The sequence below is a fragment of the Nonomuraea sp. NPDC048882 genome (assembly GCF_040649755.1).
Lineage (GTDB): Bacteria > Actinomycetota > Actinomycetes > Streptosporangiales > Streptosporangiaceae > Nonomuraea > Nonomuraea maheshkhaliensis.
On sequence record NZ_JBEZGB010000008.1, the window covers coordinates 170,403 to 228,073 of the forward strand.

Consider the following 57,671-nt stretch of genomic DNA (forward strand, 5'->3'; position numbering starts at 1 on the left):
AAGCTCGTGCTGGTGGCCGGCGGAGTCGTACGATCCGGGATCGCGGCCGCCCAGCCCGGCGCCCAGGAACTGACCACGAGCGCGGAGATCTTCGACATCGAAGCAGCGGTCACCCCATGACCGGCAACGCCTACACCTTTCTGCCCTGGCTCAGGTCCGGCATCGCCACCAGGATCACCACCGACCCGGTCGGAACCTCACGTGCCGCCGTCCCGGTCAACCTGCGGGTGAGCGGCGAAGCCATCGGCTCACCGGACCCGATCAGCCGCGACGTCATGCGGACCGTGCAGATCTACGGCCCCGGGGACGTCGTCGGAGTGGATCCCCGGGTGATCTCGCGCACCGAACCGCGACCGTGGATCACCAACGTCGAGCCCAACTACCTCGCCCACATCGAGTTCTACGACGAAGACTTCCCCTGGCGATACAGCCCGGCCGCCCCAGACACCACCACCAAGCGCCTGCGGCCCTGGCTCGCGCTGATCGTGCTCGCCGGCGGAGAGGACTCGCGTGCCGGGAACGGCGCCGAGTTCAAGGACGGCACCGCCGTGGGCCGCCCGCTGCCGTTCATCACGGTTACCGAACCGGCTGCGCTGCCGCCGCCCGCGCAGCTGGGGGCCTGGGCTCACGTCCATGTCGACGGCTCGCTCGACGCGCCCGTGGCCTCCGACGACATGGCCGGCGTCCTGCCCGCTCTGCAGCGGGTCCTGGGCATCAACGCCGACCGCGCCTGTGCCCGGCTGATCTGCCCGCGCCGGCTTGATCCGCACACCGGCTATCACGCCTTCCTGGTGCCGGCGTTCGAGACGGGACGGCTCGCGGGTCTCGGGCTGGACCCGGCACGTTCACCCGGCGCTCTGCATCCCGCGTGGAAGGAGACCTACCCGGGCCAGGAGGCGGCTGGAGACCTGCCGTACTACCACCGGTGGTTCTTCTCCACCGGAAGCGCCGGCGACTTCGAGTACCTCGTGCGGCTGCTCGTACCGAAGGAGCCGCTGGACGAGAGCATCGGTCGCCGTGACGTGGACGTGCACCGGCCGCCCGGCGCCGGGCTGCCGGGCATCACCCTGCCGGTGGAACTCGGCGGGGTGCTGAAACTGGGCGGCGCTCTGCGGGTACCCGAACGACCGGAGGACAAATGGGATAAGTGGGACGATCTCCAGGATCTCGGCTTCACCTATCCGCACCCCTTCCAGCAGGCCCTCGCCGGACTGGTCAATCTCGCCGACGACTATCTGCGCCAGGACCCGCTCTCGGCACACCGCGCCCTGGCCGCCGGGGACGCGGCCGGATCACCCGGCGCGGCCGATCCGGTCATCACCCCGCCGCTATACGGCCGCTGGCACGCACCGGCATCACGGCTGCTCACCGAACGCGACGGCACCCCGATCGCGGACAATCGCAACTGGGTCCACCGCCTCAACCTCGACCCCCGGTTCCGGGTAGCGGCGAACCTGGGCGCCCAGGTCGTTCAGAAGCGTCAGGAAGAATTCATGGCGGCCGCGTGGGCCCAGGTCGGGGACGTCCTGGCGGCCAACGCCAGGATCCGAGCCGCGCAGGTCGCCCGGGAGGTGGGCGACCTGCTGCACCGCAAGCATCTGGTGCCACCGCCCGCCACCATGCGTGAGGCGGCGGTGCCGTCCGGCAGGCCGCTCACCCTGACCGCCCCGGCCCACTCCCGGGTGGTCACGCGCGCACCGGCGGCCGCCCTCGACGCCGGATCATCGGCGGAGGCCGAGCGTCTCGCCGTCGGATTCCGGGTGGCGGAAAGCCGGATCACGTCCGCGCCGCTGTCGGCGGCGATGCGCCGCATCACCCGGCCCGGATCGCGGCTGATGCGAGCCCTGCCGTTCAGCGCGCAGCTGCCGCCGCAGGCGCTCGTGCCGAGGATGGACGAGGACACCGGTGGCGTCACCGCGGCTCCTCCCAAGACGAGGCCCGCCGCCGTCGTCACGCCGGCCCAGCTCGACCTGCACCTCCATCCGCCGGGCCCGGGCGTGGCAGCCTCGGCCCATCCCGTGGACCGGCTCCCCACGAGCAGCAACTTCGTCCTCACGATGCCCGGCGACGCCTTCGTCCCCACGGCGGGCGGCCCGGACAGTTCCGAGGCGGTGGCGTTCAAGAAGGCGTTGAGAGAACTGTACGAGGGGTGGGTCGACGCCGCCCTGGGCGGCAAGACCGACGAACGTGTCAAGCTCGGCGTCGCCGGCACCACGGACACGATGCTGACCGGCCTGAGCGCCGACGAGACCGTGCCCCGGCAGCTCCTCAGCTCGGTGAAACTGCCGGAGCGGCTGGCTCCCTTCGCCAAACGGTTCCTGGAGGCGATGGCCTACCCCGTCCTGGATATGCCCATGTACCAGGCGCTGGTCGAGCAGTCCGTGGATCTGTTCGTGCCGAACCTGCACAAGGTGCCACCGAACTCGATCAGTCTGCTGGAAACGAACCAGGAGTTCATCGAGTCCTACATGGTCGGGCTCAACCACGAGATGGCCCGCGAACTCCTGTGGCGCGAGTACCCCACCGACCAGCGCGGCACCCCCTTCCGCCAATTCTGGGACGTCCGCGCGGTGCGACCCCTCCAAGGAGAGACCTCCGAGCAGCGCCGCGAGCGGTTGTACGACATCCCGCCGATCGCCGGCTGGACCAAGGAGTCCAAGCTCGGCCGGCACGACCACCGCGACCAGGGCTCCGAGGACGAGCTGGTGCTGGTCATCCGCGGTGAATTGCTGAAGAAGTACCCGAACGCCGCGATCTACGCTCACCGGGCCCGATGGGAGCCCAGCGACGCCCATCCCGATCCCACGAAAGAGCGGGTGCCCGTCGAGCTCGTCGACGAGGCGAACCCGTCGCAGGACGAGATCCGGCTGCCGCTGTACGAGGCCAAGATCGAACCCGACATCTATCTGCTCGGCTTCGACCTCACGGCCAAGGCGGCGAAGGGCGAGCAGCCCGCGGGCAGCGCGGGCTGGTTCTTCGTCATCAAGGAGCGGCCCGGCGAGCCCCGCTTCGGCCTGGACGTCGCCCCCGCCGAACTGCCCTCCCGCGTGGAGGTGTGGAACGACCTGTCGTGGCCCGACCTCGACCCCCGCGGGACCGGATTCATCGAACTCGACGAGGCCACCGTCCCGGTCGTGATCGAGGAGTTCGACGACCCGGAAGCGGACGAGGAGAAGCGCCTCCAGCACGTCGAGGACCTGTCCCTCCCGCTCTGGCATGGAGCTCTGAGCTCCGCGGACGTCGCCTACATCCTTTTCCAGGCGCCAGTGCTGATGGCCGTACACGCACAGGAGATGCTGCCGTGACCATGCCCGATCCACGAGCGGCGCTGACGCTGAGTGACGACTTCCCTGTCCTCCTCGGACCGGTCCGGATCGAGACGCGCTTCACCGCCACAGAACTCCTCATCCGGGTGTTTCCCGATGAATGGCAGATCGACGCGTTCGAGCCCCGTCCCACCATCGGAGAGGTCACCGCGGTCGACGCCTACTGGATCGCCGTATGGCGGGCCGGAGGCGATCCCGTGGCCGAACGTGCCGCATGGCACGAACTGACCGGAAGGATTTCGGCCGGCCGGGCCGACTGGCTGGTGCAGACCCGCACACCCGCCAATCCCGCTGAGCGGCCCATCGGAGTGCAGTCCGGCACCACCGTGCTCGTCGTCGTGACCCCCGAGCCGGTCGCCGCCGGTGACCGGCAGCCGGCGATCACGTACTGGACCGCGGTCTGGCGGGCGCGCGGGGACCGGCTGAAACTCCTCACCGCCGACACCGCCCTGCTGGCGGCCGTGGGCGCCTCCCGCGCCGAGACGATCCGGCGCCGCCGCCCGATCGGGATCGACGACCCGCCCGGAGGCGCCGGGGACGCCGTCCTGGTCGCCTTCCTCGTGCTCACCACCCCTCCTCCGGCGGACGTCGCCTCCCGATCGTGGACTCAGGCGGCGAAGGCACGCCTGCTGCCCGACCGGTTCACGTTCATCGGCCACGCCGGTGGCGAAGCGGTCTTCTCCGAGCTCGGCAGGACGATTCCCGCCTCACTGACCGTGAGTCCGGACCCGTCATCCGCCGACAAGCCGAAGATCAACGAGGTGTCCGGCGACCTGCACATCCCCGCGGACCTGCTCTGGCTGACCGACTTCGATGCCGCGGTCGAGGTGGGCATGGGAATTCGGATCCCGCTCCAGGACGACTTTCGGGACGGCCTCGACCGGCTGATCGTCTTCGGCGTACGGCAGAACAGCACTCCACAGCAGACGGCCGCCGACCTCGCCGGCCTGATCACCCGCCAGCTGCGCAGCTCCGCCGGGTTCGGCCTGTTGCCCCAGGGCACCCCCACGAACAACAGTGAACAGGCCTCCGCCGGCCAGAACGTCCTGGAGGAGGCCGACGCCGTGCGGCGGGCGGCCTCCATGAGGACCGCGCGGGCGGCGCCTGCCGACTGGACGGCCAAGACCGACGGCCAGTGGCTGGCCGAGCTGCTGGGCATCGATCCCGCGGCGCTCGCCGGAGCGGCCAACGCCGACGGCACCGACCAGCGGGAAGCACGCGCCGCGAACGTCGCCCTGTGGCCTGCGACCTGGGGGTCGTATCTCCAGACCATGCTGCATCCGATCATCCCTGCGCACGTGGTGACCGAGACCCGCGACTTCTTCGTCCGGCACGTGTCCGGGCGCGGCCCCGTGCCCGCAGTCAAGATCGGGCGCCAGCCCTACGGCATTCTGCCCACAACCGCTTTCTCCCGGATGGCGTGGCCCTCGACGGCGACACATCGGCGCGGCCTCAACGCCGTACTGACCGCTGCGGCCGAGGACTGGCAGGCCGCCGCTCAGGACGTTCCGCACCTCGGCAAGTTCCCGGATCCGCATGGGCCCGTGGCCGACCCCCATCAGACACTGCTGGACATCCTGGCCCTGCACCCCACGTCCGCCGAGTACTTCCAGCGCTACGCCCAGAGCGTCGAGGACGTCTACAACCGGGAGAACTTCAGCGGCAACGGTCCTCAGGTCATTCCCGCGCTGAACACCCTGAACATGCCGCAGCCGATCCGCGACCTGCTGCGAAAATTGGGCCATTCGGGCGCGTCAGCACCGGACCCCGACCTGATCCGCCGTCTGTTCGTCGAGGAACAGTACCCGCTGCTGGGCCCGCTCATCGACGACCGGCCTCTGTCGGAGACCCGGCCGGTCCGCGGCTACCTCCAGGACGGCCGCAACTATCTGCGGTGGCTGGCCGACCACGCGGGTACCGACCTGGAGACCATCCGAACGGAGAAGGGATTCACCGACGACCGGCGCCCCGCCGCCCTGCTCTACCTCCTGCTGCGTCACGCCGTCCTGCTCGGCTGGGAGGACACCGCGCGCAAACTGGCCGCCGCCGAAGGCGAGATCGTGTCCGCTGCCGATCCGCTGTTCATCCACATCAAGAAGTCCGCTCCGCACAGCGAAAGCCGCTTCCGCAAGCTGTACTCGCCGGACGAGGACATCACCGGGGACCCCGGGAAGCTGGTCGTCGACTTCATCCCCGCCGCCCTCACCGCGGCCAACCCTGCGACCAGGGAGCTGGCGGAGCAGATCGCGGCACTCGACGTGCTCGCGGACGTGCCCACCGCGCGGCTCGAACGGGTCGTGGCCGAGCATCTGGACTGCGCCACCTACCGCTTGGACGCCTGGTTGCTCGGGCTCGTCAACGAACGACTCTTCGATCTACGCTACGGTCCCGACGGCAGCTCCCCGGCACAACGCGGGGTGCATCTCGGCGCGTACGGATGGCTGGAAGACGTCCGGCCGCGAAACACGTCACTCACCCCCGTGCAGCTGACCGGCAGCCTGGCCACGCTGTTCCAGCCGGAAGGATCCGAACCGCTGATGCACGACGCCGCCAACGGCGGCTACATCCACGCTCCGTCACCGGCCCAGGCCACGACCGCCGCAGTGCTCCGAGCCGGCTACATCGCCAACGGCTCGCCCGAGAACCCGGGCTGCTTCGCCGTCAACCTCAGTTCCGACCGCGTACGAGTGGCGCTCGACCTCCTGGATGGCCTTCGGCAGGGCCAGTCGTTGGGCGCGCTGCTCGGCCAGCGCTTCGAACGGGCCCTGCACGACCGCCATCCCGATGCCGAGCTGGACAGTTTCCTGGAGGCGTTGCGCGGGGAGTTCCCGCTGCGCTCCGGCAAGCTGTCCGACGTCGATCCGGGGACTCCCCTGGAGCTCATCGAGGCCCGCTCCGTCGTCGACGGCCTCGCGCTGGTCCGGCGCGCCACCCGGGCCCCGGCCTTTCCCGAGTACCCCTTCGGTGCGAGCGGCATGCCGGACGCGAGCCAGGCCCAGCAGAAGGCGATGAACGAGGAGGTACAGCGGCTCCTCGACATCCACGACGCGCTGGCCGACCTGGCCGTGGCCGAAGCCGCGCACCAGACCTTGGCCGGCAACCCGGAAAGGGCCGGCGCGACGCTCGACGCCTACGCCAAGGAAGGATTCGCGCCTGACCCCGCCGTAGTCCGTACCCCGCGCAGCGGTGTCACGCTGACCCACCGGCTGGGCCTGAAGCTGACGTCGGGGCTGGGGCCCGAACACGGGTCCGGCCTCTTTCGCGGCAACGGTCCCCGGGCCCAGGCCGAGCCGGCGATCAACGCCTGGCTGCCCAAGCTGCTGCCATCCCAGGCCACGGTGGCCGCCGTGGTCCGCTGGAAGGACCCGCTCGACCAGCAACCCCGCAGTCGCACGGTCACCCAGTTCGACCTCGAACTTCAGCCGATCGACCTGCTCTGGGGGGTGAAGCCCAAGGACGACGCGGCCATGACCGATCTGGACGACCGCATCATCGCTGTCGTCGTGGCGAAGGATCAGCCCCGGCCCGACGTCGAGCTGAAGATCTGTCACACCGAGCGGCTGACCGGCAAACTGACCTTCTTCGAGGTGTCGCCGCTCATCACCGCGCTGCGCTCTCTGCTCACCACCTCCCGGCCGCTGCGGCCGACGGATCTGGTCCCCGCCGCAGGCGCGCAACCCGTCGATCGTGCCATCGACACCGCCGTCTCCATCCCGAGAAACCGGCCCGCCGCGGTTCGCACATCGCTGGACCGGCTGCGCCAGAACACCGCCGGCTACCTTGCTTCACTGACCCCGCTGTTTCCGCCCGCGCCCGCCGAACCGAATCGCACGGCCGTCGTCAACGGAATCGACACCTTCCTGACCGGTTACGCCAATCTCATCTCCACAGCCGGCGGATTCGGCATGGTGCGTAGCGGCTGGGGTGAGGTGACCCTCTGGCGGCGAACCATGTTCCGCCAGGTCTTGGAAGCGGTGGCCGCGACCGCCGTCCGCATGGGGCAGTCGCTCACAGCGGCCGACGACCTGATCGCGGCCTACGACCGGCTGCCATCGACGGCCACGACCGACGAGCGATTCCGCCTCCTTCAGCGAGCCGAGTGGCTGCTCACCACCAAACCCGCCACGCCACGCCCTGCCACGCCCTCCCAGCTGCGCACCATCGTCGGCTCCAGACGCACGGCCTTCAACGGCCGGCTGCAGGCATTGCGGAACATCGCCAGGACGACGAAGAAGACGCTCAGCGGGCTGCTCACCGATGTCGCCGCGCTCCTGCCGCTGAGCGACTTCGACCGGACCGGCCTCGACCTGGCCCCCTTCCGCGAGCGGGCCGTCGCCTTCGGGGCGGACCTCCTGACCCGGGCACGGGCGCTGCACACCGAGGTCGTCGACCGGCTCGCCGCCGCCGACAAGGCCCTGGTCGCCTACGATCAAGCGCTGACCGGCCCCGACCGGGTAGTCGCCGCGACCGACGCGCTGCGGGCGATGCTCGGCGACGACGTCCTTGTCGTACCGGAGTTCACCGCTCCCGCACAGCTCCACTCGGACTGGAAGAAGGCTCGCGCCGACAGCTCCAAGCTCCTGAGCCATCTGGTCCAGGACGCCAAGCGTGACATGCCGGTAGACGACTGGGTGCACGGCATCGCCCGGGTGCGGGAGAAACCCCGGCTGTGGGAACAGGCTGTCATCATCGCCGACGCGTTGCGTGGCCCTGGCGGCCTGCTCAGTGATCTACTCGGCTGGGACGAGCCCGAACTGGTGCCGGTTCAGCTGCCCTATCGCCCCAATGACACCTGGCTGGGCATGACGTTCGCGCCAGGCGCCAAACTCGATGAGGACCGCCTGCTGTTCACCGCGCACTACGCGCCGGAACCGTTGCTGAGCGGCAATCTGCACAGCGGTCTTCTGCTCGACGAATGGACCGAGGTGATCCCGGCGGAGAAGGAGACCACGGCGATGGCCGTCCACTACGACAATCCCGACTCCGAGCCGCCGCAGGCGATGCTGCTTGTCACGCCACCGGCCAAGACAGGCACCTGGAACGGTGACGACCTGATCACAGCCGTCGGGGAAACCCTCGATCTGGCCAAGACACGTGCTGTGGAACCGGGCCACCTGGACAACACCGCGTACGCCCATCTGCTCCCGGCGACTGTGATGTCGGCGACCCGGCAGCCGATCACCATCAGCACCGATCTCGCGATCTCGAACCTGCGAGGGAAGACCCATGGCTGAGCCTCCGCGCATCGAGGACCTGCGCACCGCACTGACCGACCGCACCTTCCCCGCTGTCGGCCTCTGGAACCGGATCGAGGGCAGGCCTCGCACCGCCGGGTTCGACCGCGCCCTGCGTGCCGAGATCCGCGACCCGCTCTGGCTGCTCACCCGGCAGTGGCAGCTCGGAGAGTTCCGGGGCTCGGACGCGGGAACGGCCGTCACCGCGACCTACTCCGTTGCCACCACGACTCCCTCCCGCTTCCGGCCCGGATCGGGCACACCTCAGGATCTGCCCGGGGACCGGCCGCTGGAGACACTGGCCGAACGGCGCGCCTTGTCTTTCGCGTCCGGAGCCGATCCGGTCTCCTTCGACCTGCGCCTGATCATCGGCCGGCGCTGGCTGAAGCTCCTCGGCCAACACCTGGGACTGCGACACCTGCGCAAGGACTACGTCAGTAAATACCGGATCGTCGCGCCCGATCCCAACCTGGACGCCGACACCCCACGTGCCGCCCACGCGGAGGTCTGGTCGTTCCTCCAGGCCGCCGCGGACCGCCGCATGGACGGGTACGAGCTCTACCGGCACCTCAAGAACAACGGCCATGCCTGGGACGGCATCCCCGGTACGGTCCTGCTGCGCTCGCAACTGGACAATCTCGGTGCGCAACTCGTCCGCTGGTTCGACGGGCTGTTCGACCAGCCAGGTCCGGACTCGGCATGGGACGCCGGCCGGCTCGAGCACCGCTTCTCCATCGCGGCCACCGCACCCGCGGGCGGAGAGAAGGTCCTGACGGCACAGGAGTATCCCGGCGGGCACCTGGACTGGCACGCGTTCTCCGTCGACCCGCGCGGCCCCGTGGGCGGGACGGCTCCCGCCCACCAGCCGATCAACCGGACGGTCTTCCCCGCGCCTGTCCGCTACTCCGGCATGCCGCTGCCACGCTGGTGGGCCGTGGAGGACGGAGGAACCAACTTCGCGGGCGTACAGCCTGACCGCACGGACCTGGCCCGGCTGATCTTTCTCGAGTTCGCGCTCGTCTACAGCAACGACTGGCTCCAACTGCCCTGCGACCTGCCGGCCGGCACGCTGGCCTCGATTCGAGGACTCGCGGTCACCGACGTCTTCGGACAGCGGCTGTGGATCACACCCGCCGGCGCCGGGCAGGACGAGGACTGGCAACGGTGGTCGATGTTCACTCTCGACACGATCGGTACGGAGGATGTCGCGGCCGACACCAGCATGTTCCTGCCGCCGACCGTTCCGAAGGTCGCCGAGGGGCCGGTCCTCGAGGAGGTCTCGCTCATCCGTGACGAGAACGCGAACATGGTCTGGGGTCTGGAGAAGATCGTACGGCTGCCGACCGGGGAGAGCCGCCGCGGCAGCGAAGTCGTCGCGGAGATCCTCGCTCACCGGCAGCGGTTCCGTCCCGTCCCCACGGAGGACCCGCCTCGCGCTCCGATCGCCTACCAGGCGATGAACAGCGTCCCGGAGAACTGGATTCCCTTCATTCCGGTACACGTCCCCGGCAACAACCGCGCCGTCCGGCTGCAGCGGGCCGCCATGCCGGACCCCGTGGACGGCCGCCTGGTGCGGCCTCGTACCAGTTTGTTGCGCGAGGGGTTCGACGCGGGGAACCCGTATTTCGTCCACGAGGAGGAAGTGACACCGGCCGGCACCAGGCTCACCCTCGCCTTCAACCGCACCCGCTGGCGGAACGGCCGGGTGTCGGTCTGGCTCAGCGCCCACCGCGGACTGGGCCGCGGTGAGGGCTCCAGCGGTCTGGCCTTCGACACGCTCGTCGATACGTCCTGACTCCCCCATCCGATGGCTCATCAGTCCCGAAAGAACCAACACTCCCAGGAGGTAAGCGCAGGCCCTGCGACCATCGCTCAACGGACTGTGGGTTGTCTCTCAACGGCGATGACGTCCGTGTCACGCAAAATCGGGCTCCCCGGCCATCACACCTACGGCAAGTCCGGTTTGTCGGTCTTTGTTAGGGGTTAAGGCCCGCTGTGACGGTCCGGAAAGGGGGCCCGCATGGCGCCGCCGCGCTCGTCGAGCAGGTTCCCGATGTCGACATCCTGGTCAACAACGTGGGCATGTACGTGGCCAGGCCGGTCTTCGAGATCACCGACGCGGAATGGCTGCACATCTACGAGGTGAACGTGCTGTCGGGCGTCCGCCTCGCCCGGCACCACGTGCCCCGGATGGCCGGCCGCGGGTGGGGCCGGGTGATATTCGTCAGCAGCGAGTCCGGGGTGCAGACACCGGTGAACATGGTGCACTACGGCATGACCAAGTCCGCGCAGCTCGCCGTCTCGCGCGGGATGGCCCAGGAGGCCGCCGGGACCGGCGTCACGGTCAACTGCGTGCTGCCCGGCCCGACGATCAGCGAGGGCGTGCGCAGGATGTGGGACGACCTGTACCCAGGGCTGGACCCGGCCGAGCAGGAGCGCCGGTTCGTGTCCGAGGGACGCGCGGCGGGATCCCTGCTGGGCCGCCTGATCCGGCCGTCCGAGGTGGCGAATCTGGTCGCTTACGTCGCCTCCGAGCGTTCGTCGGCCACCACGGGAGCCGCGCTGAGTGTCGACGGCGGGCTGGTTCCCACGATCTTTCCTTGACTCGATCCGCGGCTCGCTCGGCTTGTCCCGAAGGGGCCGAGCCAGGCTGCCGCACCCATGTCCCCGGGCTGGCGTCCGTCATGTCGGCCCGCCAGATCACCTGAGGAGGCAGCCGCCATGGGCATCCGCTCGTTCCTGCCGGGCCGCCTGGGCTTCGGCTCGGCGCCGCTGGGCAACATGTACCGCGCCATTCCGGAAGACGAGGCGCTGGCCACCGTCGAGACCGCGTGGAATGAGGGCATTCGCTACTTCGACACCGCCCCCTTCTACGGGGCCGGCCTGTCGGAGATGCGGCTCGGGCAGGTGCTCGGCTCGCGGCCTCGCGACGAGTTCGTGCTGAGCACCAAAGTCGGCCGGCTCATCTCGGACGAGACCGAGGATCCCGCCGGCCGCGAGCTCGGAGAGAAGGGTGGCCTGTTCGAGCACGGCCGCCCCAACAAGATCGTCTACGACTACAGCGCCGACGGCACCCACCGCTCCATCGACGACAGCCTCAAGCGCTTGAACACCGACCGTCTCGACTTCGTCTGGGTCCACGACATATCCCAGGACTTCTGGGGCGACCTGTGGCTGGAGGCCTTCGATCAGGCCCGCACCGGCGCCTTCCCCATCCTGCAGGACCTACGCGACCAGGGCGTCATCAAAGGCTGGGGGCTCGGGGTCAACCGGGTCGAACCCATCGAACTCACCCTCGGGCTCGAAGACGCGCAGCCGGACGGCTCCGTCCTGGCAGGTCGCTACACCCTGCTCGACCACGAACGCGCGTTGCAACGCCTCATGCCCACCGCGGCCGAACAGGGTGTCGACATCGTCATCGGCGGCCCCTACAACTCCGGCGTGACGGCCGGCGGCACGCACTTCGAGTATCAGCAGGCGTCCCCCGCCATCGTCGACAAGGTCAAGCGCATCACCGCGCTGGCCGAGCAGCACGGCGTCACCGTCAAGGCCGCCGCCCTGCAGTTCAGCCTCGCCCACCCGGCCGCCGCGGTAGCGATCCCCGGCTCGTCGCGCCCGTCCCACGTTTCCGAGGACCTCGCCGCGGTGAACGAGCCCATACCAGCCGCGTTCTGGACGGCCCTGCGCGACAACAACCTGATCGCGCCGAACGCGCCCGTGCCCACCGAGTGATCCAGGAGGTCACCATGGCCACCGCCACCGCGACGATCGTCGAACGCCTGGAGCGGTTCCACGGCATCTACGCCGACGGCCTCGCCGCACTCGCCCAAGCTCTCCGTACCTGACCGGACCGCACCGGCTGTTGGCCCACCTTCGGTGATGATCAGCTTGTTCGCGGCGTCCGGAGATTTCCGGAGTTGCGAGCCGCGGCCCAGGGCATCAGCTCGGCCACCACCTGCTTGCTCCAGGGGCGTACCAGGAAGCTCAGTTCCTGACAGCGATCGTCGCCGAGCGCGGCGTAGGGGGCCCTGCTCATCCGGTCGGTCGCCTCTTCGATGGCCTCACGTTCCCCGCGCCCCTGCTCGGTCAGGGAGCCGTCGCTGAGCCGGCCACGCTCCTCCAACCTGCTCTCGGCGGCCGCCCAGTCGGCTTCGGTCCAGCCGCGGGTGGTCCGGAGCGTCTCAGCCGGTACGGCACCGGTGGCGGCGTGGCTGACGAGGGCTTCGATCCCGCTGAGGCCGGCGGCCAGCAGGGCGGCCAGGTGGCCGTCACCGCGAAACTCGCGCAGCAAGGTCGCGGCATGCCAGAGCACCAGATGCGGAGCGGCCGGCCAGGGCAGCGCGGTGTGCGCGGCGTACAGAGGCCGCCCGCTCAGCTCGTCCGAGATCGCCTGGGCCGCCTCCCGGGCCAGCTCGGCGGCACGGGACATCTCCGGCGAATCAACCGCGTCGCCGAGTACGCGGCGCAAGGTCGTGTCGGCCGCGTTCAGCCGGGCGTCCAGGATGTCGGCGGGGGAAGCGAGGTGCCATGCGGCCGGGATCGCCTTGCGTACCACCTGGGGATTGAAGTTGTAGAAGGTGGCGATCACCGCCTCGGCGGAGACCGGGCCGAAGGCGGCCGCCCGGGAGGCGAAGTACCCCATCCGTCCGGTCAGCCCGAGCCGCTGGTAAGCGGCATGCGCGTCCGGGGAGAAGTAGATCATGCCGTGCAACGGCTCCAGCGTCCGCCACGTGCGGCGTTCCAAGGTCATGCTGGTGAAGATACCGACCGGTTGGTACCGCGTCCACCGGTGAGAGCGACACGGCGGCGGCTCGGAGCGACGGGCCGGTGGCAACACCGGCACCGCGCTCCGAGCCGACCGGGTCCGGAGTTCGCGCGGTTACGGCCCTAGCCGCGATCGATGACGACGTCCTCTTCGCAGATGACGCGCCCGAACGTCGACAGGTCGATGAAGTTCTCGTGATCGGGGTCGACGATCTTCAGGAAGTTCTCGCTGAAGAACAGGGCCTCAAGGCCGGCCATGTCGTCGAACCAGGCCTCGACCACCGAGTCGTACTCCGATGCGGGGTACCGGGGCGCCGGAACGGGGTACGACACGACGAACCGGCGGATGTAGCGCTCCGACTCCGGGATCGACATGAGCAGCGGCCGGTGGATGTTCTGCTGGTAGTGCTTGAACTCGTCGTGCGTCATGCCTTCGCGGCGCTTCAACGTGATGATCATCTTGATCATGAGTGAATACCCATCCTCTACTGATTGTTTTCTGACAAGGAAAGTGACGTGGTCGAAGGGTCGTTTCCGTCCGGGGCATGGCGGGCGTCGTAGCCGCGCAGCCGCCCTGCCAGGGCCCAGAACAGCACGGTCGTGACCACCTGAACGCCCAGCCCCGCCGCGAAGGCGCGCTCCCAGCCGAGCGACACGGCGAGCGTGCCGGGGATCGCGCCGATCGTGGCGATGCCGAGCGCGAGCGAAGCCTGTTGCGCGGTGGTGAACAGTCCTCCGGCCAGGCCCGCGACTCGATCGGGCACCGCTGCCATGACCGTCGCGACGAGGGGGCCGTACTGGCTCGCCTGTGCCGCGCCGAGGAGCAGGCCGATCACCTGGAAGCAGCCGATCCAGACCGCCGCGCCCTTGCCCTGGCCGAACCACGAGGCCAGGCCGAGCACGACCAGACCGGCGGCCAGCAGGCCGGCGGCCACCTCCATCGTGCGGTCGCCGAACCGCGCGGTGATGCGCGGCATGCGAAGTCCCGCGAGGACGAAAGCCCCCGCGAACGCGGCCAGCCCGAGCCCGGAGCCGACCGGCGTCAACCCGAGACCGACCTGGGTGAACATCGAGTACTCGTAGCTGAACGCGCCGTACCCGGCGAAGAGCAGCACGGTCATCGACAGCCCGATCCGCAGCGCGGGCGGCCGCAGGCTGGAGGGGGCGACGAGCACCGGACATCCGGCCGACTCGCGCCGTCTCTGGTTGCGCCAGAAACCCCACAGCCCCAGCAACCCGAACGCCACCAGCGCGAGTGTCCACCAGGGCCAGTCTGTCGCCGGGCCGAGTGACAGACCGGCGACCAGGGCCAGGAGCGGGATCGCCGCCCGGAGCGCGCCGCCGAGGTCGGGCCGTCCGGTGCCGTCCGGCGGGGCGGCCCGGAGCCGGCGCACGCCCAGCAACGCCACCACCGCGGGGATCGCGGAGGTCAGGACCGCCCCTCGCCATCCCGCCCACGGCAGGCTCAGCCCCATCACGAGGCCACCGGCGACCTGCCCCGCCACGGTGCCGACCCCGGAACTCGCGGTGAACGCCGCGACCCCGCGCGCCTGGGTGGCCCCGCTGCCCGAGGTCTGAATGATCGCCAGCGTCTGTGGCATCACGATCGCCGAGGCCGCACCTTGCAGGACCCGCGCGGCGACCAGCCACCAGAGTCCGGGAGCCGCCGCGGCCAGCGCCGACGTCAGCGCAACCGCGACCAGCCCTAGGGCCAGCAGCCGCCGCCGTCCGTACCGGTCGCCGAGGCGTCCGGCGGGGATCAGCCCGGCCGCGAACGTGACCGCGAAGCCGGCCAGCACGAGCGCGACCTCGCCACGATCCGCACCGAGATCCGGTCCGAGCCGTGGGGCTGTCACGTTGCCGATGCTGAACGTGTACGTAGCTCCGAATGCCGCCACGAGAACCGGCCATGTCCGTTGCATGACACCCACCCTGCGGCCCTGGCGGGCGGCCCTCCAGAGTGCCGTGATGCTGGTGCTCAGACCACCACCTTGGCCCGGCCCCGCCGTGGCATGCTCGTTGCCATGGCGGACATACGTTCTCGTGAGCTCGGCGCCTACCTGCGGGCCCGGCGTGACCGGCTCTCGCCCACGGACGTGGGCCTGCCCGGTGGCGGTGGCCGGCGCCGGGTCAAGGGGCTACGCCGTGAGGAGGTCGCGGTTCTCGCGAACGTCGGGTCCACCTGGTACACGTGGCTCGAACAGGGACGCGACGTACAACCGAGTGTCGAGGTGCTGACGGCGATCGGGGAGGCGTTGCGGCTCTCCCCCGGCGAACGCCGGCACCTGCTGCTCCTCGGCGGGCACGCGGCGGAGCCTTCGAGCTTCGAGCAGGTCGGCGGCCAGTTGCAGGGGCTGCTGGACAGCCTCTCCCCGCAGCCGGCGGTGGCGATGAATCCGTGGTTCGAGCCCTTGGCCTACAACGCGCCGTTCCGGTTCATGATCGACGACATTGAGGCGCTGCCGGCGGGCGATCGTAACTGTGCCTACCTGCACTTCACCCACCCCGACTGGATCGCCGGGCACTCCGACCACGAGCAGGAGTGCGCGGGCATCGTGGCCCGGCTGCGCGCGTACTACGGCGAGTCGGTCACCGATCCCGCCTGGGGGCCGCTGCTCGGCCGGCTCCGCGAGGAGTCACCGCTGTTCGTCCGCCTGTGGGACCAGGCGGACGTGTCGAGCGATCCCGACCGGGTGAAGGGAATCCGGTCGCTGCACGTCGGCAAGCTGTCCCTGCGCACCGTCACGATGCAGCTCCAGGCGAACCCGCGCACCCGTGTCGTCGTGTACCAGCCGGAGGACCGGACGACCCGGGAACGGCTCGAAGAGCTCGCGAGCCGGATCACCCGCGGCGTCATCGACGGTCCGGCGAACGTACGGCGGCTGCGTCCGGCGACCTGACGAGATCACTCACGACAGCCCAGGCGCTCCGGATGCCTCGACGGCCCGGACCTGCATCCTCGCGCAGCGCCGCGAGGCCATGACCTGCGCGGCGGACGGGACATAGTCCGCGAACCTCAGCCTCGGCGAGCAGCGTGCGGGCGCGTCGCCGCCAGTCGGCGACGGCCTCGGCCTCGGTGGTGGGCTGCTCGACGCCCGGGTGCACGGGCGCCGCTCTTGCGGATGATTCCTTGTCGGCGCGGCAGGGGCTCCCACCATGCGGTCGCGAATCTGCTGGTAGATCGGCATCTCCCTGTCGAGGTCAAGTGATAGCTGCACGCTACAGGTTCTATCTGATATACATCTAATAGAACAGACGCTCAGCCGCGGCGCTTCGCGGAAGACGCCTGCCCCCACCCCCTTGCGGCGAGGCAGCCCCGGGCCCCATGCCGTTGATCAAGGAGACAAGACCATGAACCTCACCAACCCGACCGCCTCGACGACGACGCACCCCATCAGTCGGCGCACCGTGGGTGTCGCCACAACCGCGGCGGCGATGCTGGCCATTTCGGTGATCGCCGTCGCCGCTCCCGCCGCCGCCACCTCCCGCCCGGCCTCACCGGCCGGCGGCTCCATGCGGGACGTCGCACAGCAGATGCTGGCCATCGGCAACCCTGGTTACCTGGCACGGATCAACGACGGCCGGCGCGTTTCCACCACCGTCGCCGGAGTCGCCGACATGGCCACGGGCCGCGCACTGCGTGCGGACGACCAGTTCGAGATCGGCAGCAACACCAAGACCTTCACCGCGACGCTGATCCTGCAACTGGTCGACAAGAAGGCCGTCACCCTCGACGCACCCGTTTCGACGTACCTGCCCGGCGTCGTCCCCAACGGCGACAACATCACCGTGCGCATGCTGCTCAACCACACCAGCGGCCTGTTCAACTACACCGGCGACCCCAAGGTGCTGGCTCTCATGCAGAACGACCCGCACCACGACTGGACCGAGCGAGAGCTGCTCAACGCCGCCTTCGCCCACCCGCCGACATTCGCCCCCGGCAAGGGCTGGTCGTACTCGAACACGAACTACACCCTGCTCGGAATGATCGCGCAGAAGCTGACCCGCTCGAGTCTCGCCGACCTCGTACGCGAGCGCATCGCCCGCCCGCTCGGCCTCAAGCACACCTACTACGCCAACCCGCGGGCCACCAACACCGGCCCGGGATACGCTCACGGATACGCCATCGTCTTCGCCGACGGCACCCCGAAGTACACCGATCACACCGGGGCGAACATCGGCGGCTGGGCCGGCGCCGCCGGGGCGGTCATCTCCACCAGCAGCGACCTGTCACGCTTCTACTCCGCCCTACTCGAAGCCGAACTGTTCTCCCGTGCGCAGCTCCGGCAGATGAAGACCACTGTCGCCCTACCGCCCGAATTCCCCATCAAGGGCCGCTACGGTCTCGGGCTGATCAAGTTCGATACGCCCTGCGGGACGGCATGGGGCCACGGCGGCGACACCCAGGGCCACCACAGCACGACCGCGGTTTCCGGCGACGGTCGCCGCACCGCCATCAGCGACAGCACCGGCAAGGCCTCCGACCTCGCACCCAACGACGGGATCACCCGCTGGACCAACGTGGAGTTCGCCGCCCAGAAGGTGGCCGTCTGCCACATGCTCGGCAAGCCGGTGCCGGGCTCCCTCATCCGAGAGCTCCACGCCACCGCACCGTAGCGGGCGGGAGTGCCCAGGTGACGTGAATCAGTTCCCTCGGGCGGCCGGGGTCGGGCGGCCTTCGAAGCCCAGCCACCGTTCAGGGGCTTCACACGCCGTCCGAGGCGACTTGAAGGATGCGGCGGGCAGATCAGGCGTGGGTTGGCACGGGGGCCGGACGGATGATGATCACAGCCATCAGGCCGGAGGCGACGCCGATGATCGCTGCGGCGCCGGATCCCGTGGAGCCGTCCGGCGGACCGGTCGAGCTGGATGAGGGCGACAGGGCCCTGCCGCATGCGCTGAACCGGGACGGTCGAGCCTCCTACGCCGAGCTGACCGCAGTGACCAGCTGGTCGGAGTCCACGGTCAGGCGCCGCCTGGCCATGCTGCGCCGCGCCGGGATCCTGCGCTTCCAGCTCGACCTGGCACCGGCCGCGATCGACTTTCCCGTGGAAGCCCGGTTGTGGATCAACGCTCAGCCCGCCCGCGTCGTGCGGATCGCCGAGGCCATGGCCCAGCAGCCCAAGGTTTCCTTCACCGCGCTCACCACCGGCTCGACCAATCTGCTGGTGGCGCTGGCCTGCCGCAGCACCACAGATCTCGGCCGTTTCCTGACCGAACGGATCGCCTCGCTGGAGGGGATCAATGCGATGGAGACCGCACCGATCATCCGTACGGTCAAACGTGCGGGAGCACTACTGCTGTGAGCGGCGCCGCTCCGCCACAGATCTGATCAGTCGGCACGAGCGACCTCAGAACGCGAGATCACGATGGATCCCTTCATCGCACACCTTTTCTGGCCACCACCGGAAGGCCGCTCCCATGCAGCAGGAAAACCTGTTGGCCTCGACAGACAGGGAAACTTACACTCTGGGTAATCGCGCGAATGCGATGCGTGCCTATCCCCTGGAGGGGCGATGACTCCATTGAAACGCCGGATCGCGGGCGCGCTACTGGTCGCGGCAGCGGCAGGTAGCGTGCTCAGCATCCCCGCCGCGCGAGCTTCGACCACGGCACGACAGCAGGCCCGCGCGGATCCCTGCTGGGCGGAGCCGACTCACCGCATCGGCGGGGGCCTCATCAAGTACGAGCAGTTCGGGGCTCGGTCGCTCTGCAAGCCGCAGACCTGGATGCATTGGCATCAGGTCCACCTCGAGTGCGCCGACGGAGGGGGTCCGGCCTATGACGGCAACATGACCGGAGGGACTGGCATCTCGGAGGTGTGGTGTCCTAAAAATACTCCCCGGATCAATTTCTGGGTGACCCAGGGGCCGGACCATCCCTGAGGCGACTACGCGCCCTTCGCCGACGGCACGCCCATCCGCTGGGCGCGTGCCGTCGGCGAGGTTCGGTCGCGCGGCTTGTCAGAGCTTGTCGATGATGGGCAGAACCCATCTCTGACCTGGCCTTTTCAGGTGGCTACCCAGCCGGCTGCGCAGGCGAGAACAGAGCCGAGCAGGTTGAGGGCCAGATTGGTGATCAACGAGTCCGGAGCTGCTGGCGAATTCGAAAGCCGGTTCCCCGGGAACCCTCGATGGACAACTCTTGACGACATCAAGAGTTGTCAATATAAATAGATGGTGCATGAAGAGACGTCCGAGGACACGTTCTTCCGCGAGCTCGGCGGCGTATGCGCCGATCTGCGGCAGGCATTCGCCCGGCACGTGGGCATGAGCCCACACCGAGTACAGGTGCTCGTCCGGCTGCGGCGCAACGGCGAGACCAGCCACAGCGATCTGCGCCAGGCGCTGGGCATCGACGGTGCGAGCGTCACCCGGCTGATCAAGGAGTTCGAGGCCGAAGGGGTTGTCAGGCGTCGTCTCGACCCGGCTGACAACCGTTACACCCTGGCCGCCTTGACCCCCGCCGGCGAACGGGTAGCGGCCGACCTGGAGCGATCGCACCAGGCGTACCAGGAGCGACTGCTCGCCGGTGCCACCGCACAACAGCAGGAGATCGTGCTGGACGTCCTACGGCGCATCCGCGCGAACGTGACCGCACAGGAGAGCCGATGACAGACGAAGTGCGGGCCGCCGCGTGGCGCATGTACGCGGCGTTCAACGCCCACGAGCACACCGCCACAAAAGAGATCTTCACGACGGACTTCTTCAGTCATCCCCTGGGCACCACCGGACCCGAAAGCGTCACCCGGGCCTGGCAACAGTTCCACGAGGCCTTCCCCGACGCGCAGGTCATCGTCGAGGACATGGTCGTCGAGGGCGACACCGCCGCCGTCCGCACGAGCGTGCGGGGCGTTCCCGGCCGGCAGCCACCGACCATGCTGGAGATCTTCCGGGTACGCGACGGGCGTATCGCCGAACTGTGGGCACTGTCCTCCCTGCGCCGCGACTCCTGAAGCCGGCCCCGAACCACGACCGAGATCTATCACGGAGCCACTCGGCGACTGCGACACGTTCGGGAGAAGAGCCTCGAGGGACCAAGGTTGCCGAGTCAGCTGGACCAGCGTCCAAAGGTGCGTGGCCCACCGCGAGAACCAGCGCACCGGCAACCCTCATCTGATGGTCACCAAAGCGGGGCGGAACCCGGCATCCGTCGCCTATGTCAGCCACGTTCTGGACCCGTCCGGCATCTCACCGCGGACGCTTCGCTCCACTCGTCTGATCGACCTGGCCAACCCCATAGACGCCGAACTCGTCGCCGCGGCCTTCGGGATGAATCCCGAGGTGTCATGATCTATCTCGCCGATCATGTTGATTCCAGTCGACTGCTGAACCCCGGCTTCCTCGCCGAGACGAGCACATGACGAACAACGGAGGTCAGATGCCCAGTTCCGCCACCAGGATCGTGCTGCGGCAACACGTCACCGACGACGACGTCCAAGGCGTCGCCTGGGATCTGGACTGGAACGCGATCAGCGTGGGCGACCGAAAGCAGGCCACATGGGTGGATGCCTGGGCCACCGTGGATGGGGCCACCTCTATCCACTACGTGCATGATGGGCCTATCGGCATGCGTTACTTCATGGTCCGTGGCCGTGACGTCGTTGGCGTCGCGCAGCGCATCGTGGATACCTGTCCCACCTGGACACTCGCCAACGCCCTGGACACCGCGCGGTTGGCAACCGAACGTGACGACAGACTCATCGCGGTGTATGCGATGGCCCTTACCGCGCCCGACGACCCCGACCCGACAGTGAGCAGCGAGGCGGCCTTGGGTAAAGAAGAGCTGCCCGGTCCTGGCGTGAGAACCAGGGATGCCCGGGGCCTTGATAAGGAATCGACTGCGGTCCTGACCCATGAGGAAGCGTAGAGCCACCATCATCCGCACGCACGCAGCTCGAGGTCGAGCGGGCCCCTGACGGTCGATCGTTCAACACGGGACCTCGTTTGACACCAAGATCATTTTCACGTGCGCGGAGAGCACGTCATCGTGAGGCCGGTGCGGGTGATGCGTTCGGGACCATCCCCGCGTGCGCGGGGAGCACTCTCGATGACCTGCAGCGTTAGCCCGCCAAGGCGCCCAGATCGAGCACTTTCGAGGATTCGGACATTTGGGCACTCTCGATCAATGGCGCGCGGACGAGAACATCGCCATGCGCCTGCTCACGGTGGCGCATGAAGCAGTTGGTGGGTCAGCGCTGTCCGTAACGGCGGCGCTTGGATGCCTTGCTCCATCCGGTAGGGGCAGAGGCCGCCGCGGTTGCCGGCCGATCTTTGGGCCGACACATCAAGACGAGACCGTCGTGATCGATGGGGTGCCATTTGTGGTCGTGGGTTTCGAAAGCGAATCCCTGCTCGTTGTAGCTGGCTGTCCGGAATCTTCTAGGCACCTCAGTCCGGCGAATCGCAAGGATACGGCTCTTGGGAGGGACGCTGAGAATATGACGACTGTGGGATTCATCGGAAGCGGATACATCGGCACTACCATCGCGCGGCTCGCCATCGCGGCCGGGCACCAGGTCGTGCTCAGCAACTCGCGCGGTCCAGAAACGCTCGCGGACACGGCCGCGAAACTGGGGCCGCAGGCGTCCGCGGCGACGAGCGGGGAGGCCGCGGCGGCCGGTGACATCGTCGTGATCACGGTGCCGGTCAAGGCGTTCCCCAACTTGCCCGCCGCGCCACTGGCCGGGAAGACGGTCATCGACACGTGCAACTACGGCCCTGAACGTGACGGGCATATCCCCGAGCTCGACAGCGAGTCGCTCACCTCAAGTGAACTGCTGCTGCGGTACATCCCGAACGCCATGGTCGTGAAAGCGTTCAACAACATCTTCTTCAAGCACCTGCAGTCACTCGCCCGTCCGGCGGGGGCCGCGGACCGCTCCTACCTGCCGATCGCCGGGGACTCCGCGCCGGCGACGGCGGCGGTGACCGAATTCATCGATTCCATCGGCTACAGCGTCGTGGACGCGGGACCACTGGCCGACAGCTGGCGGCAGGCGACGGACACGCCGGTGTGGGGGACCCCATACGGGCCGTCCTCGAACGAGAAGGGCCAGCCGGCCAACGAGGACTGTTGGCTCTGCCTGGCCCGCGGAAGGAGATCGAGGCCTCGCCATATCCGTGACTACGAACGTTGCTGACCGCGCTGCAGGGAGGAGACCCGGTCGCTGACAGCAGCGGCTTCCGGTTCAAAGACCCCACACCGGCAGGGAACCACGACTGGCCGACGTGCCCTGACCATGACGACCCGGGTCAGTCAGCCTCCCCCAGATCCAGTCCCGGCACCGGCCCGAGGTCGAGCTGTTTGCTCATGTCCAGTTCGAACGCACACCAAGTTCCGCCAGGTCGTTGAGGAGTGGGAAGGAAGCGGTCAGGCGTCCAATCGTGATCGACGAGATCTACGGGATCAGCGGCGGGCTGGAGACACGTACTTACAATCGGATGCCGGCCGGAACCTCAACGCCCGGACGAGACGGCCGCCTACCTGGACACGTGGGCCATCGCGCATGCGCGGGCCGACGGCCGCGATGCCGGCGAGCGGCCCGTCTCCGGCGGCACGGCCCGGATGGACCCCCTGACCGAGCTGCTGGACCGGGTCGCCACCCACGGCGGCCGCGGCCGATCGGCCCGCGACGCCAAGAAGCGCGGCCGAGGCTCGCGATCGCGCGGCCACCTATCGCGCCCAGGACGCCCACCTCAAAAGAGATCGCCAAAAACCCAGACAGCGGACCAGCACGCTGGCGAGCACGAACGACGCTGGCCCAAGGAGATCTACGGCCCGTACCGGATCTTCCCCGACATGGCCAGCGCACGCGACTGGTGCGCCCACTGCAACGTCTGGATCGGTACCGCCGCCGGGGCCGGCGACGACCCGTCGTCTCGGTCCTGACCAATGCTCCGGAAGAGCTCGGCCGCCCTGCTGGAGATGGCTCCGACGGAATCACGATCAGTGCTTGTCATGGAAAGGTCCGGAAGTTTCGGCGTACGCTGCTCCCAGTGGCCGACGCGCTGGCCCGCTTCCGAGCCTCCTGCCCCACGCGGAGGAGGCGACGAGGACAAGGTCCACGGCGCTGCAAATGGACGGCATGGTCGGGGTCGACGCTCGGCTCGGCCAGCGCCAGCGCCAGGACGTACAGGTGCGGTTCGGCGAGCGCCTGGCCGCCGTGCTCGACGCCGAGCGCCCCGCGCGCGATCCGTACGGTGACGACCCGGACGACTTCCTCGGGGATCTGTCCGACAAGCCGCTTGTGCCCATCGTGGAGAACCTGGACGACGTCGAGGACAACGGCTTCTACGACCCGTGACCGAGCCGCCCCTGCAGCGAAGCGGCGGCCGCGCGAACGACGCCGACCTCAGTTCGTGGGGGGGCTGACGATACGCGGCTGGCGCCGTCGGTGAAGTACCGGGTGTTCGTCGAGGTGCTCACCGGCCAGGCCACCCAGGGCCAGGCGGCCGGCAAGTACGGCGTCAGCCGGATGACGGTGAACCAGATCTGCAAGACTGCCAAGCAGGGCGCCCTGGACGCGCTCGCGGGTGCCTCGGCCGTCGGGTGTCCGGGCAAGAGTCCCGAGCAGGTCGAACTGGAGGCCGCCCGGCGTGAGATCGAGCGGCTGCGTGCCACGGTGACCGAGCAGGCTGTCGCCTTGCATCTGCACCAGGGAATTCGCTTTGGGGCTGAACGCCGGCCTGGTCCCGCCGCGAGTCGGCGCCCGCGTCAAGGCCGGTCTGCTGGAACTCGTCGCGGACGCGGCATGTGCGGGCGGCTGGTCGACCCGGCAGGCGGCAGCGACGCTGGGGCTGGATCACGTGCGGGTGCTGCGTCGGCAAGTGCGTGCCGTCCTCGGGCGGCTCGATGACGCCAGGCCTGGTCCGGAGATCGCCCTGCACGCGTTGCTGCCGTGGGAACGCGAGGCGATCGTCAAGATTGCCGGGGAGCGGCTGGAGATCGACCGCAGCCATCGCGAGCTCGCCCATCGCGGGTCGCGGCTGGATGCCTTCTACGCCTCCGAGAGGGCGGTTCGCGAGTTGATGTCCCTTTCGTCGCTTGAGCTGGGTAGTGCAGACCAGTGGTCAGGCCCGGCCGATTACGGGCGTGGCTGAGTGAACAAGCCTGCCCGGTCTCGGCGAGGATGGCGCGGCTGACCAGGCGTTTGAGCTTCACCCGGACGTTCTGGATGTTGTTGTGCGCCAGGGGCAGGTCGAGAGCCTCGCACAGCTCGCGCGCCCTTAAGGGACGGTCACGGTCGGCGAAGACGGTGAGAATCTGCTGGTAGAGCGGATGGCCGGGCAGTGCCGGGGATTGCGTGGCCGGTTCGGGGTCATCGGCGGTGTCAGCCGCGAGGGTGAGCAGCGTCTTGCGGGTGATCCGTAAATGTTCGGTGGCCTCCCTGAGTTCGCCCAGACGCGCGCGGTCAGCGCGTCGATCTCCGCCTGGATCTGTTCGATCTGGCAGGTCAGCGCCTGCTCGCGGGCATCGATCTTGTCCAGCAACCAGGCGCCCGGGTTCGAGTCCCGCGCGTCGAACATGGTCATGTCGACCGCCAGGAGGGGGCGGGAGCGCGGTCAGACGGCGGGACATCACGTCGGTCATCGCCCAGTACACCCGCGATTCGGAGCTGGCCGGGCGGTGTTCACAGTCGCGGACCAGACGCCGGTAGAGCATCAAGGTGCCGTAGGTCTGTTCGACGACCCAGCGTTTCGTGCGCGGCGGCTCGGTCCAGCAGGGCGATCCCGACGGTGTTCTCATGGGCGCAGGCGGCAAGCATGACCACGGCGATGACCAGGCCGAGCACGTCCACGGCGCCGCCTGTGGGCCCGGCGGCGTGCGGGTGGGCCCACAGGAGGCCGAATCGACACTGACCATCGACCAGTCGATCCGGCCTTCCGCGTCGGCGCCGGTCAGAACGGCCGCGAAGATCCGGTCCCACCTATGGTGTCGCTCGTACACGGTCTTCCACAGACCGAAACGCGCCGGCGGATCCCGCCGTGGTACCCCAGTGCACAGCCGATGCAGGATGCCGTTGATGGCCGCGGGGTGGCCCGGAAGATTCCGCCGCCGACTCACCTCGCTAGCGCAGGTTCCAGTCGTCCTTTCCGCGGGTGACGATGACCTTGGAGAAGGCCGACGACCCGGTGACCCTGATCAGGGGACCGTCATCCTGGGAACCTCCCGTGACGTTGCGCTTGCCGAAGATCGAGCTGCCCTCGTCGATCACGTTGGCGTTGCCGGGGACGCGGACGATGAGTTTGCTGAAGCGGGCGTTCGTCTCGATGGTGATCTCGCGTCCCGGCAGCACGGCGTCGGACAGGTCGATGATGAGCGCCCCGAACCTGGCGGTCAGCCGGGTGTGGCGGGAGGCCACCCAGCGGCCCTTGCGGACGACCTTGCTGAACTGGGAGGTGATGACCTGCTTTTCGATGGCGGCGGGCACGCCGGATGCGGCCACGTCGGGCAGGTCCCGGATGATGGGGACGAGCTCACCGACCGTCTGGGCCGTGTAGGCGACGTCGAGACGGTCGGCGTGCTCGACGCTGGTGAGTCTCCCGGTGGCGAGGGCCTCGCTCAGCACCGCGGCCACGCGGTCGCGGTCGGAATCTGAGGCACGCAGATGGGGATCGTCGGTCACGATAGGTTTCGACCTCCGGTATGCGCCGATAGGCGCGCGGGGCTTGGGCTGAAGCTCTTCAAGGTCGGGCGGGCAGGCGTTGCAACGCAGGTCGCCGCGAAGGGCGCGAGGAGCCGCCGTCCTTCGCGGCACCTGAGGGCTCTGCAAGACGATCTTCGCGGCCGACACGCTTGTCGTACCAAAGAACCAGTCGATGGCGCTGGAAATTGGGCAGCCCGTGCGCCGGTTCGTCTCCTACGGTGCCTGAGTGTCCCCGGTCGAGACCTTGGCCGAGGTCGTTGCCGCGGCGGGGTCCATCGGGGGATCCGCCGGCCCAGAGCGCCGCGCGGTGTCGGCCCGGCGCCGGGCACGGCCGCGCTCCACCAGCCACCATTCGACGATCAGCAAGGGGAGGGTCCAGCCGAGCCAGGTCGTCACGCCGGCGGAGGCCTTGATCACCTCCTGCATGTCCCCGCCGTAGGTCGTCTCGAACTCGGGCAGGACGATGAGGAATATCACCATGCCCCAGATGCGGTTGGTGATGATCGAGGCGGTCAGCGCGAAGCTGCGCAGCATCCACCGGCGGTGATCGGCGTACCTGTGCCGGCGTGCCATGCGAAATCCGGTGACGGTGAACAGGGTCCACAGCGTCGCGAGCAGCATGTTGCTGACTCGCGCGCCGTCGCCGTACGGGGTGGCCGCGCCCACGACGAAGCCGGCCAGGCCGCCCGGTATCACGCCGGCGAAGATGTACACGCGTCCGATCCTGCGGTGTGCGACCGGGTGGCGCTCCCGAAACCACGGCCAGACCTGCAAGCCGCAGGTCAGTAACGCCACCGAGGAGCACAGCACGTGCGTGGCCAGGAAGGGGTAATACAGCGGAAAGCCTTCCGGCGGCGGCACGCGAGACAGGGCGGGATCGAGAGTGGTGTAAGGCGGAACGGAGAACGCGACGAAGCCGAGCACCACCAGCATCAGCGGCACGACCCAGGGGCGCTTCCACAGTGGTGGTTTCTGTACGGCAGGCGGCGGCGTGGCGTGATTTGCCGGTCGCGCGAGATCAGTCATGCCCGGAGTTTGGGGTGAGGCGCTGACCACTCACCTACCGCGCACATACCGGCGGCATACGGTGCCGGCCTGTGGCCGGACGCCGCGCACGAGCCGCCGACCGACGGTGCCGCCCCTACAGGACGGTCACCACCGCAGACCGGAGGGCGCACTTCGACTTGTACGCCATGGCGCCCACCTTCCGGAGGAGGCGCCTACCGTTCGCCGGCCATCCGGCTGACCTCGGTCAGTGCGGCGTCAATGCGCGTGCGGGTGGTCTCGGTGCTGTACCACTGCGCGGGGCACTCCTCACGGGCCCGGGTGAGGAGGACGTGCGCCCCCGCCACGTCACCGCGGGACAGCTCCACTTCTCCCATGCCGAGATACGCCCAGGCCACCGTCTCCATGGAGCCGTATCTGCGCGACAGCTCGGCGGCCAGCTCGTAGTCGGCCGCCGCGCCCGCCGGATCGCCCAGGCTCAGCAGGGCGTCGCCCCGCCGGCACAGCGCCTCGGCGATCTCCGTCCCGGCGCCCAGCTCGCGTGCCGTCGCCAGCGCTTCATCGGCCAGGGCGTGGGCCTTGCGGTGGTCGCCCTGGTTCTGGTGCAGGGAGCCGAGCCCGGACAGCACCAGCACGGTGCCCCAGCGCTCGCCGATGGCCTTGAACGCGGCCAGGCTGCGCTCGAAATGGGCCAGGGCCTGCTCCACCTCGCCGAGCACGTCGAGCACGAACGCCGAGCCGACCATGGCCAGCGCTGCCTGCCACGGGGAAAGGCTGGCGGACTTCCGTGTGACTTCTCCGTAGGCCTCCATGAAGTCGCCGGGCGGTCCCGTGAACATCGACAACAGCATCATCAGGAACTCCACGCGCTGCGGCACGTAGGTCAGCGGAAGCAGCTCGCAGACCTCCTGCAGGTGGGAGCGCAACTCGTCGTCGATCTCGCCAGCCCAGGCGGTGACGAGCACGCACATCACGTGCTCCTCCACCATGCCGTCGAACCGGTGAGAGCCCAGTCTGCTCAGCAACGCGTCGGCCAGAGCGGCGGTGGCGGTGCGATTGCCGCGCATCCACCAGTAGCAGGCGCTGTGCGCCAGCAGCCGCAGGGCCGTCTCCATCTGCCCCGACTCGGTCGCCCAGCGCACGGCCGCGCTGAGGTCGTCGCTCTCCTCATCCAGCCTGGCCAGCCACTCCAGTTGCTCGCGGGTGCGCAGCCGCGCGTCGGCCGCGACGAGCAGGTCCAGGTAGTACGCGGCATGCGCGTCACGTATCGCCTCCACCTCGCCGGACTCGGCCAGCCGCTCCGCGCAGAACGCCTGGATCGTCTCCAGCATCTGATAGCGCCCGCCCACGAACTCCACCAGCGATTTCTCCGCCAGCGAGAACAGCAGCTCCTCCGGCAGCCCGCACACCCGCTCCGCCGCCTCCGGCCGCGCGCCGCCCACGAACACGCTCAGCCGCCTGGCCATCCGCTGCTCGTCCTCGTCCAGCAGGTCCCAGCTCCACGCGACGACCGCGCGCAGGGTCTGGTGCCGGGGCAGCGCCGTACGGCTGCCCCGGGTCAGCAACCGGAACCGGTCGTCCAGCCGCGCCGACACATCCGGCAATGACAGCGTACGCAGCCGCGCCACCGCCAGCTCGATGGCCAGCGGCAGCCCGTCCAGCGCCCGGCAGATCCGCACCACCTCGGTCGCGTTGCCCGCATCCACGGCAAAGCCCGGCTGAACGGCCGCGGCCCGGTCGGCGAACAGCCGGACGGCCGGGTAGTTCAACGGGTCGTCCACCTCCGGCGGCGGCAGCCGCAGCGGCGCCACGGGCAGGATCGACTCACCGGTGATGCCCAGCGCTTCCCGGCCGGTCGCCAGCACCCGCAACCCCTGGCAGGAGGCCAGCAGCACATCGGCCAGCTCAGCGGTGGCCGCGATGAGGTGTTCGCAGTTGTCCAGCACCAGCAGCAGCTCGCGGGCGGCGAGCGCGGTGACCAGCCGCGCGACCGGCTCCACCAGCGAACCCGTCGGCGGGGTGCGCAGGGCGTCGCGGATGCCGAGTGCGGCCAGCACGGCCCTGGGCACGTCCGCGAGGTCGGAGACGGGCGCGAGCGGCACGAAGCAGACGTCCCCCGGCTCCTGCCCGACCGCCTCGATCGCGAGCCGTGTCTTGCCCACGCCGCCCGGGCCGATCAACGTGACCAGTCTGCCGGCCCGCAGGCTCGCGCCGACCTGGGCGAGCTCCTCGGCGCGGCCGACGAAGCTGGTGAGCTGCGCCCGCAGCCCGTGCCGTTGAACGGCCGGGCGTGGCACGGCCGCGCCCAATACCGGGGCGGAACTGCCCAGCGCCGGGTCGGCCCGCAGCACGGCCAGGTGCGCGGCGGCCAGCTCGTGACCCGGCTCGACGCCGAGCTCCTCGTCCAGGATCTTCCTGGCCTCGTTGTAGACGGTCAGCGCCTCGGCTTGGCGGCCGCTGCCGTAGAGAGCGCGCATGAGCTGGGCTCGCAGCCGCTCCTGCAGCGGATGGGCGGCGATGAGCCGGCTCAGCTCGGCGACCAGCTCCCGGTGCCGGCCCAGGTCCAGATCGGCCTGCACACGGTCCTCGACTGCGGTCAGCCGCAGCTCCTCCAGCTCCGTCGCGGCGGCCTCAGCGTGCGGGGCATCGGCCAGCGGAGCGCCGCGCCACAACTCCAGCGCCTCCCGCAGCAGTGTGGCCGCCCGATCCGGGTCGCCGCCGGCCAGCGCCTGTCCACCCGCACGCGCGAGCTGCTCGAATCGCCCCGCGTCCACGTCCTGCGGGTCAACGATCAACCGGTACCCGGCCGGATGGAACTCCACCAGGTCCCTGCCCAGCGATCGTCGCAGCCTGGACACCTGCGACTGCAGCGCGTTGGACACGCCCTCCGGGGGACGGGCGCCGTACATGCCCGCCACCAGCTGCTCCCCGCTTACGATGCGCCCGGCATGCAGGGCGAGCAGCGTGAGCAGAGCCCGCCCCCGAGGGCCGCCGAGCACAACGGGCTCACCGTCCTCGCCCAGCGCGATCGTGGGTCCGAGGATCTGGAAACGCATGCGTCGATTATCGCGGACGCGGCAGCAGCGCGGCCCGTCTCCGCAAATGTCGGGATCTGCGACCCTGGCCCGCCTGAGAGGGCGGTCTGTGGGCCGACGCCACTGATGTCATAGGGTGATCGAGTGAATCTGCAGCGTTATGCCTAGCTGGTGGGCGTGGACGTGTTGAGATGGCCGGGTGAGTGAACGCAAGCCGTACACGACGGACATATCCGATGAGCGGGCGGAGCGGGTGCTCGGCTCACAGTGCGCCGTGTGGACCGAGCTGATCGATTCTCCCCGGCAGGTCGACTACATGGCCTTCCCCCGCCTGACCGCTTTCGCCGAGACCGTGTGGAGCTCCGCCGACCGCGACACGGCCGACTTCCTCCGCCGGCTGGAGGTCCACCTCGATCGGCTGGACGCGATCGGCGTCGAGTATCGGCGCGAGAGCGGGCCTCTGCCCTGGCAGACCCGCCCGGGTGTCCCCGGCCGGCCCGAGAGCGCCGACACCTGGCAGCGCAAGATCGACGCCTGGACCGGTAACTTGCGTCACTCCCGGTGATGATCGCCGCGCATGGCGCGGATCGGGCGAGGATCAGCGCGCTGACGCGATCAGGGTCTTCAGCCGGTCGTCGCCGGCCGCCCCGGCCACCGGCGCGATGCGCTTGTCCGGGTCAGGCGCCGGGGACGGACGGGATGACCTGCGTCCCGGCCGGCGGGTGACGACGCTCGGTGTGCTGGGAAACGTGGCTGTCCAGTGCGGGGCGTACGGCTCAAGCGACTTCGCGGTGAGCACGATCTCGCTCTGGTTCTCCCAGCCGCCGTGCTCGTCCGGCGTCCAGAGCCGCAGCCATCCGCGCTGCCACCGACGACGATCCGTCCGGGCTCGGTCTGCCACGCGCTGGAGAGTCTCGCAAGCCGCCCAGGCCGAGCGGACCGCGGAACGGTTCGTCAGGTCGCCGAGGACTTGGCGGCCAGCTTTTCGGCGCCGCAACACGTCCTACGTCAACAGCCGGCACAAGAGCCAGGCCATGTTGGACGCCGACCCGGCGCAAATCAGATGTTCCGGGGGACGAGGATGATTCGCCGCGTCCGCGAGGTCTTCGAGGGTGATGTCGGGGCGCAGCCTCAAATCGTTTACCGCCGGTATCGGTCACGCAAGCCTTTATGGTTGGCGCGATACGCGCCGCCCGTCAGACCGCGGAGCGCTCGGCGACCGGGCGGCGGCGCCGGTTCACGTACGAGATGGCCGGTGGGGTGTAGGACACGTCGTTGGGGCCGGCGTCGGTACCGGGCGGAGCGATCTCGTCGATCCGGTTGAGAATCTCGTCATCCAGGGTGACGTCGGCGCCGGCCAGCAGGTCGTCGAGATGTTGCATGGTGCGTGGCCCAATGATCGCCGAGGAGACGCCCGGGTGGGCGATCGCGAACGCCATCGCGAGGTGAGTCATCGGCAGGCCGGCCTTCTCGGCGAGCGGGATGAGCTGTTCGACGACGTCGAGTTTGCGCTCGTCGCTGAAGTGCTGCGGCATGCCGCCGGACCGGTGGGTGTCCGTCTGCTGCCCCTTGCGGTAGCGGCCGGTGAGCAGGCCCTGGCCCAGCGGGCTCCAGACCAGGGTGCCCATCCCGTAGCGCTGACAGACCGGCAGCACCTCGCGTTCGATGCTCCGGTTGACGATCGAGTACGGCGGCTGCTCGGTCCGGAAACGCTCCAGACCGCGCCGCTCGGCGACCCACTGCGCCTCGACGATCTCCGAGGCGGGGAAGGTCGACGCGCCGATCGCCCGCACCTTGCCGCTGCGGACCAGGTCAGACAGGGCTGACAGAGTCTCCTCCACGTCGACCGCCGGGTCGGGGCGGTGGATCTGGTAGAGGTCGAGGTGATCGGTCTGCAGGCGGCGCAGAGAGTTCTCGACGGCGGTCATGATCCAGCGCCGTGAGTTACCCCGGTGGTTCGGATCGCCGCCCATCGGATAGTGCACCTTGCTGGCCAGCACGACATCGTCGCGGCGGCCCTTGAGTGCCTTGCCGACGATCACTTCGGATTCGCCGGCGGAGTACACGTCGGCGGTGTCGACGAAGTTGATCCCCGCGTCCAGGGCCCTGTGGATGATCCGAATCGAGTCGTCGTGGTCGGGGTTGCCCATGGCCCCGAACATCATGGTGCCCAGGCAGTACGGGCTGACCTCGATTCCGGTCCGGCCCAGCGTACGGTACTTCATTATTCCCCCTTGGAATCGTTCGTGGAGCGTTCGGTGGGTGGTCGGCATGGTGACGCCGAGCCCTGTGTCGAGGTGCGGCGTCGCCGATCACTGAGAACTATCCGGGCGCCGGCTGCGGCTCGTCCCGGTACATCCATGCAAGCAACGCGGCGAGCGCCGGGCCTTCACGATCCTTTCGCGTGGTTGCACAATCCTCTTCGTTCAGGTGGCAGTCACAGCGGCGCCGCCGCAGCGGGACCGGCTCCACCCCGCAGGCGCACCGCGTCGACGCTGGGCGGAGCACCGAACTGGCGCCGGTACTCCCGGCTGAACTGGGACGGGTTGTCGTACCCGACGCGCTGGCCGACACCGGTGACGTCGTTCGGACGGTTCGCCAGCAGCAGCCTCGCCGCCTGCAGCCGGATCTGCTTCTGGAACTGGATCGGGCTCATCGCCGTCACCACCTGGAAGTTCCGGTGGAAAGCGGAGACACTCATCCCCGAAAGCTGTGCCAGCTCCTCGACCCGGAACGGCTGGGTGTAGTTCTCCCGGATCCACCGCACAGCACGTTCAATGTGGCTCAGGCTGCTGTCCGCGAGGCCGAGCTGACGGACGGCGTCACCCTGTTCGCCGGTCATCAACCGCCAGAGGATCTCCCGCTTGAGCAGCGGGACGAGCGCCTTCCGGTCCCCTGGCCTGTTGAGCAGGCGCAGCAGCCGTACGACAGCGTCGAGCAACTCCTCCGGGGCGTCACTGACCGCGATGCCCGGCGGTGCGGTGCGGGTGGACCGCGGCAGCTCCCCCGGTCCGGTCTGCAGCAGCAGCTCCGCGATGACGGCAGGTTCCAGGGTCATCCCGAATCCGAGTGAAGGGCGGGCGGTGTCGACGAAATGCCCCGTCACCGGGAGGTCGACCGAAGCGACGAGGTACTGGCCGGCACCGTACTCGTAGACGCGGTCTCCCAGCGCCAGACGCTTGCTACCCTGAGCGATGACCGCCAGCACCGTGCCGGACATCGAGGACTCCGGCGAAACGGCGTGGTCGACCTTGCAGACCCGGACGCCGTCGATGGCGGTGGTCAACCCGGGCCGCGCATGCCGTTCCAGCAGGTCACGAAACTCGTCCAAAGACATGTCACCATTGCAGCACGCAAGCCGTCGACGGCCATCGGTAGGTGCACGAACACGAGTCCACCCTGACCAGGGACAAGTTCACCGCACCTCGCTTCGCGGCTTCCGCGATCAAGCCCTGCGGCAGGGCTTCGAAGACACCGCCGTCCCTCCACTGCCGGAAGCGGTCGGCGCCGACCTTCCAACGAGAGCGGGGCATCACGGTGAGACACACGGCAGGTCCTCTGCCGGCTCGACACGGATGAGGTGCTTGGTCGCGTCTCATCCTCGCCGCGAAGGGCCTGCCCATCTGCTACCTCAGCCTTCCCGGTCTGTCATCAACGTCCTGTCCCGCAACACCTAGAGGAAGCAACTTGCGTTCCCATCCGGCAGTTTGAGGTCGATGAGGTAGTTGGCCACGACTTTGTCGACGCACGGATTGCGGACGACCGTCGCGCCGTGCTGTTCGCGCTTGACCGTGAGCAGCCGCGCCCCGAGCGTTTCTGCGAGGTTGATGCCGCCTTCGTGCGGCGTGAGCCCGTCGCCGGTGACCGAGACCACGGCCAGCGCGGTTCTTCCCCGTGTCGTGGACATGATCGTGCTTTCCCCCGAGATGGTGAATGATCGTTACAGACTTCCATCTACGTTTGGTGATCATTTCCACACCTGGAGTGGAGTGATATCCCCTGGCCAAGGGATGATGTCGGCTCAACAGCCAGCAGATTCGCGCACCGGGGGTGTGTCCAGGTTTTCGGCGTACAGTCCCCCCGAGCTCGACGGCGTCCGTGTGCTCGCAGGCTGCTGGCGGGGGTTGTGACCTGACTGGGACCGGATTCTCGGAAGTCACATCGGGATTCTCCTTCTGAGAAGGCGTTGTTCTCGGACGTATGCGCTGCGTTCGCCTTGTCGCTCGATCTGGGTACTTGATCATGGGTCAATGGTCTGGTTCGGCACCGCTTGGACGGTGAGCCCGGATGATCAATTCTCTCTCGCCAGGGCTGCTGGAGTTCGGGCTGGTGGGTGAGCTCGGCGATCGTGAGCCGGTACAGCGCGGCGACGGCGGGTGAGAGGACAACGCGCAGGAGGCGCTCGCCCACGGCTTGGAGGTCGGTTCGCGGGTCACCTGTATGGCCGGTCGCCGCTGATCCGCCCGGCGTGGCGCTCGCCGCGGTCCGGGCCTCGCCGACGACCGCGAGGAAGAGCCGTTCCTTGTTGCCGAAGTGGCTGTAGACGGTCTGCTTGCCCACCCTTGCGCGGGCGGCGATCGCATCCATGCTGACCCTGGCGTATCCCTCGGCAAGAAACAGTTCCAATCGGATTTGACTGGGGATGCAGATGACCGATCAGCCATGGATCTTCGCCGGACACAGCGACTTCATCGCGGGCCTGGCCAACTACGACATGAAGGCGCCGCTCACCGGCGCGCCCCCCGCCCAGGTCCCGCCATCGGACCTGGGCTCCACCCACGGCCTGGGTGGAGGCCTGTTCGAGGTGATGGTGCCGCCCATCGACCGCCTCCAGATGACCAAGACCGACACCGGCCTCCAGATCGAGTACCCGCCGCAACTCGACCGCCACTACGCCCTGGACCAGAACATCGCCGGCATCGGCGCCCTGCTCCGGCTCGTCCGAGAGTCAAAGGGCCGGGTACGGCTGGCTCGCACGGTGCTCCCAGGCACCGCTCGTGGTCACCCACGCCGCCCACGCCCTGTCACCTACCAGCCGGGCACTCACCGACGACCAGATCACCGCGATCGCGGCCAGCGACGTGATCGGCGTCAGCCTCGAAGGCGTCTCCCCCTCACCGGCCGGGATCGTCGCCGACGTGATGACCGGCATCGCGCATGCGAACTGGCTGCGCGTGCTGCACGCCACCTGGTGACCTGCCCCTCGAGCAACCGGTCCTGATCACACCCGGCGTCGGCGAGCGCGGGCCCGCCCGCTGTGTTCGAGCCGAATCTGTCGTCCTGTGCGGAGGTCGCGGCCTGTTTCTGGTGTATGCCGGTGGCCCCGTTATTCGACACTGCGATGAGTCATCTCAGCCTGCGATGGACCCGACCGAGAGCTGGCCGGTGGCGGCCTTGACGAGTTCGGCTCTTTCGGTGGCGAGGTCGATGATGGCCAGGTCCGCGGTCCAGTCGAGGCCGACCACGAGCCGGGTTCCGCTGAACGTCATCCCCCCTTCGATCGCATACCTGAGGTGGTCGCCGGAGATACGACGGTCCTTGGCCGGGTCCTTGGGGGACAGCAAGAGCAGGGCCGGGTCGTTGTCGTCGTTCCACAGGGCGGCGACCTGTCCGTCGCCTGAGGCGCTCAGGGCGCCCGCCCACGACGGGCCCGGGGCCGCGACACCCGGCACAAGAACCCCCGCACCGCCATGCGCTACGTCAAACCCGGCGCCGAAGCCATCGCCAAGGTCACCGAGATCCTCGCGCCACGCCGCCGTACCCACTGATCAACAGAGTGGCGGCTCGCCGGAGCTGTAGGAGTTCCGGGCCTCCAGGGCCGGGCCGAGGGTCCCTGTCTAAGCTCAAGCCCATGACACTGGAATGGGAACAGATCATCGTCGACTCCGCCGACCCTGTCGCTCTCGGGCGCTGGTGGGCCGAGGCTCTCGGCTGGGTTGTGGTCGACGAATCTGAGGAGATCATCGAGATCCGGCCTGAGCCGGACCGGATGCCGGGGTTGCTCTTCGTGCCTGTCGCCGAGGGCAAGACGTCCAAGAACCGGCTCCACCCCGACTTCCGCCCCGACGACCAGGAGGCCGAGGTCACCCGGCTGCTCTCCCTCGGTGCCCGGCGCGTCGACACCGTGCAGGACGAGCAGCACTGGGTGACCCTCCTCGACCCGGAGGGCAACGAGTTCTGCGTCCTGGGTGAGCGGAAGAGCTGAGCGGAAGTACTGGCGGAGCAACGGCGCTACTGGTTCCGCTCAGACTCGCGCTGCTGGTAGTCGCGCGGAGACAGTCCGTGGAAGCGAGAGAAGGCGGCGCTGAACGTGGATAGGTGGGCGTACCCGATCCGGCGCGCGACGGCGCTGGGCGGGGCGCCCCCGGCGAGCAGGTCGCGAGCGATGCGCATGCGGGCGGCATAGCGCCAGCGACCCAGTGTCATACCCGTCTCGTCGCGGAAGGCACGGTGGATCTCAGCGCGGACATCGACATCCTGCGTCCCGCCAGGCTCGCCGATACGACGCAAGCACTCCATCGCGACAGCACGCGCGCGCGGATCGCTGGGCATCGGCACCGACAGCGCTCGCTGCGCGGCGACCTGTTCCGCGAACAGGTCGAGGATGTGGCGGGGGTTGTGGTCGTCGGGACGCAGTACGGACCGGGCGCTGATCGAGCAGAACATCAAGTAGTCGTCCCACGCGGGCGAGAACCGCACCTGCAGCGGCGCTGTCAGCTGGAGGTCGCCGGTGCTCGCGTTGCCCAGCGGCAGGGAGACGGAGTTCTCACGGAGGCCGGTGACATGGTCCAGTTCTGCGGGGATCCAGGTCGCCACCCCTCGCTCCCGCTCGTAGCGTCGGTCGCCGATGTCCAGGTACCCGCTGCCCCGATACATCCAGCTGAGGACGTGGACGTCGTTGGTGTGCGACGGCGTGCTGGCCGCGGGCAGCATCTCGGGCGCGGCGGGAGTGTCCGTCTTGCGCATCATCCGGATCAGGTCGTCGGTCTGCCGTGCCGCCGCTGCCCGTTGCGTAAGCCCACCGGCGCCAGGTCGGGCGGAAAGCTCCCGTCCGAACTCGTGAGGGGTCAGTCCGAACCGCCCCTTGAAGGCTCGGGTGAGGCCGTTGCGGCTGGCGAAACCCACTCGAGCGGCCACCTGGTCCACGTCGTAACCGGCGGCGAGGAACTCCACGGCAGCGCCGAGCCGGCAGAGCAGCCGCCACCGCTCGAACGTGAGCCCGGTGTCGGCGAGAAAGTCGCGGCGAAGGGTGCGCGCGCTGGAGAGCACCCGCGACGCCCATTGCTCGACCGTGAGGTCAAGCGCGGGGTCGCGAATCAGTTCCTCGGCGACTGCTCTGGCGCCGCGGGCTCGCGGCATCGCCGGCGATGCGGATCCCTCCGAGCTCGGATGTCGCCCGCCCTCGACGGGCGCCGACGAGCGCGAGCCAGGACGCCGCAGGAGCTCCTCGATCGCCTCGGGTGAGTACCCGTGGCCGCTGAATGGAGTGACCTGCAGGTTGAAGAGCTGGATCAACCAGTCCTGCCAGCCACTGGGAACGTCGAACCGCGTCGGTTCCGACGCCCCCCAGGCGCCGACGCCGACGTGGGGCCACAGCGGGAAGGCGACAGTGCCTGGCGCAGTGGTGATCGCCCGCTCTGCCCAGCCATCTGCGGGAATCCAGACGCCCTCGCCGGTCTTGAGGTGGAGCGCCGGCCCGCCGTCGAGACGCACGTGTGCCGCGCCGGTGCGAACCCAGACCAGCAGTGGCCGAACGGGCGCATCTGCCGTACCCAACCGCGCGCTCGGAATCGGCGGCGGGTCGCCGGCGCCTGCGGCGAACGACGAGGGCACCACCACGTCCTAACTGTTCGGCAGTCTGCGCACACTATTGTTAGTGAGGTTTGCCTAACCTTACCAGTGCGTGCCGTCCCGATGCCGACGCGCGGCTTCTGCCCTCGAAACGATCGAAAAGTTCGGTTCCCCACATGCCCAAGACCTCGCGCCGGCTTACCGTGCACCCGCCGACCCTGCGTGAGGTCGAGGTGGTCCGGACCGTCGACATCACCCCGGGGATGCGGCGGGTCACGCTGGGCGGCGAACAGCTGCGTGCGTTCACCACCGCGGACGGCTTCGTGCGGCCGGCCTTCGAGTCCTCGGGCTTCGACGACGACCTCGCGTTCTACTTCCCGTACCCAGGTCAGCGAGATCCGGCGCTCCCGGTCCAGGGCGAGGCCAAGTTGATCGTGCCCAAGAATCCTCGACCGCTGTCGAGGGCCTACACGGTTCGCCGGTGGGACCCCGAGGCCGGCGAGCTGGACGTGGACTTCGTCAAGCACGGGGTGGGCGCCGGAACGACGTGGGCCTATCGCACCCAGCCGGGTGACCGCATCCACCTCAGCGGCCCGAGCACGTCCAAGGCGTTCCCGGTCGGCGTCGACTGGTTGCTCGTGGCAGGCGACGACACCGCACTCCCCGCGATCGGCCGCCTGCTCGACGAGCTCCCGCCCGACGCCCGGGCGCAGGTGTTCATCGAGATCGCCGAGGACGCCCACCGCCAGAAGCTGCGCGAGCTGCCCGGGGTGGACGTGACGTGGCTGGTCCGCCCCGGCGTGACGGCCGGGACCGTGTCGCTGCTGACCGAGGCCGTCCGCGGTGCGGAGTGGTGGTCGGGCCAGGCGTTCGCGTGGCTGGCCGGCGAGCACACGGCCGTCCGGGACATCCGCCGGCACCTGGTCGAGGACCGTGGCGTGCCCAAGGAGGACATCGACTTCGCCGGCTACTGGCGTCGCTCCCAGGTCGTCGCCCTGGCGAGCGATGGAGCGCTACCCGACCCGGAAAAGACGGTCGCCCCGTTCCAGAAGCTCCACGATCTGACCGAACTGGTCGCGCCGATCGCGATCCGCACCGCCGTTGAGCTGGGCGTCCCCGATCTTGTCTCCCGCGGCGTGACCAGTGTGACCGAACTGGCCTCCAAGGCCGGCGCCGACGAGCGTGCTCTGGGCAAGCTGCTGCGTTACCTGCACACCCTGGACGTGGTGACCGAGACAGAACCGGGTCACTACGCTCTGACGCCTGTCGGCGATGTCCTCACTCTCGAGTTCATCGCGGACCGGCTCCACTCCGCCGGCGTGGTCGGCCGCGAGATGCTCGGGATTCACGGCCTCACGGAGTCGGTCCGCACCGGCCGGCCCGCCTACGCCTCGATCACCGGCCAGACTTTCGCCGACGTGCGAGCCGAGCAGGACTACGAGGACCGTCACCTGGAGCGCCTGGCGAAGTTCCAGCCCGCACTGGCCGAACCGATCGCCACGTCCGGCCTGCTCGCCGGGGTCCAGCACCTGGTGATCCACTCCGGTGGTGCCGGCGCTCACGCCCGTGAGTACGTCGCAGCCCACGAGAGCCTGCGCGTGACGATCTGCGCCCTGCCCGCCCAGGCCGACTGGCTGCGCCGTGACCTGCCCGCCACGATTCCCGACGAACGGCAACGCGCGCGGGTCAGCGTGCTGGAGCAGTCCGTCTTCGAGCCCAGCCCGGCAGCCGACGCCGTGCTCGTCAGCCGCGCCTTCAAGAACCTGCCCGATGCCGACGCCGCTCACGCACTACGCCGGGCAGCCGAGAACCTCGCCCCCGGGGGGCGTGTGCTGCTGATCGAGGAGGTCTTCGACACCGGCGACCTCGACGAGCACGACGGCGAGGAAGACCTGATCGGCCTGGTCTGCCACGGCTCCGGCCTTCGCACCGCAGCGGAGCTGGACGCTGTCATCGCCCGGGCCGGCCTCACACACAGGTCGGCGCACACCGTCGGCCGGGGCATCACCGTCCACGAACTCCTCCGCTCCAGCGCCGGCTGAACCCCTCCCTCCCGAGAAGAAGTGAAAGAAGAGACCACCCATGAGCAACATCCCCCTGAGGAGGCGCGGCGCCGCCCTTGCCGCCGCGCTGATGAGCGCGTCGCTCGTCCTCACCGCCTGCGGCGGTGACGGCGACGACACCGGCGTCAAGGCCGCGGAGACCTCCAGCGTCAAGGCCGCCGAGACCCGCAGCGTCAAGGCCGAGAACGGCACCATCAAGGTTCCCGTCAACCCCCAGCGGGTCGTCACGATCGGCAACACGAACCTCCCCTTCATCGATCTGGGCGGCAAGCCAGTGGGCGTCACCGAGGCATCCGACTCCGAGCTGGGCGTGCTGCCGGAAGAACAGAGGACCGTTTACGAGGCAGCCGAGATCATCGGCAGCAACGGCGGTGAGGTGGACCTCGAGAAGCTCGCCGGCCTCAAGCCGGACCTCATCCTGGTCCAGTTCCACTCGAGCGACTGGGACAAGGTCGGCAAGCGGCTCGAGGCGATCGCCCCGACCGTGCTCTGGGGGCTCGACACCGAGTGGAAAGCCTTCGCCGACGCCATCGCGGAGGCCGGCAACGTCGCGGATGCGCTCAGCCGGCAGAAGGCGGAGTTCAAGGACAAGGTCGCCAAGATTCAGGCGACCTACGGCAAGATCATCGACGACACCTCGTTCGTCGACGTCTCCCGCGGCGACTGGAGCGATCCCGGAACGTTCTACATCGCGGACATCGGTTGCTCCGAGATCGCCCGCGACGACGTCGGCCTGGACCTCCCCGAGGCGGCCGAGGGCAGGGACCCCTTGGCCTACGAGTCCTTGCCGTTCGAGCAGATCGCAAAGCTGTCCACGTACGACGTGATCACCTACCCCGTCGACGCCGAGGGCCGGCCGACAGAGCCCTTCGTGCCGGTGATCGAGACCAACACCTGGAAGGCGCTGCCTGCCGTGAGCTCCGGTCGTGCGCTGGGGGTCTTCTGCCCCGGCAACAACTCCTACGGGCCCGTCATCCGGTACCTGGACTCGCTCGACAGCGCACTGGCGACCCTCCCAGCCGAGAAGTGACAGCCCTCGCCCTGCGGCAGGACAGTCCGGGCTCCGAGACGGTACCCGGACCGCGTCGTCGTCTGTTCGGCCTGGTCGTCGCGCTGGTGGTGCTGGTGGTCCTGCTGGTGCTGAATGTCATGATCGGGTCGACGGCGATCGCGCCGTCAGTGGTGTGGGACGCGCTGTTCCACTCCTCGGCCGACATCGACCAGTTCGCGATCCGCGACTTCCGGCTGCCGCGCACGATCGTGGGTCTGGTCGTCGGCGTCGCACTCGGTTTGTCGGGCGCGTTGATTCAGGCCCTCACCCGCAATCCCCTGGCCGATCCGGGTGTCCTCGGCGTCCACGCCGGCGCGTCCTTCGCGGTGACGGTCGCCGTGGGCGTGCTCGGCGTCCGCGACGCCCAGGGCTACATGTGGTTCGCGTTCGCGGGGGCACTGATCGTCACGCTCCTGGTGCTCGCTCTCGGGTCGACCCGGCAGGGTTCCTCGCCGGTGTTCATGGTGCTCGCCGGGGTCTGCGTCGGCGCCGTGCTCGGCGGCGCCAGGGAGGCGCTCCAATTGACCAACCCGGACGCCTTCGACGCGATGCGGTTCTGGAACGCCGGGTCGATCGTGGGTCGCCCGCCCGAGGTCGTATGGCCGATCCTGCCGTTCTTCGCGGTGGCACTCATCCTGGCCTTCGCGGTGTCGGGCCCGCTCAACGCCCTGGCTCTGGGTGACGAGCTGGCGGTCGCCCAAGGGGTCCGGTTGGTACGCACCCGTGTGCTCGCGGTGATCGCCCTCACCCTGCTCGCCGGTGGCGCCACCGCGATCGCCGGACCCATCGCATTCGTCGGACTCATGGTGCCGCACGTGGCCCGCTGGATCGTCGGCCCGCACCAACGCTGGATCTTCGCCTACAGCATCCTGCTCGCCCCGAGCCTGCTGCTGGTCTCCGACATCCTCGGCCGCATCGTGATGAGACCCAGCGAGATCCCCGTGGGTGTCGTCACCGCCTTCGTCGGCGCTCCCGTTCTCGTCGCGCTGGTGCGGCGGAAGAAGGCGAGCGGACTATGAGCACGCACATTCCGCGGGTGGACTTCGGGCGGCGGGTGCTGGTGCTGCGGCGCCGGCGGATCGCGGTACGGCTCCAGTGGCGCTCGGTCGTCGTCTGCGCGGTGCTCGCGGTCGCGGTCGCCGGTACGGCGGTGCTCGCGCTGATGACCGGCTCGTACCAGTTGAGCCCCGGGCAGGTGCTCTCCGCGCTGACCGGCCGGGAGACCGCCATCGTCCACGACATCGTGGTCGAGTGGCGGCTGCCCCGGGTGGCCGCGGCACTGGTGTTCGGCGCGGCTCTGGGGGTGAGCGGGGCGGTCTTCCAGTCACTGTTGCGCAACCCTCTCGCCGACCCCGGCGTCATCGGGTTCTCCCAAGGCTCCTACACCGGCGCGCTGATCGTGATCCTGGTCGTCAACGGCACCTACGCGCAGTTGGTCGGCGGGGCGTTGCTGGGCGGGATAGCCACCGCCGTGGCCGTGTACGTGCTCGCCCACCGGCGAAGGGTGCAGGGGTTCCGGCTGATCATCGTCGGCATCGGCGTCTCGGCCATGCTCGGGTCGCTCAACACCTGGCTGATCCTCAAGGCCGACCTGGACCAGGCGATGTCCGCGGCCGCGTGGGGTGCCGGGTCGCTCAACGGCGTGTCCTGGGACCAGGCCGTCATCGGCGGCGCCTGCATCGCCGTACTCCTGCTGCTGGCCGGGATGTTGAGCCGGCCGATGCGGCAGATGGAGCTGGGGGACGACGCGGCCGCCTCGCAAGGGGTACGGGTCTCGCCCGCACGCCTCGCCTTGATCCTGGTCGGAGTGGCGCTGACGGCGACGGTCACGGCCGCGTCGGGGCCGATCGCGTTCATCTCCCTGGTCGCCCCGCAGATCGGACGCCGACTCGCCCGCACCGCCGGGATCACCCTCGCCCCCGCCGCCTTCGTCGGCGCGCTGCTGTGCCTGGCGTCGGACTACCTCGCCCAGCACGTCGCCCCCACCCCGCTGCCGGTCGGCATCATCACCGTCGTGCTCGGCGGCGGCTACCTCGGATATCTGCTGTTCACCGAAGCCAGGAGGCGCCTGTGAGCGTGACCCCGCCCGACACCGCGCGCCTGCGTGTGGAGTCGGCGACGATCGGCTACGACAAGCGGGTCATCTCCGAGCGCCTCTCGGTGGCGATCCCCGACGAGTCGTTCACGGTCATCGTCGGCCCGAACGCGTGCGGCAAGTCCACCCTGCTGCGCGGCCTGTCCCGGCTGCTGAAGCCGTCGGCCGGGCAGGTCGTCCTCGACGGCGCCGACATCAACTCCTACAAGACCAAAGAGGTGGCGCGGAGGGTCGGACTGCTGCCGCAGACCTCGATCGCCCCGGACGGGATCACCGTCGCCGATCTGGTGGCCCGGGGACGGTACCCCCACCAGGGGTTCATCCGGCAGTGGACCGAGAGCGACGAGCAGGCCGTGCTCAGGGCGATGCACCAGACCTCGGTCACCGACCTGTCCGGGCGCCTGGTGGACGAGCTGTCGGGCGGGCAGCGCCAGCGCGTGTGGGTGGCGATGGCGCTCGCGCAGCACACCGGCATCATGCTGCTCGACGAACCGACCACCTTCCTCGACATCACCCACCAGATCGAGCTGATGGAGCTGTTCACCGACCTGCACCATGTCGGCCACACCCTGGTCGCCGTACTGCACGACCTGAATCACGCCGCCCGCTACGGCACCCACCTGATCGCCATGAAGGACGGCACCGTGGTCGCCGAGGGCACTCCGGCCGAGGTCGTCACGGCCGAACTGGTCGAGGAGGTGTTCGGTCTGCGCTGCCTGGTGGTGCCCGATCCGGTGGCCGGCAGCCCCCAGGTGGTGCCGCTCGGCCGCGAACGAACCCGACAGAGGTCCGCTGACAACACCGACATGGAGAGCGCGAGACATGGCTGATCCGTTTGTCGAGAAGCTGTCGACCGGTGAGTGGAGCCCGGAAAGGTTCAGACGACATCTCCAGGAGACGAGTGCACCGCTTGTCGAGCGGATCTCCGCGGACGAGGTGGAGGTGACGTTCGTCGACGAGCCCGGAGACGACACGACGGTCACCCTCTCGGTGGTGATCGGCCCCAGAATCGGCTTCAACCCGATCGGCACGGAGTTCGCCTCGGCGGCGCGGACGCCGTTCCGCCTTCTCACCCTGCGGATGCGTTCCGACCTGCGCTTCTCGTATGTGTTCGCACGACGTGGGCCGACGGGTGAGGGCGAACAGGTTCCGGACCCGTTCAACCCGCCACCGAGGTTCTCGGAGTGCTCGGTGGAGCGCTTCTCCGGGGCCTCGGTGGCAGTGCTGCCCGACGCGGTGCCGTTGCCCTGGCTCGATCAGGCCCAAGCGCGACCGGCCCCGGCAGTGGAAACTGCCGCGCTGGCGAGCGAGCTTCTGGGAGACGAACGCCGCATCTGGGTCTCGATGCCCCCGGGAGAGTTCTCGGACGAAAGCGCACTGCCCTTCGTGATCCACCTGGACGGGACGCCGGACCACAGCGCGCCGAGCGTTCGTGACGCCCTGGTCCGGGAGGGACTGGTCCGACCCTGCGTGGTGATCCTCGTCGATCAGCCCGCGCCGCAGCGCGACAAGGAGCTGCTCTGCAACCCGGCGTTCTCCCAGATGCTGGTTCAGGAACTGCTGCCGTGGCTCCACCACCGGTATCCGCTCTCGCGAGACCCCGGTGACGTTGCGCTGGCCGGCGAGAGCTTCGGCGGTCTGTGCGCCGGCTGGACAGCGCTCCACCACCCGACGACGTTCGGCAACGCCATCCTCCAGTCCCCGTCGTGCGGGTACCACCCCGACCTCACCTGGGGCACCGGGGCAGGTGAGCTGCTGCGCCGCACCCCCGTACCGACACTGATCGCCGACTACCTGGCCGCGGAGACGGCACCGATCCGCATCTTCCACGACGTCGGTGAGCTGGAGAGCTCGAACACCCACAGTCGCTGGCTGGACCACGTGCTCACCGGGAAGGGCTACGACACTCTCTACAGAGAGTTCGCCGGCGGACACGACTACGCCTGGTGGCGAGGAATGTTCGCCGATGCCCTGCTCTGGTTGTTTCCGCTCAGGAGCAGGGACCGGAGCCGGGCGTGAGGTACTCCTTGCGTTTCTCGGGCGCCGACACCGCAGGACTGGGGCGAGGACCGCTGACCCGCCGGCTGCCCGTGCTCCTGCTCGCTCCCGCCGAGCCGCTCGATGCCCGGCCGTTCGAGTCCGGGCCGGGGATCACCCCGGGCCGGTTCCTGCTGCGCGTGATCTTCTCGGTGAGGCGGGTCAGCGTTCCCGCGATGCTGCTGGCGATCGTGTGGCAGGTGGGCGAGTCCGCGGTCCCGGTGGTGATGGGACTCGCGATCGACCGGGCCCTGGCGACCGGGGATGAGGGACAGCTGGCCCTGTGGCTCGGCGTGCTGGTGGCCCTCTACGCCGCGCTGACGTCGGCGGCGAGGCTCTCGCTGCGGCTGACCGCCTATGCGGTGCAGGTCCTGCAGCACCGGCTCCGTGCCACCCTCTCCACGGGCGTGCTGCACCCGATCGGCGGCACCGCCCGTGCGCCGGACGGCAGCGTGATCTCGTTGATGACGAACGACGTCGCGCGCCTGTCCAACGCGGTGATCCTGACGATCATCCCGGTCTCGAGGATCACGGCCATCGGATTCATCGCGGCATCGCTGCTGGCGACGCACTGGCTGCTCGGACTCGCGGTGCTGTTGGGGGCGCCGGTCGCGGTCTGGTCGATGGGCGTGCTCAGCGAGCGGCTCTCCCGGGACACCCGCGAGTACCAGGAGCTGCTGGCCTCCACGGTCGGACAGGCCACGGACCTGGTCGCCGGCTACCGGGTGATCAAGGGGGTGCGTGCCGAGGCCGAGGCGAGCAGCCGGTACCGGCAGGCAAGCCAGGAAACCCTTGGCGGCGCCAGGCGCAACGCGGGGCTGCTGGGGAGGTTCCTTGTGGGCTCGGGCGTGGTCAGCGGCACGTTCGTCGCCGCGGTGATGGGGCTGGCGGGCTGGTTCGCCGTGGACCGGCAGCTCAGCATCGGCGGGCTGATCACCGCCGTCGGCCTCACCCAGGCACTGCTGCCGCAGATCCAGGCGATCGCGAGAACGTCCATCCCCAACCTCGCCGGCGCCCGTGCCTCGTCAGCGCGCCTCCTCGACGTGCTGCGGGACGACGCCACGTCGATGGCCGGGCCCGATGACGCGACCCGGCGGGAGGTCACCGCGCTGCCGAAGCTGGACGTGGTCGTGCCGAGCATCTCCGGGCCCGGAGTGACGATCCGGGTCGAGCCCGGCGAGCTCGTGGGCGTGCGCGCCGACGACCGGACCGCCGCCCGTGTCGTCGAGGCGCTGCTGGACCCGCGGGCCGAGGGAGGGGTCGAGGCGCGGCTCGACGGGATCGCGGCGCGGGAGCTGTCCCCGGTCGAGTACCGCTCCCGGGTCACCGTGGCGCCGCACCGCGCCACGCTGTTCAGCGGCACCCTCCGCGACAACGTCGCCGTGATCGCGGGCACGCCCGAGCGGGTGGACGCCGCGGTGCGAGCCGCCGCTTGCGACGACTTCGCGGCAGACCTCGACGTCCCGGTCGGCGAGGGCGGCAACCGGCTCTCCGGCGGCCAGCGCCAGCGGGTCGCGCTCGCCCGCGCCCTGGCGAGCGACGCGCCGGTGCTCGTGCTGCACGACCCGACCGCCGCGGTCGACTCGGTCACCGAGCACACGATCGCAGGCCGGCTGCGCGGTGTCCGGGCAGGCCGCTCAACGCTGCTGATCGCTTCGACCCCGGTGCTACTCGCCACCTGCGACCGCGTCGTCGAGCTGCCTGACGACCTACCCGCGCCCTCAAGGACGGCGCGGTGAGCGGCACCTCCACCGTGCCCGAGACCTCGGCATCCGATGCCGGGCTGCCCGGGCTGCCGGTCGCGAGCGGCCGCGAGACGGTCAGGGAGGTGTGGCGGCTCAGCCACGGGTACCGGCTCCAGCTCGCCGCGACCGGGGCGCTGGGGATCGTCAGCACCGGCGTCGACCTGATCGTTCCCGTGGCGATCGGATTCCTCGTCGACCGCGTGCAGGCCGGCACCGCGGATCTCGCCACAGTGCTGACGGTCACGGTCGTCATGGCGCTCTCGGCAATCCTCGGTGCCGCGGGCACCGCGCTGACGATCGTGCTCGCCACCCGCGTCTACCACTCCATCCTCGCCACGCTGCGCGAGCAGCTCGTGGGCCAGGCGATGGCGCTCCCACAGCACCTCGTCGAACGCGCCGGCACCGGAGACCTGATCTCGCGGTCCAGCGACGACGTCACCGCGGTCGCTGACGCCGCCCCCGCCGTGATCCCGGTGCTCACCGTCACCGCCTTCACCATCGTCGTGTCGATGGGCGGACTCGCGGCACTGGAATGGCCCTACGCGGCCGCCTTCGCCGTCGTGCTGCCGGTCTACGTGCTGGCCGTGCGGTGGTACCTGCGCACCGGATCAGGGGTCTACCGCGCCGAGCGCACGGCGATGAGCGCGCGTGCCCAGCGAATCCTCGAGTCCCAGCGCGGCTACGCCACCGTGCTCGGTTTCGGGCTCGCCGAGCAGCGACACCGGGCTGTGATGACGGACTCCTGGCGCGTCGCGGGGCAGTCGCTACGCGCGCGCACCGTGCTGAGCATGCTCAATGCCCGGCTCAACCTCGGGGAGTGCCTGAGCCTGGCCGCCGTACTCGTCGTCGGCTTCGTCCTCATCGACCACAACGCATCGACCGTCGGCGGCGCCACCACTGCCATGCTGCTCGTGCTACGCCTGCTCGGACCGGTCAACCAGCTGCTGCTGGTCATCGACACCCTCCAGTCCGCCCTCGCATCGCTGAGCCGCATGATCGGGGTCGTCACGATTCCGTTCAGCTCGTCGGATGTCCCAGTACAGGCCGCGAACACCGTCGTACAGCTCGGTGAGGTCTCGTTCCGTTACGGCGAGGGGCCACGGGTGCTCGACGACATCACCCTCGACATCTCGTCCGGTCAGCGCGTGGCCGTCGTCGGCGTGTCCGGGGCGGGCAAGACCACGCTCGCCGGCGTGATCGCCGGCACCCATCTGCCTGAGGCCGGTAGGGTGACTCGCCCCAGCCGTACCGCGATGATCACCCAGGAGGTCCACGTCTTCGCGGGCACCCTGCGCGACAACCTCACCCTCGCCGCCCCCGGGGCCACCGACCGCGACCTCCACGCAGCGCTGGAAGCCACCGGCGCCGCATCGATCCTCGATGTTCTCCCCGACCGGTTGGACACCGTGCTAGGTGCCGGCGGACACCCGCTCACCGACGCACAGGCGCAGCAGCTCGCCCTCGCCCGCCTGCTGCTCACCGACGCTGATCTGGTGATCCTCGACGAAGCGACCGCCGAGGCCGGCTCCACCAATGCCGGACAGCTCGACCGCGCTGCCGATGCCGTCCTCGCCGGGCGCACCGCAGTCGTAGTCGCGCACCGTCTCTCTCAAGCGGCAACCTGCGACCGGATCATGGTGATGGAGCACGGCCGGATCATCGAGACCGGCACCCACGAAGAACTGGTTGATGCCGGTGGTGTGTACGCCGGGCTGTGGAGGGCCTGGGAGACCGCTCAGTGACGACAGCGCGACCAGGCCAGGATTCGCCGCAGTCCGCGGAGCTTGTCATCCTGAGTGAGCCGGTCGGGATGGCGGGTCAGCAAGGCGGCGAACTTACGCCGGCAAGCTGTTTCCGAACGCTCCTGCACGGCCGGGCGTGGACGCATGCCGAGGGGCCGACGCGGGCGCTGCAGCAGGTGGACGACATCGCCCGGCTCCGGCTGGAGCGGGTGCGCTGCGCGGCGCCGGCGCCGGCGCTGGCGATCTGACGCCGCTGGGTGCCGATGTGGCCCAGGTCCTCGACGGCATCGAACAACTCGTCCCGGTCGACCTGGCCAGCGTCGCCACCGGTTCCCGTCGGCGGCCAGTGATCGGAGCGTCGTCGAGCTCACTCATCTCAGCCTGCGATGGACCCGACCGAGAGCTGGCCGGTGGCGGCCTTGACGAGTTCGGCTCTTTCGGTGGCGAGGTCGATGATGGCCAGGTCCGCGGTCCAGTCGAGGCCGACCACGAGCCGGGTTCCGCTGAACGTCATCCCCCCTTCGATCGCATACCTGAGGTGGTCGCCGGAGATACGACGGTCCTTGGCCGGGTCCCTGAGGGACAGCAAGAGCAGGGCCGGATCGTTGTCGTCGTTCCACAGGGCGGCGACCTGTCCGTCGCCTGAGGCGCTCAGGGCGCCCGCCCACGACGGGCCCGGGGCCGCGACTGTGCGGGTGAGGTTGAGGTCGAGGTCGAGGTCGTAGAACTGGAGCAGGCCGCAATCTGCCGAGAGGGCGGCCGGTCCGGCATGAGGGACGTATGCCAGGTTCTCGCCGAAGCTGCCGCAGGGCTTGCCGTTCTTGTCCGTGGGCGGCGGAAGCCGTACTCCGGTGAGGTTTGCGGCTGTCACGTCGTGGAGGACGGTGACCGCGCCGGGAGGCTCGTCCAGGCCGTCGCTGTCCTGGCGGCCGGGTCCGTCCTGATGTTCGTTGGGGGCGCCGGCCATGAGGCCCACGCCGCCTCGTGCCAGGGGGCCGAGGGCCAGGTGCTCGCCGAAGTGATCGTCGGGTTCCGAGGTACCGGGCACGCCGCGGGTCTCCTGCGTGATTCGCCGGCTGATCGAGCCCTTCTCGGCGAGGTAGACGGCTCCGCCGGGTCGCTCGTTCGGTGCGCCGATCGCGATCAGGTCGCCGTGGGCGGCGACGGACTCGCCGAAGTTCGCGTCTTTTTCCGGTCTGAGGGAGACGAGCCTTCTGGGTGGGGCGGCGGCTCCGCCGTACAGGATGTAGACAGCGCCGGATCCGGTCTTCCCCGCGACCGTGCCGCCCGGGGCGCCAACGATGACGTCGATGCAGTCGTCGTCGTTGACTTTGGCCATGGTCACCGACCGGCCGAAGTCAACGGCCCTGTTCCCGGGAGGTTCGGGGATGGTGATGACCTTGTCCGCGGACAGGACGTGTACCCGGCCGACGCGGCCTGTATAGCCGATGGCGATGTCGTCATGCCCGTCGCCATCGAAGTCGCGCGCGCTCGCTTTGGCACAGTCGGTTTTCACGGGCTGGGTGACGGCGACCGCCGGTTGGGAGGCGGTCGCCGCGGTCTGGGTGGCCGGGGCCGCGCTGGGTGCGGGCATGGACGACGGCGCCGAGCAGGCCGTCAAGGCGCAGATCAGCATTGCGGCGGTGGCTTCAGCCCGCAATCGGATCACCCCAGTTATAGGCGGTCCGCGCTTTGATCAACTCGGTTCTGCCGGTGGATGGATCGACGACGGCCACGTTGCCGAATGGCCCACCGATCGAGCCGAGCACGATCCGATCACCGCTGAAAGTCACTCCGAAGCTCCCTTCCCACTGGTCGCTGGGCAGCAGCCTGTCATCGGTGGAGAGGACCTGCAGCGTGGGGAGCCCGCCGGGGTTGGTCCACAGGGCGGCGACCTGCCCGCGCTCGGATGCGGCCAACGTGGCACCCGAGCCCACGTTGGCTCCCCGCGGTCGCAGCACCGTGCGCGTCGGCTGGAGATCGAGGCCGTAAAACTGGATGCGGTCACAGTCTCTGCCCGCGACGGCCAGTCCGGCTCCCCGGACGTACGCGAGGCTTGATCCGAAGCCGACGCACAGCAAACCACCGCTCACCGCTGTGGGGTGCTTCAGCCGGGTCGCTGCCGGCTTCGCCGCCATGACGTCGTGGATCACGGTTACCGCGCCCGCTTCGTAGTTCAGATCCCTCTCCTGCCGCCCGGGACCGTCATCGATCTCCCCCGGTGCGGCGACGATGAGCCCCACCTTGCCCGATGCCAGCGGTCCCAGTGCCACTCGTTCGCCGAAAGAGTCATGGCCTTCGCCGTTGCCCGGGATGCCCTCACGGTCCTGGCTGATCGATCGGATCAGCGTGCCGTTCCTGGCCAGGTACACCCCTCCGCCCTTCGCCGCGCCCGGGCTGCCGATGGCGAGCAGATCGCCGTGGGCGGCCAGCGACCAGCCGAATCGGTCACCCTCATGCGGCTTGGTGGCGATGAGTCGCTGCGGGGGTGCGAAGGCTCCGCCGTAATAGACGAAGACGGCACCCGCGCTCTTCTTGCCATCGACATCCGTGCCCGGCGCGCCCACCACTACATCGATGCAGCGATCGCCGTTGACGTGGGCAAGGGTCAGCGCCCAACCGAAGATGCCGTTCTCCCGGTGGGGAACGGGCACGGGCAGCGGAACGAGCTTGCCCGCCGTCAGGAGGTGGACGGTGCCCCTGCCTTCCCGGTGGCTGACCGCGACGTCGTCGCGGCCGTCGCGTCGAAGTCACGCGCGCTTGCCCGGCTGCAGTCGTCTGCGGCGGGTTGGGCCTGCGGTGATGATGGTGGAGGGGTGCTGCAGGCAGTGACCACAAGCAGGACCACAAGCAGGACCACAAGCAGGACGGCAAGCGGGACGGTGGTCAGCAAACGGGTGAACAGCGGGCGCTCCCTCGTCATCCGGGCGATCTTCCGGCAACTCCGAGAGTTCGGCAAACTGACCGGGTCAACTGCCAGCGCATCAGCCGGCAGGGGCGGTGGTGGCGCGCAACGATATCGGTGGCGACAGCAGCACGTGGCGTGCGGCCTCGGCCGGAGCGGAGATGTGCTCGGCGAGCAGGTCGACGGCCCGGTCCGCCATTTCGGCGACCGGCACGTCGGCGGCGGTGAGCGGCGGGTGAAACTCCTCCGCCCAGTGCCGTCCGACCACGCCCGTGACGGAGAATCGGCTGGGTACCGCCCGGCCGAGACGGCGCAGTGCGCGTTCCACTCCGGGAAGGGCCGCCTCGTTCACAGTGACGAGGCCGGTGAGGTCCGGGCGGGCGGTGAGGAGGTCCTGCATGCAGGTCTCGCCGGCCATCGCCTCGTCCGCACAGCACACCGCGGTCGCGGCCAATCCGCGAGCCGCCGCCGCAGCGGTGAAGCCGTCCAGGGCCCGCCGGGCGGGGCCGTAGCCGAGGTTCAGGAATTCCTCGGGCCGGTTGACCAGCGCGATCGTCCGGTGGCCGAGGTCGGCCAGGTGATGCACGCAGTTCGCGACCAACCCTTCGTAGTCCAGGTCCACCCAGGAAGAGATCTCTGCGTCGGCGGTGTGCCCGATCGCCACGAACGGCATCGCGGACTCGCGCAACCTGGCCGCCCGGGCATCGTGCAGCCGGACCTCCATCAGGATCACGCCGTCCACGCGGCGGCCGGTGACGATCCGCTCGAACGAGCGGTCGTGCTCGCCACCGCTGGGCGACAGGAGCACGTCCAGTTCGTGACGGCCGGCGGCCGTCACGACGCTCGCGACGAAGCCGAGCTGAATGGGTGTCAACTGGCTGCCGGCGGGCGGGATCACCAGGGCGATGGTGCGGGTGCGTCCTTCGGCCAGTGCTCGGGCGCTGGCGTTGGGCCGGTAGCCGGCCTCCTCGATGACGCGCAGGATGCGCCGGCGCGTCAGGTCGGACACGGCTCGTTTGCCGCTGAGGGCGTAGGAGACGGTGCTGCGTGAGACGCCGGCTCGTCTGGCGATTTCCCCGATGTTCAATCCCGTTCCCCGCTACCAGCATCGAACCGATTCGATGCCAGGTTAGGCGGGGGCGGACGAACCTGTCAACGTGGTGGTCATGTGCTGCTCCGCCGCTCGTGGGCGGCGGCGAGGATGAGGTAGGCGCTAGCCGTCCAAGTGTAGGCGCGGTCCCGCAGGCCCTCGCCGGTGCGGGCGTCGAAGTTCTCGGCGAACCCGGACTTCTCGCACAAGGTCCGGAAGCGGGCGCTGACCTCGTCGGCCAGGGCGGTGTGCCCGGCGCGGCGCAGCCCGTCCTCGATGAGAATCGTGGACGGGGCCCAGATGGGGCCGCGCCAGTAGCCGTCGTCCTGGTAGTGCTCGGAGGCGGGCAGTTCGGTGGCGGGCCCGAAGGCGGTCAGGTGCTGCTCGATCCGGGCGGCCAGGGCCGCGCGGACCGGGGCCGGCAACTCCTGTCCCAGCACGATCGGCATGAGGTCGAGCAGGCTGGAGCTGGACCAGGTGCGTTGCGAGTGAGCGCTGCGGGTGAGGAAGCGCTCGCCGTCCCATAGCTCGGCGAGAAGGGCGTCGCGTATCCGGTCGGCCCGCTCGGTCCATCGGGCGCTGTCGTTCGGATCCGGCGCCAGGCGGGCCAGCTCGCGCAGTTGCAGGACGAGGAAGGAGGCCAGGTCCGCGGTCTCGACAACGCGTTCGGGGTCGAAGGTGGTGGCGTTGTCCCAGCCGCTGTCGTTGCCGTGCTGGTAGTGCGGCAACTCGTGGCCGGGGGTGCGGCGGGCGTCGAGCCAGAAGGTGGTCCAGCGTTCCAGCGACCGGTAGATCTCGGCCGGATCGGAGGGGGGCGGCAGCTGACGCAGGGCCCAGCCGTGAATGGGAGGCTTGACGAAGTTGTAGAGGATCTCGGAGTGGGTGACGGAGTCGGGCAGCGCGCCGGCGTCGTCCTGGTGGTCGAACGGCAACCGGAACTGGTCCCAGGCCAGGCCGGGCAGGCCCTGGCCCAGGGCGATGGCGTTGAAGCAGTGGTCCCAGCTCCACACTTTGTCCATCCAGTGCTTGGACATGAGTACGGCCGGGCGGGTGATGAATCCGGCGGGGCGGACGGTCGCGGACCACAGCACGTAACAGGCCAGTTCGGCGGCGGGGGTGCGGTCACTGCGCCAGGGTGCGATCGCCGCGGTGAAGGCGTCGAACTCGGCCCGCGCCGTCTTGGCCAGTTGCTCGAAGCCGTCCGTGCTCGTGTAGGGGGCGCGGGCGGTCTCGTACTCCTCGACGGCGATCTCCCACCTCTCATCGGCAGGCAGGGCGACGCCGCGCTCGGCGGTGCCGAGCGCCTGCCCGCCGACGTGCTCGGCCCGTCCGGTGATCAGGGTGATCCGGTAGCGCCGTCCGGTCTGGTAGACGGTGAAGACGTACGATCCGTTCACGGGATCCTGGTAGAAGTACGGGCCGCTGAACGGCGTCAGCACGGGGTCGGCCGCGACCAGGCGGAGCCCGAGACCGTGGCCTCTGAGGCGTACCGTGTCGGGGCCTTGGTAGACGAGGTCGATGCGGCCGCCGTTGTGGCTCCAGGTGAGCTGATGCGGGGTGGCGGTGATGGCGGCCTCGGCGCTGGGGATCAGCCGCAGGATCGGGTGCATGCCGCTCTGGTGGGAGACCAGGTGCACGTCGCGGGCGTAGGTCTTCTCCGCCACTACGGGCGAGAAGCCGAACCAGGATCCGCGGTAGCTGAACGGGATCTCCCGCAGAGAGAAAACCGGGCCCGAAGCGGCGTCGGTCATGAAGTGAAGGTCCCTTCTCAGTCTTTGACGGCGCCGGCGGTCACACCGGCGGCGACGTAGCGCTGGGCGATGATGAGCAGGATGGTGGCCGGGATGGAGGCGACCACGGCGGTGGCCATGATGGCGTTCCACTCCTGGTTGTTGTTGCCGATGTAGTGGTAGATGCCGAGGGTGATCGGCTGGTGCTCGCCGCCCTGGTCGAGGGTGGAGGCGAAGATGAAGTCCGACCACGCCCACAGGAACGCGAACAGCGACACGGTGATGAGCGAGTTGCGGGAGACGGGCAGCACGATGGACCAGAACGTGCGCACCACGCCGGCGCCGTCGGTGCGGGCGGCCTGCAGCAGCTCTTCGGGGATGCCGGACATGAACGTGGTCAGGATCAGCACGGCGAACGGCACGGCCAGGGTGGAGTCGGCCACGATCAGGCCCGGGACCGTGTTGAGCGCGCCGGTCGACAAGAAGATGGCGTAGAAGCCCATCGCCATGATGATCCCGGGGATCATCTGCGCGATCAGTAGCACGAAGCTCAGAGTCCCGCCGCCACGTGGGCGCAGCTTGGCCAGCGAGTACGCGGCCGGCGCGGCGAGCAGCAGCGTCAGCGCCACGGTGCCCAGTCCGACGACGAGGCTGACTCCCAGGTAGGGCAGCTGCTGGTCCAGGACCGCCCGGTAGCCGTCGAGGGTGCCGTCGATCGGGAACCAGTGGGGCGGGCTCTTGCGCATGTCGGTGTCGCGGGTGAACGACACGTTGATCATCCAGTAGACCGGGAAGAGCATGACGGCGGTCAGCACGAGCCCGATCGCGGTCTTGAGTTGCCTCATGCCAGGGCCTGCCTTCGCTGGGTGCGGATGTAGGTCAACCCGAAGGCGAGCGCCGTCACGATGAGCAGGTTGCCGACCGCGGCACCGGGCCCGAAAGCGGGCACGAGGTTGCCGAAGCCGAGCCGGTAGGACCAGGTGGCGAACGTGGTGGAGGCTCCGCTCGGGCCGCCCCTAGTCATGATCCAGATGATGTCGAACACCTTGAGCGTGTAGACCAGGCCGAGCAGCAGCGTGATCGCCGACACCGGCCGCAGCAGCGGGAACGTCACCTTCCAGAACCGCTGCCGGCCGTTGGCGCCGTCCAGCGCGGCCGCCTCGTAGATGGCCGCCGGGATCGCCTGCAGGCCGCTGTACAGGACGACCAGGTTGAACGGGATGCCGATCCAGATGTTGGCGATGATGACCGACCACAGCGACCAGTCCGGCGAGGTCAGCCAGTTGACCGGCCCGATCCCGAGCCAGGCCAGAACGGCGTTGACCACGCCGGAGTCGCTGTTGAGCATCCATGACCAGGTTGAGGCCGACACGATCAGCGGCAGCAGCCACGGCACCAGGAACAGGCCCCTGAGCGTGGCCGACAGGCGGAAGTTCTTGGTGAAGAACAGCGCCAGCGCCAGCCCGATGGCGAACTGGAAGGCCAGCGACACCAGCGTGAACACCACGGTGTGCCATAGCGCCGGCCAGAAGGTGGCGTCGGCGAACACCTTGGCGTAGTTGTCGAAGCCGGCGAACGGCGCGTCCCCTTGGACGAACGAGCGGACCGTGTAGTTGCGCAGGCTCAGCTCGACGTTGCGATAGAGCGGGTAGGCGTAGAAGATCAGCAGGTACAGCACGACCGGGGCGAGGAAGGCCCAGGCCGCCCACTGCCCGGATCGCGCGCGTGCCGCCCGCCGACCCCGTGCCGTCGCCGGTACGGAACCGCCGGCGGCAGGACGCGCCTGCGTCTGTGTGACTCGGTTCATGCCGCTACTGGATCGCGCTCGCCGCCGACGACTGCGCCGCCGCCATCGCCTCCTGCGGAGACTTGGATCCGCTGAGTGCCGCCTGCACCGCGCCCCACATCGGCTCGGAGATCTTCGGGTACTTGGTGCCCAAGTCGTCGCTGGTGCGGCCCTTGGCCGCCTTGACCGCGTCCACCCACACCTGCAGGTCCGCGCTGGCCGCCACCTGCTTGGCCTGCACCTCCTCTGTGGGGGCGACGTAGGACAGGGTGGTCGTGGTGGTGAGCGAGTTGCGGGCGCTGGTCAGGCAGGTCACCAGCTTCTGCGAGGTGGTGTAGCGGGCGGTGTCGGACTGCACCGGCACACTGACGAACTCGCCGCCGGTCGGCGCGGGCGCGGTGCCGCCGCCCTTGCCAGGGATGGGGATGATGCCGTAGCCGAAGCCGGCCTTCTCGGCGTTGGCGAGCTGCCAGGTGCCGTTCTCGGCGAAGGCGTAGTCGCCGCCGGCGAACTCCTGCCAGCTGGTGGTCTGGGTGTTGTTGATGACCGAGTTGGGGGCGTAGCCCTTCTTCAGCCACTCCGTCCACAGCTGCACCGCTGAGACGCCCTCGGGCGAGTCGAGCTTGGTCAGGTTCGCGCCCGAGCCCCAGAACCAGGGCAGGAACTGGAAGCTGCCCTCCTCGGTGCCGATCGCCGAGAACGTGATGCCCTTCTTGCCCTTCGCCTTCACCTTCTCCAGCGCGGCGGTCAGCGAGGCCCAGTCCTTGACCGAGGCGATGTCCACGCCCGCGCTCTTCAGCACGTCCTTGTTGTAGTACAGGGCCAGGGTGTTGGCGCCGATCGGGACACCGTAGGTCTTGCCGCCGCTCTGTCCGGCGGCCAGCAGGTTCGGTGCGATCGCCGACACGTCGAGCTTGTTCTCCTCGGTCGTGGTCAGCACCCCGGCCTCGGCCAGCGTCGAGACGACCGGGTTGTCCACGATCAGCACGTCGGGCGAGTTGCCCTGCTGGGCGGCGAGCAGCGCCTTGTTGGTCAGATCGCTGGTGTCGTAGCCGGTGCGCTGCACTGTCACGCCCGCGTCGGTGCCGCATGCGTCCAGCAGCTTCACCCAGTCGGAGGTTTTGTCGTACTGGGGATACGGGTCCCAGATCGCATAGGTCCCGCCACCGGCGGCCTGGCTCGCGGTCGCCGAGCCGCCGTTGTCACCACCGGACGATGACGAGCAGGCGGCCAGCCCGCTGACGACGGCCAGGACCGTCAGACTCGCGCCGGCCGCACGCCGGCTCCTTGCCACTGATCTCATTGAGCTGACCTCCGGTAACACACGTGGCACGGCTGTTCCCGAGCCGAGTCGAACCGATTCGCCGAATCGGTTCGACCGAACATAGGCCCGTCTCAGCGGGAGAGTCAATGGGATGCGGCCATGGTTTGCCGAGATGTTGTGGGAGATGTGCGGCAGGCGACACCTCTCCTTCACATGGGCCTGCGGATGCTCGATGAACCGGTTCGACCTACGATGGTCGCCACGGCGGAACGAAAGGGCTCGGGTGAACATCGGAGAGATCGCCAAGCGGGCGGGCGTGTCACGCAGCACCGTCTCCTACGCGCTGACCGGCAAACGCC

The 57,671-nt window shown here is 69.2% G+C and carries 50 protein-coding genes and 2 pseudogenes (2 of these 52 cut by a window edge); 29 read left to right on the forward strand and 23 right to left on the reverse strand.

Features of this window, described 5'->3' with window-relative positions; all coding sequences use genetic code 11:
* The 6 genes from AB0C27_RS28230 to AB0C27_RS28255 all read left to right on the forward strand — a co-directional run.
* A protein-coding gene (locus AB0C27_RS28230) for a kelch repeat-containing protein (RefSeq protein ID WP_357849355.1) crosses the window boundary here: on the forward strand, positions 1-120 show its 3' portion. The gene continues 1,056 nt to the left of window position 1, outside the view; the window shows 120 of its 1,176 coding nt (coding positions 1,057-1,176); its start codon lies beyond the left edge, outside the window; the stop codon is at positions 118-120.
* The gene (locus AB0C27_RS28235) at positions 117-3,305 is read left to right on the forward strand and encodes a hypothetical protein (RefSeq protein WP_357849358.1); all 3,189 of its coding nucleotides are present in this window, start codon (positions 117-119) and stop codon (positions 3,303-3,305) included. The genes AB0C27_RS28230 and AB0C27_RS28235 overlap by 4 nt, the downstream gene beginning before the upstream one ends.
* Complete coding sequence (locus tag AB0C27_RS28240; protein WP_357849360.1) at positions 3,302-8,560, forward strand: hypothetical protein; 5,259 nt, start codon at positions 3,302-3,304, stop codon at positions 8,558-8,560. The genes AB0C27_RS28235 and AB0C27_RS28240 overlap by 4 nt, the downstream gene beginning before the upstream one ends.
* The gene (locus AB0C27_RS28245; RefSeq protein ID WP_357849363.1) at positions 8,553-10,355 is read left to right on the forward strand and encodes a hypothetical protein; all 1,803 of its coding nucleotides are present in this window, start codon (positions 8,553-8,555) and stop codon (positions 10,353-10,355) included. The genes AB0C27_RS28240 and AB0C27_RS28245 overlap by 8 nt, the downstream gene beginning before the upstream one ends.
* Positions 10,356-10,555: 200 nt before the next feature.
* The gene (locus AB0C27_RS28250; protein WP_357849367.1) at positions 10,556-11,164 is read left to right on the forward strand and encodes an SDR family oxidoreductase; all 609 of its coding nucleotides are present in this window, start codon (positions 10,556-10,558) and stop codon (positions 11,162-11,164) included.
* A gap of 117 nt (positions 11,165-11,281) precedes the next feature.
* Positions 11,282-12,292, forward strand: a complete 1,011-nt coding sequence (locus tag AB0C27_RS28255; protein WP_357849370.1) for an aldo/keto reductase — start codon at positions 11,282-11,284, stop codon at positions 12,290-12,292.
* A gap of 151 nt (positions 12,293-12,443) precedes the next feature.
* Here AB0C27_RS28255 and AB0C27_RS28260 read toward each other — a convergent pair whose 3' ends face one another.
* The 3 genes from AB0C27_RS28260 to AB0C27_RS28270 form a co-directional block, all read right to left on the reverse strand.
* A complete protein-coding gene (locus AB0C27_RS28260) occupies positions 12,444-13,310 on the reverse strand; it encodes a hypothetical protein (RefSeq protein WP_357849373.1) in 867 nt (288 codons plus the stop codon).
* A gap of 137 nt (positions 13,311-13,447) precedes the next feature.
* A complete protein-coding gene (locus AB0C27_RS28265) occupies positions 13,448-13,792 on the reverse strand; it encodes an EthD domain-containing protein (RefSeq protein ID WP_357849376.1) in 345 nt (114 codons plus the stop codon).
* 17 nt (positions 13,793-13,809) lie between these two features.
* Positions 13,810-15,246 carry an MFS transporter gene (locus AB0C27_RS28270; RefSeq protein ID WP_357849379.1) on the reverse strand — a complete coding sequence of 479 codons (1,437 nt, stop codon included), beginning with the start codon at positions 15,244-15,246 and terminating at the stop codon, positions 13,810-13,812.
* Positions 15,247-15,348: 102 nt separating this feature from the next.
* On the opposite strand from AB0C27_RS28270, the gene AB0C27_RS28275 reads away from it, so the two are divergent.
* The 9 genes from AB0C27_RS28275 (at position 15,349) to AB0C27_RS28315 (ending at position 23,630) form a co-directional block, all read left to right on the forward strand.
* Complete coding sequence (locus tag AB0C27_RS28275; RefSeq protein WP_357849382.1) at positions 15,349-16,224, forward strand: helix-turn-helix transcriptional regulator; 876 nt, start codon at positions 15,349-15,351, stop codon at positions 16,222-16,224.
* A 451-nt stretch (positions 16,225-16,675) separates the two neighbouring features.
* On the forward strand, positions 16,676-17,941 hold the full coding sequence (locus tag AB0C27_RS28280) for a serine hydrolase domain-containing protein (RefSeq protein WP_357849385.1): 1,266 nt from the start codon (positions 16,676-16,678) through the stop codon (positions 17,939-17,941).
* A 161-nt stretch (positions 17,942-18,102) separates the two neighbouring features.
* Complete coding sequence (locus tag AB0C27_RS28285; protein WP_357849388.1) at positions 18,103-18,630, forward strand: Lrp/AsnC family transcriptional regulator; 528 nt, start codon at positions 18,103-18,105, stop codon at positions 18,628-18,630.
* 870 nt (positions 18,631-19,500) lie between these two features.
* Positions 19,501-19,938, forward strand: a complete 438-nt coding sequence (locus AB0C27_RS28290) for a MarR family winged helix-turn-helix transcriptional regulator (protein ID WP_357849391.1) — start codon at positions 19,501-19,503, stop codon at positions 19,936-19,938.
* Complete coding sequence (locus AB0C27_RS28295) at positions 19,935-20,279, forward strand: nuclear transport factor 2 family protein (RefSeq protein ID WP_357849394.1); 345 nt, start codon at positions 19,935-19,937, stop codon at positions 20,277-20,279. The genes AB0C27_RS28290 and AB0C27_RS28295 overlap by 4 nt, the downstream gene beginning before the upstream one ends.
* Before the next feature lie 121 nt (positions 20,280-20,400).
* A complete protein-coding gene (locus tag AB0C27_RS28300) occupies positions 20,401-20,616 on the forward strand; it encodes a hypothetical protein (RefSeq protein ID WP_357849397.1) in 216 nt (71 codons plus the stop codon).
* An 88-nt stretch (positions 20,617-20,704) separates the two neighbouring features.
* Complete coding sequence (locus AB0C27_RS28305) at positions 20,705-21,193, forward strand: hypothetical protein (protein WP_357849400.1); 489 nt, start codon at positions 20,705-20,707, stop codon at positions 21,191-21,193.
* 433 nt (positions 21,194-21,626) lie between these two features.
* The gene (locus AB0C27_RS28310; RefSeq protein WP_357849403.1) at positions 21,627-22,466 is read left to right on the forward strand and encodes an NAD(P)-binding domain-containing protein; all 840 of its coding nucleotides are present in this window, start codon (positions 21,627-21,629) and stop codon (positions 22,464-22,466) included.
* Positions 22,467-23,402: 936 nt separating this feature from the next.
* Positions 23,403-23,630 carry a hypothetical protein gene (locus AB0C27_RS28315; protein ID WP_357849406.1) on the forward strand — a complete coding sequence of 76 codons (228 nt, stop codon included), beginning with the start codon at positions 23,403-23,405 and terminating at the stop codon, positions 23,628-23,630.
* 48 nt (positions 23,631-23,678) lie between these two features.
* Here AB0C27_RS28315 and AB0C27_RS28320 read toward each other — a convergent pair whose 3' ends face one another.
* On the reverse strand, positions 23,679-23,975 hold the full coding sequence (locus AB0C27_RS28320; RefSeq protein WP_357850271.1) for a hypothetical protein: 297 nt from the start codon (positions 23,973-23,975) through the stop codon (positions 23,679-23,681).
* Positions 23,976-23,994: 19 nt separating this feature from the next.
* Here AB0C27_RS28320 and AB0C27_RS28325 point away from each other — a divergent pair, with 19 nt between their 5' ends.
* A complete protein-coding gene (locus AB0C27_RS28325) occupies positions 23,995-24,426 on the forward strand; it encodes a hypothetical protein (RefSeq protein ID WP_357850274.1) in 432 nt (143 codons plus the stop codon).
* A gap of 126 nt (positions 24,427-24,552) precedes the next feature.
* Here the strand turns inward: AB0C27_RS28325 and AB0C27_RS28330 are convergent, their stop codons facing one another.
* From AB0C27_RS28330 to AB0C27_RS28350, 5 genes and pseudogenes are all read right to left on the reverse strand, one after another.
* Positions 24,553-24,858 (reverse strand): hypothetical protein, encoded by a 306-nt coding sequence (locus AB0C27_RS28330; protein ID WP_357850276.1) that lies wholly within the window; start codon positions 24,856-24,858, stop codon positions 24,553-24,555.
* Positions 24,859-25,207: 349 nt separating this feature from the next.
* Positions 25,208-25,351, reverse strand: a pseudogene (locus tag AB0C27_RS28335) (transposase); the annotation flags it as partial.
* Positions 25,352-25,394: 43 nt separating this feature from the next.
* The gene (locus AB0C27_RS28340; RefSeq protein WP_357849408.1) at positions 25,395-25,952 is read right to left on the reverse strand and encodes a DUF1707 domain-containing protein; all 558 of its coding nucleotides are present in this window, start codon (positions 25,950-25,952) and stop codon (positions 25,395-25,397) included.
* 234 nt (positions 25,953-26,186) lie between these two features.
* Positions 26,187-26,999: a DUF2306 domain-containing protein gene (locus tag AB0C27_RS28345; RefSeq protein ID WP_357849410.1), complete on the reverse strand. Its 813-nt coding sequence runs from the start codon at positions 26,997-26,999 to the stop codon at positions 26,187-26,189.
* Between the two features lie 194 nt (positions 27,000-27,193).
* Positions 27,194-30,034: a BTAD domain-containing putative transcriptional regulator gene (locus tag AB0C27_RS28350; protein WP_357849413.1), complete on the reverse strand. Its 2,841-nt coding sequence runs from the start codon at positions 30,032-30,034 to the stop codon at positions 27,194-27,196.
* A 208-nt stretch (positions 30,035-30,242) separates the two neighbouring features.
* Here AB0C27_RS28350 and AB0C27_RS28355 point away from each other — a divergent pair.
* A pseudogene (locus AB0C27_RS28355) lies at positions 30,243-30,578 on the forward strand (family 20 glycosylhydrolase); the annotation flags it as partial.
* A gap of 33 nt (positions 30,579-30,611) precedes the next feature.
* Here AB0C27_RS28355 and AB0C27_RS28360 read toward each other — a convergent pair.
* The 5 genes from AB0C27_RS28360 to AB0C27_RS28380 all read right to left on the reverse strand — a co-directional run bounded on the left by AB0C27_RS28360 (position 30,612) and on the right by AB0C27_RS28380 (position 34,639).
* The gene (locus AB0C27_RS28360) at positions 30,612-30,914 is read right to left on the reverse strand and encodes a hypothetical protein (RefSeq protein WP_357849416.1); all 303 of its coding nucleotides are present in this window, start codon (positions 30,912-30,914) and stop codon (positions 30,612-30,614) included.
* Positions 30,915-31,209: 295 nt separating this feature from the next.
* A complete protein-coding gene (locus AB0C27_RS28365; RefSeq protein WP_357849419.1) occupies positions 31,210-32,238 on the reverse strand; it encodes an aldo/keto reductase in 1,029 nt (342 codons plus the stop codon).
* A 212-nt stretch (positions 32,239-32,450) separates the two neighbouring features.
* A complete protein-coding gene (locus AB0C27_RS28370) occupies positions 32,451-33,350 on the reverse strand; it encodes an AraC family transcriptional regulator (protein WP_357849422.1) in 900 nt (299 codons plus the stop codon).
* A gap of 336 nt (positions 33,351-33,686) precedes the next feature.
* A complete protein-coding gene (locus AB0C27_RS28375) occupies positions 33,687-33,920 on the reverse strand; it encodes an alpha/beta hydrolase (protein ID WP_357849425.1) in 234 nt (77 codons plus the stop codon).
* Positions 33,921-33,967: 47 nt separating this feature from the next.
* Positions 33,968-34,639 carry a TetR/AcrR family transcriptional regulator gene (locus AB0C27_RS28380; protein ID WP_357849428.1) on the reverse strand — a complete coding sequence of 224 codons (672 nt, stop codon included), beginning with the start codon at positions 34,637-34,639 and terminating at the stop codon, positions 33,968-33,970.
* Between the two features lie 371 nt (positions 34,640-35,010).
* Between AB0C27_RS28380 and AB0C27_RS28385 the strand changes: the two genes are divergently transcribed.
* Positions 35,011-35,208 carry a hypothetical protein gene (locus AB0C27_RS28385; RefSeq protein ID WP_357849431.1) on the forward strand — a complete coding sequence of 66 codons (198 nt, stop codon included), beginning with the start codon at positions 35,011-35,013 and terminating at the stop codon, positions 35,206-35,208.
* A gap of 156 nt (positions 35,209-35,364) precedes the next feature.
* Here AB0C27_RS28385 and AB0C27_RS28390 read toward each other — a convergent pair whose 3' ends face one another.
* Positions 35,365-35,685: a hypothetical protein gene (locus tag AB0C27_RS28390; protein ID WP_357849434.1), complete on the reverse strand. Its 321-nt coding sequence runs from the start codon at positions 35,683-35,685 to the stop codon at positions 35,365-35,367.
* Between the two features lie 179 nt (positions 35,686-35,864).
* Between AB0C27_RS28390 and AB0C27_RS28395 the strand changes: the two genes are divergently transcribed.
* Positions 35,865-36,218 (forward strand): VOC family protein, encoded by a 354-nt coding sequence (locus tag AB0C27_RS28395; RefSeq protein WP_357849437.1) that lies wholly within the window; start codon positions 35,865-35,867, stop codon positions 36,216-36,218.
* Between the two features lie 26 nt (positions 36,219-36,244).
* Here AB0C27_RS28395 and AB0C27_RS28400 read toward each other — a convergent pair whose 3' ends face one another.
* On the reverse strand, positions 36,245-37,852 hold the full coding sequence (locus tag AB0C27_RS28400; RefSeq protein ID WP_357849440.1) for an AraC family transcriptional regulator: 1,608 nt from the start codon (positions 37,850-37,852) through the stop codon (positions 36,245-36,247).
* Between the two features lie 128 nt (positions 37,853-37,980).
* Here AB0C27_RS28400 and AB0C27_RS28405 point away from each other — a divergent pair, with 128 nt between their 5' ends.
* The 9 genes from AB0C27_RS28405 to AB0C27_RS28445 are packed head-to-tail and all read left to right on the forward strand — an operon-like array spanning position 37,981 to position 48,785.
* The gene (locus tag AB0C27_RS28405; RefSeq protein WP_357849443.1) at positions 37,981-39,846 is read left to right on the forward strand and encodes a siderophore-interacting protein; all 1,866 of its coding nucleotides are present in this window, start codon (positions 37,981-37,983) and stop codon (positions 39,844-39,846) included.
* A 40-nt stretch (positions 39,847-39,886) separates the two neighbouring features.
* Positions 39,887-40,897: an ABC transporter substrate-binding protein gene (locus tag AB0C27_RS28410; RefSeq protein WP_357849446.1), complete on the forward strand. Its 1,011-nt coding sequence runs from the start codon at positions 39,887-39,889 to the stop codon at positions 40,895-40,897.
* On the forward strand, positions 40,894-41,937 hold the full coding sequence (locus AB0C27_RS28415) for an iron chelate uptake ABC transporter family permease subunit (protein WP_357849449.1): 1,044 nt from the start codon (positions 40,894-40,896) through the stop codon (positions 41,935-41,937). The genes AB0C27_RS28410 and AB0C27_RS28415 overlap by 4 nt, the downstream gene beginning before the upstream one ends.
* Positions 41,934-42,992: an iron chelate uptake ABC transporter family permease subunit gene (locus AB0C27_RS28420; protein ID WP_357849452.1), complete on the forward strand. Its 1,059-nt coding sequence runs from the start codon at positions 41,934-41,936 to the stop codon at positions 42,990-42,992. The genes AB0C27_RS28415 and AB0C27_RS28420 overlap by 4 nt, the downstream gene beginning before the upstream one ends.
* A 2-nt stretch (positions 42,993-42,994) precedes the next feature.
* On the forward strand, positions 42,995-43,843 hold the full coding sequence (locus AB0C27_RS28425) for an ABC transporter ATP-binding protein (protein WP_357850248.1): 849 nt from the start codon (positions 42,995-42,997) through the stop codon (positions 43,841-43,843).
* On the forward strand, positions 43,836-45,032 hold the full coding sequence (locus AB0C27_RS28430) for an alpha/beta hydrolase-fold protein (protein WP_357849455.1): 1,197 nt from the start codon (positions 43,836-43,838) through the stop codon (positions 45,030-45,032). The genes AB0C27_RS28425 and AB0C27_RS28430 overlap by 8 nt, the downstream gene beginning before the upstream one ends.
* Positions 45,029-46,789, forward strand: coding sequence for an ABC transporter ATP-binding protein (locus AB0C27_RS28435; RefSeq protein ID WP_357849458.1), 1,761 nt, complete (start codon positions 45,029-45,031; stop codon positions 46,787-46,789). The genes AB0C27_RS28430 and AB0C27_RS28435 overlap by 4 nt, the downstream gene beginning before the upstream one ends.
* The gene (locus AB0C27_RS28440; protein ID WP_357849461.1) at positions 46,786-48,537 is read left to right on the forward strand and encodes an ABC transporter ATP-binding protein; all 1,752 of its coding nucleotides are present in this window, start codon (positions 46,786-46,788) and stop codon (positions 48,535-48,537) included. The genes AB0C27_RS28435 and AB0C27_RS28440 overlap by 4 nt, the downstream gene beginning before the upstream one ends.
* Positions 48,534-48,785: a hypothetical protein gene (locus AB0C27_RS28445; protein ID WP_357849464.1), complete on the forward strand. Its 252-nt coding sequence runs from the start codon at positions 48,534-48,536 to the stop codon at positions 48,783-48,785. Before AB0C27_RS28440 ends, AB0C27_RS28445 begins: the two co-directional genes overlap by 4 nt.
* 128 nt (positions 48,786-48,913) lie before the next feature.
* Here AB0C27_RS28445 and AB0C27_RS28450 read toward each other — a convergent pair whose 3' ends face one another.
* The 7 genes from AB0C27_RS28450 to AB0C27_RS28480 form a co-directional block, all read right to left on the reverse strand.
* On the reverse strand, positions 48,914-50,197 hold the full coding sequence (locus AB0C27_RS28450; RefSeq protein ID WP_357849466.1) for a VCBS repeat-containing protein: 1,284 nt from the start codon (positions 50,195-50,197) through the stop codon (positions 48,914-48,916).
* Complete coding sequence (locus AB0C27_RS28455) at positions 50,187-51,191, reverse strand: hypothetical protein (RefSeq protein WP_357849469.1); 1,005 nt, start codon at positions 51,189-51,191, stop codon at positions 50,187-50,189. Before AB0C27_RS28455 ends, AB0C27_RS28450 begins: the two co-directional genes overlap by 11 nt.
* A 330-nt stretch (positions 51,192-51,521) precedes the next feature.
* Entirely contained in the window at positions 51,522-52,529 is a 1,008-nt protein-coding gene (locus AB0C27_RS28460) for a LacI family DNA-binding transcriptional regulator (RefSeq protein WP_357849472.1), read from the reverse strand.
* A gap of 77 nt (positions 52,530-52,606) precedes the next feature.
* Positions 52,607-54,283: a trehalase family glycosidase gene (locus AB0C27_RS28465; protein ID WP_357849475.1), complete on the reverse strand. Its 1,677-nt coding sequence runs from the start codon at positions 54,281-54,283 to the stop codon at positions 52,607-52,609.
* 17 nt (positions 54,284-54,300) lie between these two features.
* Positions 54,301-55,107: a carbohydrate ABC transporter permease gene (locus AB0C27_RS28470; protein WP_357849478.1), complete on the reverse strand. Its 807-nt coding sequence runs from the start codon at positions 55,105-55,107 to the stop codon at positions 54,301-54,303.
* Positions 55,104-56,069: a sugar ABC transporter permease gene (locus AB0C27_RS28475; protein WP_357849480.1), complete on the reverse strand. Its 966-nt coding sequence runs from the start codon at positions 56,067-56,069 to the stop codon at positions 55,104-55,106. Before AB0C27_RS28475 ends, AB0C27_RS28470 begins: the two co-directional genes overlap by 4 nt.
* A gap of 4 nt (positions 56,070-56,073) precedes the next feature.
* Positions 56,074-57,351 (reverse strand): extracellular solute-binding protein, encoded by a 1,278-nt coding sequence (locus tag AB0C27_RS28480; protein WP_357849483.1) that lies wholly within the window; start codon positions 57,349-57,351, stop codon positions 56,074-56,076.
* Positions 57,352-57,595: 244 nt separating this feature from the next.
* On the opposite strand from AB0C27_RS28480, the gene AB0C27_RS28485 reads away from it, so the two are divergent.
* On the forward strand, positions 57,596-57,671 hold the 5' end (the start) of the coding sequence (locus AB0C27_RS28485; RefSeq protein WP_357849486.1) for a LacI family DNA-binding transcriptional regulator. It continues 941 nt past the right edge of the window; 76 of the gene's 1,017 nt are visible here — the first part of the coding sequence; its start codon is at positions 57,596-57,598; its stop codon lies beyond the right edge, outside the window.

Excerpts from the sequence above, each read along its gene's own strand:
- AB0C27_RS28395 (WP_357849437.1), top strand. The coding sequence starts at position 35,865 with ATGACACTGGAATGGGAACAGATCATCGTCGACTCCGCCGACCCTGTC.
- AB0C27_RS28260 (WP_357849373.1), bottom strand. The coding sequence starts at position 13,310 with ATGACCTTGGAACGCCGCACGTGGCGGACGCTGGAGCCGTTGCACGGC.
- AB0C27_RS28245 (WP_357849363.1), top strand. The coding sequence starts at position 8,553 with ATGGCTGAGCCTCCGCGCATCGAGGACCTGCGCACCGCACTGACCGAC.
- AB0C27_RS28375 (WP_357849425.1), bottom strand. The coding sequence starts at position 33,920 with ATGTCCACGACACGGGGAAGAACCGCGCTGGCCGTGGTCTCGGTCACC.
- AB0C27_RS28320 (WP_357850271.1), bottom strand. The coding sequence starts at position 23,975 with ATGCAAGGCGACAGCCTGCTCGGTCACCGTGGCACGCAGCCGCTCGAT.
- AB0C27_RS28255 (WP_357849370.1), top strand. The coding sequence starts at position 11,282 with ATGGGCATCCGCTCGTTCCTGCCGGGCCGCCTGGGCTTCGGCTCGGCG.
- AB0C27_RS28285 (WP_357849388.1), top strand. The coding sequence starts at position 18,103 with ATGATGATCACAGCCATCAGGCCGGAGGCGACGCCGATGATCGCTGCG.
- AB0C27_RS28420 (WP_357849452.1), top strand. The coding sequence starts at position 41,934 with ATGAGCACGCACATTCCGCGGGTGGACTTCGGGCGGCGGGTGCTGGTG.
- AB0C27_RS28265 (WP_357849376.1), bottom strand. The coding sequence starts at position 13,792 with ATGATCAAGATGATCATCACGTTGAAGCGCCGCGAAGGCATGACGCAC.
- AB0C27_RS28480 (WP_357849483.1), bottom strand. The coding sequence starts at position 57,351 with ATGAGATCAGTGGCAAGGAGCCGGCGTGCGGCCGGCGCGAGTCTGACG.
- AB0C27_RS28410 (WP_357849446.1), top strand. The coding sequence starts at position 39,887 with ATGAGCAACATCCCCCTGAGGAGGCGCGGCGCCGCCCTTGCCGCCGCG.
- AB0C27_RS28295 (WP_357849394.1), top strand. The coding sequence starts at position 19,935 with ATGACAGACGAAGTGCGGGCCGCCGCGTGGCGCATGTACGCGGCGTTC.
- AB0C27_RS28290 (WP_357849391.1), top strand. The coding sequence starts at position 19,501 with ATGGTGCATGAAGAGACGTCCGAGGACACGTTCTTCCGCGAGCTCGGC.
- AB0C27_RS28370 (WP_357849422.1), bottom strand. The coding sequence starts at position 33,350 with ATGTCTTTGGACGAGTTTCGTGACCTGCTGGAACGGCATGCGCGGCCC.
- AB0C27_RS28475 (WP_357849480.1), bottom strand. The coding sequence starts at position 56,069 with ATGAACCGAGTCACACAGACGCAGGCGCGTCCTGCCGCCGGCGGTTCC.
- AB0C27_RS28275 (WP_357849382.1), top strand. The coding sequence starts at position 15,349 with ATGGCGGACATACGTTCTCGTGAGCTCGGCGCCTACCTGCGGGCCCGG.
- AB0C27_RS28350 (WP_357849413.1), bottom strand. The coding sequence starts at position 30,034 with ATGCGTTTCCAGATCCTCGGACCCACGATCGCGCTGGGCGAGGACGGT.
- AB0C27_RS28315 (WP_357849406.1), top strand. The coding sequence starts at position 23,403 with ATGGACGGCATGGTCGGGGTCGACGCTCGGCTCGGCCAGCGCCAGCGC.
- AB0C27_RS28405 (WP_357849443.1), top strand. The coding sequence starts at position 37,981 with ATGCCCAAGACCTCGCGCCGGCTTACCGTGCACCCGCCGACCCTGCGT.
- AB0C27_RS28470 (WP_357849478.1), bottom strand. The coding sequence starts at position 55,107 with ATGAGGCAACTCAAGACCGCGATCGGGCTCGTGCTGACCGCCGTCATG.
- AB0C27_RS28430 (WP_357849455.1), top strand. The coding sequence starts at position 43,836 with ATGGCTGATCCGTTTGTCGAGAAGCTGTCGACCGGTGAGTGGAGCCCG.
- AB0C27_RS28465 (WP_357849475.1), bottom strand. The coding sequence starts at position 54,283 with ATGACCGACGCCGCTTCGGGCCCGGTTTTCTCTCTGCGGGAGATCCCG.
- AB0C27_RS28330 (WP_357850276.1), bottom strand. The coding sequence starts at position 24,858 with ATGACCATGTTCGACGCGCGGGACTCGAACCCGGGCGCCTGGTTGCTG.
- AB0C27_RS28345 (WP_357849410.1), bottom strand. The coding sequence starts at position 26,999 with ATGACTGATCTCGCGCGACCGGCAAATCACGCCACGCCGCCGCCTGCC.
- AB0C27_RS28270 (WP_357849379.1), bottom strand. The coding sequence starts at position 15,246 with ATGCAACGGACATGGCCGGTTCTCGTGGCGGCATTCGGAGCTACGTAC.
- AB0C27_RS28235 (WP_357849358.1), top strand. The coding sequence starts at position 117 with ATGACCGGCAACGCCTACACCTTTCTGCCCTGGCTCAGGTCCGGCATC.
- AB0C27_RS28305 (WP_357849400.1), top strand. The coding sequence starts at position 20,705 with ATGCCCAGTTCCGCCACCAGGATCGTGCTGCGGCAACACGTCACCGAC.
- AB0C27_RS28365 (WP_357849419.1), bottom strand. The coding sequence starts at position 32,238 with ATGAAGTACCGTACGCTGGGCCGGACCGGAATCGAGGTCAGCCCGTAC.
- AB0C27_RS28280 (WP_357849385.1), top strand. The coding sequence starts at position 16,676 with ATGAACCTCACCAACCCGACCGCCTCGACGACGACGCACCCCATCAGT.